A 57,671-nucleotide genomic window follows, 5' to 3' on the forward strand; every position below is an offset into this window, starting at 1 on the left:
TTCATGAGTGTACAAAAAGTCTTCTATTCATCACCGGAAAGTGGCGAGAACCAGAAGACTTTTTGTACAACTCCTTAATCAAAACGTAACTTGTCCTTACGCATCCCAATATTGAGCACCACACCAATGATCAGGAAGTTGGTTACAAGCGAGCTCCCTCCGTAGCTAATGAACGGAAGCGGAATACCCGTAATCGGCATCAACTGAATCGTCATTCCGATGTTCTCAAAGATCTGGAAGGTAAGCATCCCTACGACACCTGCGACAACGTAAGAGCCGAACGGATCTTTTGCCTCCATCGCGATGCGGATCATTCGGTAAATCAAAACGAAAAACAAAATCATCAGCAAGCCTGCTCCGACAAAACCCAGCTTTTCTGCAATGACGGTAAAGATAAAATCACTCTCTCCTACCGGCACCCATCCAAAGCTCGCTTGGGTCGGCGTATCAATCCCTTTTCCGAACAATTGCCCAGAGCCGATAGCAATCAACGCTTGCTTGAGCTGGAATCCTCGTCCCATCGGTTCAAGATCCGGGTTCATCCAAAAGAGGATTCGATCCCACTGATACGGCTTGATAATCTTGAAAAAGATATCCTGCTTGTATTCATGCAGCAACGTCATGGCGGCAAAGAAGCTGCCGACCAATCCTCCCATGTACAATACATGCTTCATCCGTATACCACCAACGATTAGCATCGTGGCAAGCATCCCCGTGTAAACCATGGCCGTACCCAAATCGGGCTGAATCAAAATCAAAAGCAATGGTACACCAACCAAGGCCAATACCGGAATCAGCTTATAGAAATAGTAAAACCGATCTGGATCATTTGCCCTCTTAGACAAGAAGCGCGCCACCGTTATGATTGTGAACAGCTTCATCGGTTCAGAAGGCTGAAACAAGACAGGACCAAGGTCATACCAGCTCGTCGTATTGTTAATGGGCCTCGTTTGAAATACCCCGATCAAAAGAATCAGACCGAGTACATATAAGACATAGGCCATGTTGTGGAATAGACGATAGTCAAATAACAATGTCACACCTAGCACAATAAAGCCGATGACATACCAAAGGACCTGCTGATGTGCCTTATCTACACCTGCCGCAGAACCGGAAATCCCCAAATAGCTGAAAATACCCAGCCCTGCCAAAATCAAAATGATGGTCCAGTCAATTGTTTTTAAATGACGTTTTTCCAGGTCCATCCGTTTCCTCCTAGAAAACGTGACTCCCCTCTATAGAAAGAAGGGAGCCAAGTATTACCTATTTTAATCCAAAGAATTTACGCATTTTATGAAACACGCCCGCTTTTTCTTCCAATGGTTGCAATGGAACAGCTTCACCTAAAAGGCGACGAGCCACGTTCCGATACGCAATGGAAGCACGCGATTCGTGATTTATTACAGCCGGCTCACCTTGGTTCGCGGATTTAATGATATGATCATCATCCGGCACGACACCAATTAAGTCAATGGCTAACAAATCCAAAATGTCTTCTACATCCAGCATGTCACCATTTTTCACCATATGGGAGCGAACGCGATTAATGACAAGCTTCGGCATTCCGATTTTTTCTCGTTCTAATAGGCCAATAATCCTATCAGCATCACGAACAGCGGCTTTTTCAGGGGTAGTCACGACGATTGCTTGATCAGCCCCTGCCACTGCATTGCGGAAGCCTTGCTCAATACCCGCAGGACAATCGATGATGACATAATCATATTCCCGCTTCAGTTGCGTAATGATTTCCTCCATCTGCTCAGGAGTTACTGCTGATTTGTCTTTGGTCTGAGCAGCCGGGAGCAATGCCAGATTGTCAAACCGCTTGTCTTTGATCAGAGCTTGCGGCAGTCGGCATGCACCTTCTGCAACGTCTACCAGATCATAAATAATTCGGTTCTCAAGTCCCATGACTACATCCAAATTACGCAAGCCAATATCGGTATCTACCATGCATACTTTCTGTCCCAACAATGCGAGCGCCGTTCCCAAATTGGCGGAAGTGGTCGTCTTACCCACGCCGCCTTTACCGGAAGTTACGACAATTCCAATCCCCACGTCCGTTCCTCCTCTTTCCCTCAACCCTCACGCTTTTTCTCACCCAAATCAGGGCGGATTCGCGACAAGTAGTTCATTTTCGCTACCAGCATGATCTCATTTTCCAGATAGGCAAATTCTGTGCCTCCGGAATTATTCGTCCATTCCTCACCCGGCTTGCTGATCACATCTGCAATCCGCAACTGGGTAGGACTCATGACTGCAGCCGCAATAATTACCTGTGAGTCACCGGAAATACCTGCGTGCGCGTACCCTCTGAGATGACCGAGCACGTAGATGCTTCCTGTACTGCGAACCGTCCCCCCGGGATTGACATCTCCCAATAAAAGCAAATCACCGTCAAACTCCAGTACTTGCCCAGAGCGTACCGTATTTACCTGTATGGAAAAATGGGTTTTCAGGCGTTCAGCCATAGCTTCTTCCCGCGTGATCAAATCAGATTCGATTGTATGGATCACCAGGTTGCCCTTCGTTCGAATAATTTGAGTCAACTGCTCTTGTTGCTCGGGTGAGCAGTATCGTTTTCCCAATTTTATAGATACCCGAATGAGTGGCCCAGACAAAATCTGTTGGTGGCTATGCTCTATTTTTTCACGCATATCGGCCAGCAGTTCGTCGAAGGAACAAGTATCATCCATAAAGAAGACGAGACCCTCTTTCGTTCCTTTGATCGTGACCTTGCTTTTCACAGTCGTCACCGGTTTCACCTCGACCGATACCATTCGCCATGCAGAAAGATTTTTCCTGCTCTGCGTGAAAAAATTGCCGAATTGGGTCAGATGGTGGCATTTTGCAAGAGCTTGACTCCATTATTCTCTGGGGCTTGATTGCCCTGGACAACCATTGTGTTTACTTTGCGGACGTTGGATTTGGCTTTGGAACCCCACCAGTAAGGACACCTGGATTCAGTTCATTGTAAGCTTCGAGCAATCGACGCGAGATCGGACCAGTCGCATCAGAACTGGATGTACCGTCTCTCAAACTGTTCGGCGCAATGACGACGAAAACCAGTTGAGGATTTTCATAAGGCGCAAAGCCGACAACCAGTGCATTTTCCGCTGGCTGCGACGTTTGTGCCGTACCAGACTTGGCTGCAACTGTGAAAGGCAACCCATTGAATCGTTGAACGGTACCACCTGGCTGAGTAACCAGCCGCATCCCTTCTTTTACCACCTGTATATGCTTCGGATCGATATCAACCCGGTTGAGCACTTGTGGTTCAATAACCGAGAGCGTTTGTCCTGGTTTCTTCGGATCGGTAGTTCCTTTGCGAATTTCTTTTACAAGATGTGGGCGTACCCGATATCCTCCATTAGCAATGGTCGATACGTATTGACCCAGCTGCATCGGCGTGAACAGATCGTATTGACCAATCATCACGTCCGCCAAGTTCCCGTAGTAAAGGTTCTGGTTTTCCCAACCGGTATGTTCATTCGGCAGATCCACACCTGTTTTCACACCAAGACCAAACTGGGCGTTGTAGTAATCATAGACAGAGAACTGCTTCTCCCAGCCTTCTTTCCCTTTTCTTGCTAATCGAATCGCCATTTCATACATATACGTATTGTTCGACACCTGCAAGGCACGACGAGCGTTAACAGGTCCATGACCACTTGCCTTCCAGTTGCGTTTATACGTGTTACCGACATTCAAGCCGCCTCGGTCATAGATGACTTCGTTCGGTGTAGTCAGCCCCTCCTGAAGCGCAATCATGACAGACAATGGCTTGTAGGTAGAAGCAGGTGGATACGGCGTATAAATGAATCGGTTTGATTCATTCGGCAAAATAAGCGAGGCGTAATTCTCGTTGAATTTCTTGCGGTCGTAATACAGATTCAAATTGTAATCTGGATAACTCGCCATCGCCAATATTTCGCCCGTATTCGGATTCATCACCAATACGTGTGCATCCTTAAATTCTTTTGGCGTAGTTGGGCGCTTCTTGAATGCTTCAAACTCTTCTTTCAAGATGGCCTCTACCTTGCTTTGATAACGCCAATCCATAGCCAAAACGAGATCGTTTCCTGGCTCAGGGGCTTGGCGCATCTTCTTCTCTACCGTCTCCGAATTTTTGTTCACGTGCACTTCCATAATCCCGTTTTTGCCACGCAAATAACGTTCATAGGAGCTCTCCAGACCGGTTACACCTACACGGTCGATCGCGTTGTAGCCTTGTGCCTGATATTCTTTCAAGCTCTCAGGACGAATCGCATTGATGTACCCGAGAAAGTGAGTACCAAATGCCGTACCATCCGGATCTTCGAAAATTTGGCGAACAGGCTCCAACTCCACACTAATTCCTGGCAGCTCGGTGCGTCGTTCTTCGATCTGGAACATTTCCTGCTCCGTGATGTTGACCTTGACACGCCTCGGAATATAACTAGCCATCTGCGGTGAACGCATCTCTTGCAGCAACGAGAGCTTGTGCCACTGAAATTGGCGTTGCTGCTCTGTCAACGGCAGTTTGATATCCATGTCGAACAACGAGGCATAGCGCAGCAAATCCATGTCAGACTTTTCTGCTAAGCCTCCGGGGGTTGGCAAAACTCCGATCTGATCCTTCACTTTTTTTGCAAGGTCATTACGATCTTCCTTGTCCAATTTCAGAGTGAGGGTCATATTAGCGTTTATCGCCATTTTTAACAGTTCGAAATCCGTAGTATTCGCTTCCGTAATAGCAGGTGTACCCGGCTTGGCAGCATTCAGTTTCTTAATAAGGTCTGCTCTCTCCTTGTCATCAAAAGGAGAACGAACACGCATCCCGAGATACACAGCAGTCTTTACCAGCTCAAAGTCCGACATCTGATCGACAGTCTCTACTTTTGGAACGGCTTTTAGCTTCGCCGCAACCTTTGCCTTGAGATCGTTTGTTTCTTGTGCATTGAAAGCAACAGGCAAAGTTGACCTCAGTTCAATCGTCTTCTTTAACAGTTCCTTATCCGTACCAATTTTGCCGCCATCGGGGATGAGGATTTTTGCCAGACGATCCGCGACTTTCTCTTCATCAATGTCCTGCCCTTGTTCTTCAACGTATTGAACGGTGTACACAGGCTTATTCGAAACGAGTACCTCGCCATTTTTATCCAAGATACGGCCGCGAGGAGCGGAAATCGGCAGTTCACGGATACTAAACTTTTCCAATTCATGCTTGTACTGTTCGCCTTCTACCAGTTGCACAAAGGCTAGCCGTAAAATAATGGCGGCGAAGAACAAAAATACAATCACAAACAATATATTGAGCCGAATAGGTATGTCTGTTTTCGGTTCTTTGACTTCTTCCACGAACTCTCCTCTCCTTTGCCCTTACTGCATGTGCATTTCCTTTTTCGCCAGAATCTTGTTGCATACATTCTTGATCGGAAAGTATACCAGTAAGCCAAAAGCGAGATTCAACAACACACTAGGCAAAATTTGATGTGTCAAAATCCATTGAACATCGAAGGGGGCAGCGGAAAACAAGCGGAACAAGGAATACAAAAGCCACTCATGTCCGAATAAAATCAGGAAGCTGGTAATGAAAACCATCCCGAATCCTCTCTGGAACAAAAGAACGATCATCCCTGCAAAGTAGCTGGCCACCATCATGGACATGGTATAGATTCCAATTAGTTGCCCAAACAGGACATCCTGTAAAAATCCGAAGGCGATCCCGTAATACAAGCCCTCGCGCCTACCGAGATACATCGAAATAAAGATGCAGCACACAAGCGCAAACCGGGGTACCGTCATCCAGGACAGACCCCATGTACTAGGTGCAGATACTTGCATCACAGTTCCTTCCAAAACAAACATGACCACTACGCCCAACGTCAATAAAAACCGAGCCATTACTGACCACCCCCGCTAGCAGGTGGAGCCGGAGGCACAGTTGTCTGTGTTTGTGTCTGGCCGGCTGGCTGTTGCGGGATCAATTCACCATTGGGAGCGATTGTAAAATCACGTTCCACAACCATGACTTCATTCAATTGTGAAAAATCAGCGCTTGGCTGGATGTAGGCGGTTTGAGTCAAGCCATAATCATCTGGCTCTACGCGAACAATATAGCCAATCGGCAAATTGCGAGGGACAACTCCTCCCAAACCTGACGAGATCACTTGCTGATCTTTTTTAATCGCTTGTCCCCAAGGGATTTTGCGCATGACGAGCAATCTTTCTTGCGGATCGTATTCTTCAATGACACCACTAATTTGACGGTACACAGGTTTGCCGTCGACTATCTGCTCCGTCAAAATATCCGCTGAGATATGGTCACGTCGCTCATAGCTCGTCAACAATTCAACCGTAGCTGAAAAGTTGGCAACACTCTGTACGCGCCCGATCATTCCTTTGGCTGTAATGACAGCCATATCTTTTTTAATGCCACTTTTTAATCCTTGATCGATGGTAACGACGTTGTTCCATGTATCAGGGTTTCTCGCCACGACTTCCGCAAAGTGAAGGTTGTAAGATTTAAGTGAATCTTTTGCCCCTACCATTTCTCGAAGGCGCTGATTATCTGCTTTGAGTGTGTGCAATTCAGCACTTAGACGGGCGTATTGATCCAAGCTTGCCTTAAGTGCCTTGTTTTCTTCATATACGCCGTACGCTTCTTCAATTTCCTGAAAAAAGCCAGAAACAGCCTGGGCAGGGCGATAGAAAAAACCCTGCACCACGCTGAAGGTATCTTTAAAGAACATTTCTGGCCAGGTCAGGCTAACCCGTTCACGAGAAGTGAAGCCCACGACGGAGATAAGCAGGACCAAGCCTACAAGTACAATGATAAGCCGCTTATTCCCGAAAAACGACATGCCCTACCCTCCGTTTATTTACCCCGTTTTAGTCGGGAAGAGGTGATGCCTTGCTTGGATTTGAACAGGTGAATGTTCTCCAATGCACGACCTGTTCCAATCGCTACGCAATCCAGTGCGTTTTCCGCAACATGCACGGGCATACCCGTTTCCTTACTTATCAGGCGATCCATGTTACGCAAGAGCGCACCGCCGCCTGTGAGTACAATTCCACGATCCATGATGTCCGCCGCGAGCTCAGGCGGGCTTTTTTCGAGTGTTACCTTCACCGCTTCCACAATAGCAGAAATGGTTTCCGCCAATGCTTCGGCAATCTCTGTGCTGCTTACCGAGAGTGTTTTTGGCAATCCGGTTACAAGGTCACGACCGCGAATGTCAACGTTTTCGACCTCATCAGGAGCAATCGCAGAGCCGATCTCCAGCTTCAGTGTTTCTGCTGTCCGTTCCCCGATCATCAAGTTGTAACGGCGCTTGATGTACTGAATAATCGCCTCGTCCATCTCATCTCCGGCCACACGAATGGAGCGGGATGTAACAATCCCCCCGAGAGAAATGATAGCGACTTCTGTCGTACCACCACCAATGTCTACGACCATACTTCCAGTCGGTTCCCACACTGGCAGGTCTGCACCGATCGCTGCCGCAAACGGCTCTTCAATCGTATGGGCTTCCTTCGCCCCAGCCTGCTTCGTAGCATCTTCGACTGCGCGCTTTTCCACCGCAGTAATTCCCGAAGGTACACAGACCATTACATTTGGACGACGGCTAAACAGCCCTTGATTTTTTTGTGCTTGATTAATGAAATAGCGCATCATTGTCGCAGTTGTATCAAAGTCAGCGATAACCCCATCTTTCATTGGACGAACCGCTACGATATTACCCGGCGTACGACCGATCATACTTTTCGCTGCATTCCCTACTGCTTCAATGGAATTGTTATTGGTACGAATCGCTACAACAGAAGGCTCACGCACCACAATTCCTTTCCCCTTCACAAAAACAAGTGTATTGGCAGTGCCGAGGTCAATCCCCAAGTCACGTGTAAATCCACCAAACATAAAAAAACTCCTTCCAAATATTAATCCAAATGACAAGCATAAGAGAACCTCTATCGAGGCCTCTAAAAGATAGAGCGACCGCGTTTTTGTGGAAGGTTTTCATGCGCTCAAGAATTCATAGACGTTTCGATGAAAAATCTTGTGCGTATAAACATGTTACAAGTACCCCTGCTCTTTGAGACTAATGTACTTGCCTTCCCCGATAATAACATGATCCAACAATGAAATCCCCACCAGTTCACCAGCGTCACGCAATGTATGCGTAATCGCGATGTCTTCCCTGCTAGGTGTCGGATCACCGCTCGGATGGTTATGTAGGCATATCACCGATGCGCTGCTACGACGGATCGCTTCTTTAAAGACTTCTCTCGGGTGTACGATGGAAGCGTCCAGACTGCCTACGAAAATCGTCTGCTTGCCAATCACGTGGTTCTTGGTATTCAGAAAGAGACAGACAAAATGTTCCTGTGTCAAATGAGCAAGCTCTGGCGACATCAAATCAGCTACGTCCCGTGGTAAACGGATAGAAGCCCTATACTCTCGAGGCACTCCCATCAATCTACGCCCAAGCTCAAACGCAGCATGCAATTCAATCGCTTTGACTGGACCAATTCCTTTTAGCTCTGTTAACTCAGCATGAGAGGCTTGGGCTAAACCACGCAGGTCTCCAAACCTGGCTAACAAGCGCTGAGCCAACTGATGGGCCGTCTCTTGTTCCCTGCCTGTCCGCAGTAAAATGGCAAGAAGTTCAGCATCAGACAGATGGACCGCTCCTTCGCGAAGCAGTCGTTCACGTGGACGGTCATAGTAAGGGACGTTTTTCAACAGCATTTTGTTACAGGTATTTGTTGCCATTTTATATCCGCCTCCAGCCATATTCACATTATCGAAAACGGCTGACATGGAGAGGTTCATGAGGCGTATGGCCGTCGTCGCTTGCTTCAAGCATGACAACTTTACAAAATCGGCATCCCAAAACGTGTCAAAAGAGTAGACGTCAGGCCTAACGGAAGACCAACAACTGTGAAGTAGTCTCCGGTTATTCCTTCCACGATCGTGGCTCCAATACCCTGAATGGCGTATGAGCCCGCTTTATCCATCGGCTCACCTGTCGCAATGTACGACTTGATTTCTTGCTCTGTTAAAGCTCGAATTCTTACGTGTGTTAGACTATGTGAGACTTCCGCACGGCCTGTCTCCACATCTATCAAGGCGACTCCACTATAAACGGTATGCTCTTGCCCCTGGAGCATGGACAACATACGATATGCGTCCATTTCATCAACAGGCTTGCCCAATATTTGGCCATCAAGAACGACTACCGTATCAGATCCTAAAACGACGCCTTCCGTCAAGCGAGAAGCCACTTCCTTGGCCTTGCGTAAAGACAATTCTTCTACTACTTCGCTCGCAGATAAATGCTCTGCTGTCGTCTCATCTACATCACTGGTGATAACGGTAAATGATAAACCTAAAGCTTGCAGAAGCTCCCTTCGACGCGGCGAAGATGAAGCCAGAATGAGAGGAACATTTTTTTTCGTCATTTTTCAACCTACTTTATCCGTCGATGTATCCAAAATGCGAGGGCTAAGCCTCCGATACTGGCTAGATTTAGTTTTACCTGAAAGTTCAGTTCGTACTTCAAAATTTCTAAATCTGCCGCAGGCGACCAAGTAATCACTTTGCTCTTGGTCAAAAAAGGTAGCCAGGGACTTAAAATCTCCCCGATAATACTGCCAAACAAAAGTCCACTCACCAACAGAAACACGAGAGTAAGCGTTTCTTTCCCCATTTTCCCAACTCCCTTTTTATAAGGGATTCTCTTTTTGCCAAACATAAGTTTAGCAAATGGGGAGAAGCGAAACAATCCCTGATTGCTCTTGGTAGTTACTGTATAGAAAGAAAAGGCCTCCTGCAAGAAAACCTTGCGGAAGACCATATAAACATGCATTTATGTGGATGAACGTGCATTTTGCATCCAACTTGCGTAGCTCTCGAAAAAGGCAAGAACACCCGCCTGTACTTGCCACGCATAGGATTCGGCGCTTTCCACCTTTTTGCCTGCGCTTGCTTCTGCCATTTTGTCCCTGGCTGCCAGCGCTTGATTCACCCCATTTACCATCCCATCTAGCAGTGGCTTCCAGGCTTCCTTGGCTTCCATTTTACGGCTTTCCTCCAGAAATTGGCGGTGAATTTCTTTTAATTCTGCCGTTTCTTTTGCCGTTGGCGATAGTTTACCCGTCGTAATAATCAGCCCTGATTGTGCCGAAAGTGTTTGGACGAGTTTGACTCCGTGGGTGAAAAAGGCCTTCACGTTAGGGTCACCAGATGCGTTAGCGGCTTTTCCGACAGGGACAGACCCTTCAAAAGCGGGAAAGGAAAATTCTTTGACGTATATATCCATACCTTTGTTTTTCAGGCTGGCGGCAAAGCCTAGCACAGCATCTCTTGTAGGAGCAGCGGCAGCGAACATGTACTGCTTGCTTGCGTCCTTATAAAGCAAATGAGGAATCCCCGCTTTCTCCAGTGGTTCTACAGCTGTTTGCGGCGACGCATCCGGCTGGAATACTCCTGCCTGTGCAACGTACATGTTTACGGCTGGCAGTTGTAAAGCTATCGCTTTTTGACCCACTGCATTGCCATTCGTCGGTGTCTCTTGTGTTGGCTGGCTTTCATTAGGCGAAGCCGGACCTGTCACGCCATTTTTCCCAGCCGTTTGTTCAGTGCCTGCACCCGGTGCGGTCAGTGTCTGAACCGTTTCACTCAGAACATTTCCGTATGACTCAGAAAACTCCTTTTGCGAAAAGACTGTCAAAACAAGAAATCCGAACAAGAGGCCAATTGCTACAGCCCCGCCTGTTGTTAAAGTCGTGCGCCAAAAGGGCCCCTTTGGCCATAACGTAGCAAGCCGACTCACCGAACTACTCCTGTATCCCTTCTCTTCGGTATCCTCGAAGGAATAATCGGATTCATAGGAGTCGTTTGTCGTCTGATCGAATTCAACATTCGGCTTCGTTTCTTTCGTGGCAGATCCACGTAGCTGCATCATCCGTTCCCATGCTTCGTTGCCCTTCTCCTTCAACGGGTCAGCAAACAGCAAGGGAGGTGCTTGGAAACGAACGCGTGGCGTATCATCATTTGGAGTGCGCTTTCTACTTGCTTCCTTTGGGGTGTCGTCCCGCTTTTCATCCCAGAACCTTCCGTTCATTTTGACCGTCACACGATTTTTATTTTGTCCGCTCATACGCTTGCCCTCCTAGCCACAGGCTCTTTGTACTAGCATACGTTTTGCTCGGACGGGTTATGACTTCTATCTAGTGATTCTATTAAATTTGTTTCTACTACTATTCCCCATGCCATTTCAAGAGGTTTTGCTCATATACAAAATCACAGCTAAGCCAATCGTCACAAAAGGCGCAAACGGCACTTCGCATTTGATACTTACTTTTCGTATCAGCAACAAAACGAGAGAGACGAGAAAAGCTGCCAAGCTCGCAATCGTAAGAACGAGAACAAAATCGCGGATCCCAAGTCCATAGCAGACTAGCGCGAACAGCTTCACATCCCCCATCCCAAGCGCAAGCGGCCTGTGCCAGCTGATCCATCCAAATACCAGTAAACTGAGAATCGCAAAGAGTCCAGCCATCAGCCATTCCCTCGGCGAAGAGAGAACATACTCCATAATAGAAATCAGTACAAATCCTGCACTTAATGCACAATTGGGTATTCGTTTATAACGAAAATCTATCCACGAGAGGTAAAGGCAGAGTCCGAATAATATCACAGCGTTGGCCATTTCTTCTTCCCCCAGTCGAAAACTGTCCTTAAGAATACCTTTCATTCCTGGGACAAAAAAAACTGCCCAGAATGTTCTGGACAGTCTCTCGATTTATAAACATGTTTTACGGATTCCAAGTGAACAAAAGGCCAGCGTGGACGAGACCACCGCCAAACCCATACAACAGGATCGTATCCCCTGCCTTTACTTTGCCTTCCTTGATCCCCAAGGCGAGCGACAATGGAATGGTAGCCGCTGATGTGTTGCCGTAATGTGTCAGACTGTACAATGTCTTTTCGAGAGGGAACTGACTCTTCTCGCAAATGGATTCGATCATGCGCAAATTGGCACTGTGCGGGATGAACCAGTCGACATCTTCTAGCGTTTTCCCCGCCCGGCTCACTACCTCCTGCATCCCCTTTGGAACAGTTGTTACAGCCCACTTGTACACTTCTCTCCCGTTTTGAACCATGCATCCATTCCCGCTCAATTCTCGTCCGTCCATATGTGTTGACAAGCCCGATCGGTATACATGAATCCCACCATCCCCCTTTGAGCCTAAATAGGCGGACAAAAAACCGGGAGCTGTAGAGTCCTGCTCAAGCAGTACGGCACCTGCTCCGTCCCCAAACAGGATGCACGTCGTACGATCCGTATAATCCGTTACTTTTGTTAACGTTTCTGCACCTACTACCAACACTTTGCGATGCAAGCCCGAGCTGATAAGCGCATTTGCCACATGGAGCGCATACGTAAATCCTGCACAGGTAGCGGAGAGATCCATGGCTCCCGCCTGCTCGACTTGAAAATGCGCCTGGATTTGGCTTGCGACACTTGGAAATGGATAGTCTGGCGTACTGGTCGCCACCAAAATCATATCGACATCACGGACATCCTTCTTATAGTTTTCGATCAAATCTTGGATAGCTGCGATGGCCAGATCACTGGTAAATTCATCTTCCCTTGCCATACGCCGCTCATGAATACCTGTTCGTTGTAAAATCCACTCATTCGATGTCTCCACTAGTTTTTCCATATCTGTATTGGTAAGAACCCGACTCGGCACATACGTACCGATAGCGGTAATTCGCGACTTGAAGGGGCTTGCCATTGTCATCATCCGATCATCACCTTCCGTTTTTATGATCTGATTATAACACTAGATATTAGTATCTGATACTAATTTTTGATTAAAAAATCTATGAAGGATATTTTGGTTTGAGTCAACATAGTGGAGGAGAAGAAAAAGCACAGTTCTCTTCGACTCTGACACGCCAACAGGGCGATTCACTGGCCGTCTCCACTACAAAACGGGGACCGTCGAGCCAAAGCCACCCTACGGGCGGAGGTTTCTCAAGGGAGAAGTGTTCGACAAGCGTGGTCCCCTTTTTGTAGTTCCGACTGGGTAGGCGTTGTCAAGGTCTACGAGCCCTGTGCTTTTTTTCTCACCAGCATTGTTCGTTTATCGATACCTCTTAAAACCTTTAGGTAGATCATTCTTAACAGTATTATGCCAAAGCTTTCCGATAGTAAATAAAAAGACTTGAAACCCGTAGGTTCCAAGTCTTCATATGCCTCTATCCGTTATTTTTCTAGCTTTTCAGCCAGCCAATAAGCGGATTTCCAGATATCTCCTGCACCCATTGTCAACACGAGATCGCCCTCTTGCAATCCTTTGAAGACATGCTCTTGCATTTGTTCCTTTGTCGGAATGTACTGCGCACGTGGGTGGCTGTTGGTGCGGATTTTTTGCACCAAAACCTCGGAGGTGACTCCTTCGATTTTTTCTTCTCCGGCTGGAGAGTAGATATCTGTGATAATCACTTCGTCTGCTTCTGCAAAGGCACGGCTGAATTCATCCATGAGGAAATACGTGCGTGTGTAGCGTTGTGGCTGAAACACAGCGATTACACGTCTGCCCGATGCCCTTGCCCCGCTTAGTGTAGCGATAATTTCCGTCGGATGATGCGCGTAGTCGTCTACGACTAGGACGCCTCGTGCATCCCCGATAATTTGAAATCTGCGCTTGGCACCGCTAAAGGTAGACAGTGCCTTAGCAATTTTATCAAAAGAAAGGCCAGCATCCAGGCAAACAATGATCGCAGCCAGTGCATTCGCAATATTATGCTTGCCTGGAACCGAGAGGCATAATTCACCCAAGAGCTCATTCTGACGATAAATTTGGCACTTGCTGCAACGATCACCACATTCAATTGAAACGGCAGAAAACCCCGCTTGCGCTGTAAAATTCGGATCAACTGCATATGTCACGACCGTTTTTTCAACAGATGGCATGACTTCGCGCACGATTGGATCATCGATGCACAGGATTGCTTTTCCATCCGGTTTGAGATGGCTCAAGAACTGGACATACGCCTGTTTCAAATTGTTGAAGTCGCCATCGAAATGCTCCAGATGATCTGGTTCAATGCTCGTCACAATTTCATACATCGGTCTGTATTCCAAAAAGGAACCGTCGCTCTCGTCTGCCTCGGCAATCACATAGTCACTAGTACCTGCCTTTGCATTGGTACCAGCACTCATCAATTCACCGCCGATGATGAAAGTCGGGTCTACACCGCACTCTTCCAGCACGTGAGAGATCATTGATGTCGTAGTCGTCTTGCCGTGTGCTCCAGCTACTGCTACTCCTGTGCGTTCATTCAATATGCGAGCAAGCATTTGGGAACGGTGCATGACCGGAATCCCTAATGTTTGACCTGCGATCACCTCAGGATTGTCTTTGGAAATACTGGTGGAGTATACGATGCTGTCTGCTCCCTCCACGTGGGCAGCATTATGGCCAATATGAATGACCGCCCCTCTTGCTTCCAGCTTTTTCGCCAAATCATTCATGGCGACATCGGAGCCGGTTACCTTGTATCCAAGGTCGATCAAGACGCGGGCAATGGCACTCATGCCATAACCGCCGATGCCCACAAAGTGGACGTGTTGGGCCTGATCCACCCTATTCACCTGCCTCTTCTACTATAGTGGGAAAGAATGCGCGTACTTGGGCGATGAAGTAGAGCGAACCGCAGACGACCAACCAGTCATCCGCCTTCGCTGATTGCTTCTCCCGCATCCAAGAAAGGAGAAACGCCCGCCAGTCTGGGACTGCATCGAGAAACTCTTGCTCCCAGCCACCGGCTAAAAACGACTCTTGTAAGCTATTGGCTTCGGCTGCACGCGGGAAGTCAAAGGTCGTCACATGCAGCTTTTTGATTTTTGACTTTACTGGTGCGAGCGACTCTGCCATTTTGGCAAGCGGCTTATCTGCCAATCCAGAAAAGAGCAAATGCAACTGTACTCCGTCCGGCAACAACCGATCCAGACTGCTTACAAGCGCCTCCATTCCTTCCTGATTGTGTGCCCCATCCAAGATAACCATTGGTCTTGGAGAGATGACTTCTAGACGACCAGGCCAACGCGTTTGTTGCAAACCACGAGATATTTCTTCTTCCTCCAGCAAGAAAGAGAAGTAATTCCGCAGGATATCAATGGTCATCAAAGCAACGGCTGCATTGGTTGTTTGGTGAATGCCATTCATGGTGAGACGGTAGGATGCTTCTGCACGACGGTGAATGCTTTTGTAACGAAACTGTTGGTCATTCAACTGCTCCTCTACCTGCTCTGCCTGGAAATGTTCACCTATATGGTATAGCGTACTCTTTGTTTGTCTCGCGCGCTCCTCAAAAACCTCGAGAAGTTCTGGCCTAACCTCACCTGTGACTACAGGAACACCCGGCTTGATAATCCCCGCTTTTTCCCGGGCAATATCTTCCAAGCTATCTCCCAACACTTGTGTATGGTCCATGCCGATATTCGTGATGACCGAAACGAGCGGAAGGACGACGTTCGTCGAATCCAATCGCCCGCCTAGTCCTGTTTCCCATACGACTACCGCTGGTCTCGCCACTCTTGAAAAATAAAGAATGGCGATCAGCGTAATCACTTCAAATTCGGTAGGGGAACCGAACTCTGTTTCTTGTTCGCATCGTTGCACCCATACCTTAACCTCATTTACCAGCTGCAATAGATCTTCTTCCGCGATCATGCTGCCGTTGAAACGGATGCGCTCACGGAAATCAACCAAATAAGGGGAGGTAAATGTACCTACACTATATCCCGCTTCCATCAGCATTTGCGTCAGGAATGCGCAGGTTGAACCTTTTCCATTGGTGCCAGCCACATGAATAAATGGGATTCTCCGCTCAGGATTTCCTACTTGCTCCAAAACCCACTGCATTCTCTCAAGCCCCGGCCGTTGACCGAACCTGAGCAGTCCATGCAGCCAGTCGAGCGCTTGCGTGTATTCTACAAACCCTTCTTCTGCATGCATACCACAATGCTCCATTCTCAAAAATATGCGATGGTATGGCGGATCATTCGCCCTTCAATTCGGCAAGTCGTGCAATCACTTTATCCCGCTTATCCATGTAGTCTGCCATCTTCGCTTTTTCCTCTGCGACTACTTTTTCAGGTGCCTTGGCCATAAATCCAGCATTGTTGAGCTTTTTCTCAATGCGCTCCACTTCGTCGTTGAGTGTCGCCACTTCTTTTTCCAGGCGCTTCAGCTCTTGCTCGATATCGATCAAGCCTGCCAGTGGAAGGAACAATTCTGCTCCCGTGATCACAGCAGACATCGCTTTATCAGGCGTAGCCAGATTCAGGCTGATTTCCAGACGCTCAGGGTTGCAGAAACGGGCGAGGTAGTGTTCACCGCGTGTCAGGCGCTCAGCGGACAATGCATCGCTTGGCTTGATCAAGAGCTCAATTTTCTTGGACATCGGTACGTTTACTTCTGCACGGATGTTGCGTACGCTACGGATGATATCCATCAATTGGTTCATTTCGCTTTCTGCTTCAGCAAAAATCCATTGCTCGTTAACAGTTGGCCAAGGTGCTACTGTGATGCTCTCGCCTTGGTGTGGCAATGCCTGCCAGATTTCTTCCGTGATGAACGGCATGAACGGATGCAACAGCTTGAGCGTTTGATCCAGAACCGTCACCAGAACAGATTGGGTTGTTTTCTTCGCCGCTTCATCTGTACCGTACAGCGGCAGCTTCGCCATCTCGATATACCAGTCACACAGGTCATCCCAAATGAAGTTGTAAAGCACACGACCTGCTTCACCGAATTCAAATGCGTCAGACAGACGGGTTACATCTGCGATTGTCGCTTGCAGGCGGGAGAGAATCCATTTGTCTGGTGTAGACAGCTCACCGCTCAAATCGATTTCCTCGTATTTGAAGTCAGCCAGGTTCATCAAGGCAAAACGAGACGCGTTCCAAATCTTGTTCGCGAAGTTGCGGTTTGCCTCCACCTTTTCCCAATAGAAGCGTTGGTCATTCCCTGGGGAATTCCCTGTCGCCAGTGTGTATCGCAGTGCATCCGCTCCGTACTTCTCAATCACTTCCATTGGATCGACACCGTTGCCGAGTGATTTGGACATTTTGCGGCCCTCAGAGTCACGAATAATGCCGTGAATCAAGACGGATTCAAACGGACTTTTCCCGGTAAATTCAAGACCTGAGAACATCATCCGAGCAACCCAGAAGAAGATGATATCGTAGCCTGTTACCAGGACATTCGTTGGATAGAAGTACTTCATGTCCTCGGATTCTTCCGGCCAGCCCAGAGTCGAGAACGGCCATAGACCAGCGGAGAACCATGTATCGAGAACGTCGTTGTCCTGCTCCAGCTTGTGGCTGTGGCAGCTTGGGCACTCAGTCACATCCGCGCGAGATACAATCGTTTCGTTACAATCTCCGCAATACCATGCAGGAATTCGGTGGCCCCACCAAAGCTGACGGGAGATGCACCAGTCGCGGATGTTTTCAATCCAACGCAGGTAGTTCGTCTTGAAGCGGTCTGGGACGAATTTCACACTTTCAGGGCTATTTGCATTAGCCAGTGCTTCGTCAGCCAAAGGCTGCATTTTTATGAACCATTGGGTAGAAAGGTATGGTTCTACGACTGCATCGCTTCGCTCACTATGTCCAACCTGATGGATATGCTCCTCAACCTTGAACATAACACCTTGCTCAGTCAAATCTTTGATGATTTGCTTCCGGCATACAAAGCGATCCAAGCCATTGTAGATACCAGCCAGTTCGTTCATCGTGCCTGTCTCATCCATGACAACGATTTGTGGCAACTGATGACGAAGACCCAATTCAAAGTCATTCGGATCGTGTGCTGGCGTAATTTTTACAGCGCCAGAACCAAACTCAGGATCAACGTAGTCATCAGCGACGATTGGAATTTCGCGTCCTACGATTGGCAAAATCACGGTTTTGCCGATCATGTCCTTGTAACGCTCATCTTCCGGATGTACCGCTACAGCCGTATCACCGAGCATCGTTTCCGGACGGGTTGTAGCTACTTCGATATAACCGGTGCCATCTGCCAATGGGTAACGCATGTGATGCAGCGCACCTTTTACTTCCTTGTAGATTACTTCAATATCGGATAGAGCCGTGCGGGCTGCAGGGTCCCAGTTAATGATACGGTTACCGCGATAGATCAAGCCTTTTTCGTAGAGGCGAACAAATACTTCGCGTACAGCTTGGGACAAGCCTTCATCCATCGTAAAACGCTCGCGGGAGTAATCTAGGGCAAGACCGAGCGTTTCCCACTGCTCACGAATATGTGAAGCGTAAATGTGCTTCCACTCCCATACTTTTTCCACGAATTTTTCGCGGCCCAGATCATGACGAGAGATGCCTTCTTCTCGCAAGGTAGCCTCTACCCGCGCTTGGGTTGCGATACCGGCGTGGTCCATACCTGGCAAGAACAAGGCGCTGTAGCCTTGCATACGCTTGGTACGCGTAATGATATCTTGCAAAGTCGTATCCAGCGCGTGGCCCAAGTGCAATTTACCAGTTACGTTCGGCGGTGGAATGACAATCGTAAACGGACGTTTATTCGGGTCACGTTCTGCCTTGAAAAATTGTTTTTCGATCCAATACGGATACCATTTGTTCTCTGCTGCCTTTGGATCATAGTTTTTCGGCAGCAATTGGTCGATGTCGGTTGTTGGCTGTGTAGACATGTACGACTCCTCCTATTAGCATAACTTTCTTTGCAAAAAATAAAAAAACCCTTCATCGCAAAGGACGAAAGGATTATTTTCGCGGTACCACCTTTGTTAACACACGATAAACGTCATGCTTATGGCGTGTTCACTCTGACAAGATAACGGTTGCGAACCGGTCTCGGCTAGGCACATGCTTTCACCGAAAAAACTCCTGGGCGACCTTCAGCCATTCATAACCTTAGAGAATCTCGCAGCAACTGATTCTCCTCTCTGCTAAGGCGTCCTGACTTACTCTTCCCACTCATCGTTCATATCGTATGTAGTTGTCGTATGATTAGCTTTTCACTATTATATACAATCACGCTGTTTGGCGTCAAACCCGGGTTTCGCCCACTTTTCCAACTGCAATGCCCAGTGCTTCGGTAAAACCGAGCACGCCCAAAATATCGAGAATTTCTTCTCGGACATTGACGATTTCTACCTGTTTGCCCATGGCCAACAGTTCTTTCGTGGTAAAAAACAGGCTTCCAATACCGGAAGAATCTACAAAGGAGACACCTTGAAAATCGACGGTAACGGATTGATTTCGCCCTCCATACTGTTGGAGCAATTCACCTACTCGATCTCCTACAGCCATGTCCAACTCTCCGACGAAAAACAATGTAGCCTGTCCGTTCGCCTCTGTTGCGCGGTAGTCCATGCTCAAACTCCTCTCAATAGGTATCGGTACACCCAATCTGCTCGTCCTTTTACTATATTACCCATTTTCATTCACTTGCAAACATTTGGCTTTTGGGAAATCGTAGCTTAACGCGAAAGGATACATTCTAAAATCAGCTTTGTACCTGCCAGGGAGCTACTTAAATAAACACGATCACAGTATTGCAGGATCACGTGAAAACCGGCCCCAAGCGAGTGGCGCGTAGAAAATCCTTGCTGTAGGGTAGCTCGCGGGATATCCTCGAGCAAAATTCCTTGTCCTTCATCATGGATCACAGCCCGACACATCTGCCTGTCATTCGATAGGTATAGCGTGACCACACCGCCATTACCGTGCTTCAACGTATTGGAAGCAGCTTCGTTGACCGCAACGAGAAACTGTAGCAAGCGCTTATCAGAAATGCCTTGTGGTTCCAAAGCTTGCTTGAACAATTTACGCAGTTCTGCCAGCTGCTCCGGTAAGCGGATGTCGATTGCCAAGAGCTTATGCCCTTCCCGAAGCAAGAAAAATAATTCTTCATCACTTAGCAACAATAGCTTACCTTCTGTGACCACACCCAGAATATCTCTGTAGATCTCCCATTCCCGTCTTTTGCGTTTTCTTTCTTCTGCAATAACGGCAGTGACATCGATCAAAGCCATTCCACAGGTCCGATCTGGCAATACAGATGTGTATAATTCAAAGACCTTTGTGCCATCAGAGGTGACAATTTGCTCCCTTATAGGACCACCCGATCCAGCCACATCTTCGACCAGTCGTTGCATTTCTCGCTCTACTTCCACACTCGCACGAACGTCACCCAACGGACGCACTTTCCCTTCATCGTAAAGATAGAGGAAAACGGTCTCGATCTGACGCAGTATGGATAACTTCTGAATCTCTTGCTTTATTAATCGCCCCCGCTCGTTGTCTCGATCCTTCCAATGTAACAAGACGTCTGCCGGGTCCAATTCGCCACTCATGTGCCATGTATGAAATTCTTCCAGAAGCAATCGCTCCAGAACATCTTCCCGTCGCAAAACTTTTTCGATATCGATAATGTAGTACGGATCACCTGCTATACCGCGCAATCCGCTACCGATAATTCGGAAATCATAGGCGAGCTCTATTTCTATGCGTCCGTGCAAATCATGATCAGAACTGCTTAACCCAATGGTCGTCCGACTCACTGCTACCAGCTTCGCCTGGAACGATTCCATCGTCGCTAGGTTCGTCACCTTTACAGTGCGGGGCGGAACTACTTTGTTCGCTGCACCGCCAGAACGTAGCGCGACAAGGCAATTATCACAAGTGGGATTGTCCGGACAACGCTCACACAAAATCACAGTTCATCCTCCTATTCACGCGCAACTACACGAGGGCTATACTCTCTTCAGGCTCAAATTGAAGAATCAACACAGAAATATCATCCGTTTGGTTTCGCTGCTGTGTTATCCCCATTAAGTAGGCCTCAACTCGATTCATCGATTCCTGCTTACTTTCACCAGACATATTTAATAAGGAGGATAGTTCTTCTAGCCAATGCCTGCTGCCTCGAGATACTTCTTTTCTCCCTGTATCCAGCAAACCATCTGTGTAGAGCAATAGCATGCCCTCTTCTTCTAAGGGTACCTCCTCCATTTGATACGTGCTATCGGGCAAAAGCCCTAGGCCGACCCCACCCTTGCTAGCTAAAATGGTTTGATTCGACTTGGACAAATAAAAAGGCTGTGGATGTCCTGCCCTGCCAAATCGAATTTTGTGTTCCATCTCATCATAGACAGCAACCAGCATCGTAATGTAAGAACGAGTTTTTACTAAATCAGCATAAAGCAACTGATTGAGTCTTTCCAAAATCTCATCCGGCGAATAGCTGGACTGCAAAACCTGCCGTACAGCAATCCTAATCCCCGTTGCCCAAATACTAGCCAAAAAACCGTGCCCAGACACATCCGCAATGATAAAACAGGTGTAGCGATCATTGATTTGTCTATAATCGATGTAATCTCCGCCTACATAATCGACGGGTACGTAAACCGTTCTTGTTCGCAAACTGGTTAACTGCAACTCTTCTGTGGGAATGAGCATCGACTGCATACGTCTAGCCAGCTTCATCTCCATCTCGATTTCTCGCTGCCCTGATGACTGGTCCTGTTGACATCTGAGGATCAACGCCCGAATGTTCACGAGGAGCAGCCCATAAAAAGATTTCTCCAGTTCCTTTAGCTCACGGTCATTGACGTTACTCTGGGCGAACAAGCGGACATAGCGCGGTGTTTGAGCGGTGTCACACTGTTCCGAGACAACAATGCGCTCCTCTACTTCGCGCTGCACTTTTGCGCTCTCTTTGTTGCCACGCTCGATCCGAAAATAGACAGCACCTAGAGCCGATTCAAACGTGATCGACAAGAAGCAAGGCTTGTCCATCTTCACGAACCACGTATCAACCAACTCTTCTATAAATGGCATGAGGCTCTCGTAATTGACTTGGCGCTTGCTTTGCTCATTGCTGGTCATCACCAGATACTCGTAATTCTGTTTTAATTCCATTAGTTTGACCAATTGATGATTCATCCCCGAGCCACTCCCATACACACTTTAGCATAATTCTTTCTTTCGGGAATTGCGAAAAGGGTTATGGCAATTTTCAAAAACATTGTGATCACCTTTATTCGTTTCGTCCTAGCCTTCCTGCCCTACACCTTCCCTTTTCAGACACCATTCAAACCACTATCTACTTTCAATGAAAATGTTTTAGGCATTTGCTCAAGGTTGTAGACACTGTCCAAAGTAGCCGCGCATATGCTGGAATGAGGTGATTGTGATGAATTTCCGTTGGAAGTATAACCCCACGTATTTACGGATCAAATACGGATGCAAACAGGTGCTCTTTCCGCTGTTGGTTTTTCAGTTTATCCGAACCGTTGTATTTCCTACCTCTTTTGATGTCGTCCTTCTCGGTTTGCTAGCCATGCTCTATGTTGCCATCTCTCTTGAATGGTTATAAAAAAAGAAAAACAACGCCCCACGCGGTGAGACGTTGCTTATTAAAAGGCTTGCTGGACCCAACGATGCAGGCGCATCAGGCGGTCCATATCTTTTTCAAAACGTTGGACAGCGTAAAACTCGCTCCACTCGCGGGGATGATGATAATAAATATCCAAGTCCCTCATGATCCTCTCCGGGTAGGACAGAAACGAAGCCATCAGTTCAATTTCTTCCGGTCGCAGCGGAAAAATCTCGGCGTAGCGATGGAATAATTGAGAAGCCCCAACCTCATCCCCCGCCATTTGAAAATAAGTACGATAAAATAGTGTCAAATCGCGCACTGGTGTATCAAAGCTGGCACGATCAAAATTAAGCAGCCGTCCTTTTCCCGATCGATCTGGCACAACATGCTCAGGATTTGGGTTGCCATGGATCAACGATAGGCGAAAATGCGCGTGCGTCTCATGCCGCTCTCGCCAATCGGTCAATAAGTCTGTCGCTGTTTGAGCCATTTCCTCAAGAAACTCCTTGTTTGCCAAAAACACCAGGTCAAAAGGGGAAGGATATTTGCGCTCCTGCGCAAGGGTTGCCGCCTTATTCATTTGGTCTTGCCAATATTGCCAACGGTTAAGCAAAGAGTCGACAAGTGGCTCTACCTGTCTCGGATCATCGTAGCGATAATTTTGTGTCAAATGATGAAGCTCCGCCATACGCTCCAAAGCAGGAGTCGCCCAAGCCAAAGGCTGCTCGGCCCATTCCTCACTTCCTGGCTGCCAAGGGGTTACGTAAAAGGCGGCGCTTCCCTGTTGGACAAATGGATCATCGTATTTCGTGTACGTAAAAGGAACGGCCCCATCCCATCCGCGGTGCTGCAATTGACGCAGCATATCGCTGACAAAAACAAGACGTTGAGCAGGTATTTGCGCTCGTTTGCATACGAAGGAGCCGTAGGGAGTCGTCGCCTTAAATACATTTGGCTCCTTTAAAACGTCAATGCTCTGGGCATACATGTCATACTCTTTGAACAAAGGAGCAATGTCATCATACCGACTCATAGACTCCCTCCCTCCTCGAACGCTCGGCCCGCTCTGCAATATGCCGAAGCAGTAAGTCAACAGATTGTTGGCTCTGCAAAGCGTGCTCAATACCAGCGATCGACGCTTCTTGATCCAGCGATACGCGCTTCACATACGATTCGATACTTCTGTACACTTCACGAGGACGAGCCATAAAGGCGAGTATCAACGAATAGTTTCCATAGGTGAGCTGCTTGATTTCTTCATAGCCGTCAAAAAAAGCGTCAATCTGCTTCAGATCCTTATGGGTTAAAAAATGATCGCGCAAAAAGGTGGCAACATCGCGTTGCTGGACTGAAATTATCGGCCGGAAAAAGCCTCTCAAGTACAGCTTCCCGTTTACCATTCCCCAGTTGTCACGCAAAAGGTCCCGATGGGATACAGCAACCGCCTCCGGAGTAATTCGCTCATGGGCAAGCATCGCAGCGGAACGGTCCATTCGTTGCAGCATAGGGGTCATGAGTTCCGATACCCAACGATTTTCTTTAGAATCCCTTCCAGATTTGGCTCGAAATGATTCGACCAGCTCTTTGGCACGTCTTCCTTTTTCTTCTACTTGCTGTTTTTCCTGCTTGAGTAAATCACTTCCGGACAGTAAAGGACTTTCCTGCTGAGACTGATGCATCATCGCGATCACGCGTCCGCATTGCCTCGCAATGTCCTGGCCGGGCTGATAGTCTTCGAATTGTCGGTGATGGTCGGTCATGGTAACGCCGCGTTTACCCAAAATCAAAAATGGCTTGGTGTCTCTCGTCCGAATAAACCGCTCCACTTCTCGAAACCCCTGACGAGCCAGTCGTTCGCGCCAGGCAAACGACCAGCGCATCACATCTACACGCGGCCAAACGTGGAGTTCTTTGGGGCCCCGGTTTGTCTCCAGTAAATAGCAATCCTCTAGGGGCGTAATTCGGATTACGCGCGCCCGATATTGCTGGCAAACCTCGGAGAGATCAATTTTATCCACGGTCCCCCACTCCTCTATTGTGGGATGTACAGAATCTGCCCTGCTACTAGCTGCTCGGAAGCTAATCGGTTTACTTCCACGATTTTGGAAACAGGCAAGGAGTATCGCTGTGAAATATGCTCTAACGTCTCATCTCGCTGAATAATGCACATTTTCAGCTGACTCGATCGCTCTTCTTTTCTGCGGACAAACGACGTGAGATTTTGCATGGCCTCCATCGTAGAAGCGTTGACATTTCCCGAAGATCCATGTCGCGAAGAGCTAGATGAAGATTCCGCCTCCAACGCCATCGCTTCCTGTTTGGCACGATTCGCTTGTGAGAAGATGGAGGTAATGTTCACTCGACTTCTTTCTTCATAGGAGGGTTTCCCTGAAATCGCCACTCGCACTTCTACATCTTCCGCAGCAGCCTCTGGTTGTGCAACGACTGGTTCTGCTTCTTGCTCAGGTTCTTGCTCGGAAACAACAGTGGCTTCCACCGCTTCTTGCACTGCTTCCTGCGACTCTGCTTCGACTGACGCCCCAGTAGATTCATTGGAAACTTGCTGGTATGCGATTGCCTGCTGATCGTGTATAGCCAGTACAGGCTCCTCATGTTCTTGTTCTTTTTCGGCTATTTCTCTCATCTGCTCTTGCTCATCAGCCAATACTGACTGCTCGGAATAGGCGACAGAAGAATCGTACGAAGCAGATTGTTGGGAATCTAAGTCATACGAAATAGAAGCAGTCTCCCAGGACTCTGGAGGATTGGACTGTGCCACTTCCAGCACATCACCGTATTGCTCGTAGTATTCATCCTCATTGGATTGAGCAATAGCCGGAGTGTCGAACATGGAAGGAGATTCGGTTGATTCATAGGATGCTGGCAATGCCTGACGCTCCAATTCCTCCTCCAGCGCACTCAGCTTTTGATCAATGTCATCGAGGGACGTCTGCTCCGTATATTCTTGCCCATCATCACCAGCAGCGAAGGTGTATTCCCATGCTCCTTCGCCTGGTCCGGCAGCTTGCGTTTCGATCTGCTCTGCTTGTTCAGCTCTATCCCCCAGGACTATCCCCAAAATCTTCAGATCGGCATCGATTAGCATTTGATGTGGTGATTCTAGCTTATAGTCAAAGCTGTCCACAATTGCGTAGATGTCTCCGATCTCGGTAATCCGATCCAATGGAATGGTGATGTTCAACGGAATGCGATGACCAATCTGTTCCTCCCAGCCATAAAAGGCTTGATCCGATGCTTCCTGGCGAAAGGGAGTAAAAGTCATGGCCTCAACCAGCGATTCTCTTTCACCGCCTGTCGCTTCTGCGGCTTCCCTGATTGGCTCGTACTTCCCTACTAACTGCAAGCAACCCGTGATCGAGATGTAGGAATCGTTTTCCAACACTTCCACATCTGGAACCAATTCCAGCTCTTGCAATTCACCTATTCCAGCTCTATCGGATGAGAGGAAAATGGTCTCCTTGATGGCAAAAGAGAGTTGCCCATCCTGTAATGCCATTCGTGCTCCTCCTTTCAAGTGCAGGACATTTCCCTATACTATATGGACAGGACGAGCCGTTTAGCACCGAAAAAAAAGGAAAAACCGGGGTTATCTATCTCCCCGGTTTTACAGACGCGATCCATTCTGCTATTGCTTTTTTCCCCTGATCAATACAATCTGGTACACCTACGCCACTGTATGACGCACCTGCCAGGATAACACCAGGGAGTTTTTCTTTTAATTGATTGTTCATATCCTGCACCCAAGCCTGATGCCCGACCACATATGGTATGGCATTTTGCAAGCGTGATACGTTATAAAAATCCGGCTCTGCTCGAATCGTCATGATCTTGCGCAGATCACGGAGGACAACCTCCAAAATTTCCTCGTCTGTCTGCTTCATGAAGGATTGCTCTCCTGCTCTTCCTATGAAGCTACGCAGCAAGGCTTTGTTTTTCGGCGTCGTATGCGGCCATTTGCGATGCGCCCACGTACACGCGGTAATTTTTGCTCCAGAATGCCCCGGTACAATAAATCCTGTCCCTTCCATTCCTAAATCAATCGCTGACTCTGGAAACGCCATAGCAATGGTTGCGACCATATGCGGCTTCGCTTGTGGCAAGGTAGGAACTTGTACATAAGGACGGAACAACGGCTCTGCGACAGCATGTGGTACAGTAAACAGCACCGTATCTGTCTCGATCGTTTCCCCATTTTTCATTACCAAGGTGTACTTCCCGTCTGGCCGTTTCACCAGTTCTTTGACACCGGTATTCTTCGAGATAACTTCTTCTGGCAGGCTCTTTTCGATTGCCTCTACTAAGGACTGCAAGCCGTTCTTCAGCGTCAGGAAGATGCCTTTTGGCTTTTCTTGCATTTTTACTTGCGGGCGAGAATGCTTCATCGCTACGATCAAGCTGCGATGCTGCTCCTCCATTTTCGCGAATTGAGGAAAACTCGCAAGCAAGCTGAGTTTGTCGAGATCCCCGGAGTAGACACCGGACAATAAGGGCGCTATAAGATTATCAATAACTTCATTACCTAGCCTACGCCGAAAAAAGTCCCCCACGGAGATATCGCCGTCTCCTTTTGATGCAGGAAGAACGAGATCCAAAGCTGCCCGAAGCTTGCCCGGCCAAGAAATGAGATCGGTCGTGACAAAAGGCATGAGCTTCGTCGGTACACCCATGACCGCTCCTTCTGGTATAGCCTTCAGGCGATCCTGATGCCAAATATACGCTTGGCCTGTACTGTTTCGAACGAGATCATCCGCCAGCCCCAAGTCCACTGCCAGCTCAGCCGCACTCGTTTTCCGCTCGAGAAACGAATCGGGACCTTGCTCAATAACAAACCCTTCGTGACGCCATGTCTTGATTTTCCCACCAAGTCGTCCCTGCTCTTCAATCAGTTGAAAACGGATGGGCAAGCCTTTTGCTTCGATTTCCTTTTGTAAGTAAAAAGCAGCGGTCAACCCTGTGATGCCGCCGCCTATAATCGTAATATGATAGGTATTATCGCTCATATGATCGATCCCCTAATTCGCCAGCTTCTTTCCGACTGCATCAGCCAGACAGGAAATGAACGCAGGTCTGGCGTTAGGCATCGCTGGACGATAGTAATGTACCCCTAGCTCATCTGTAACCGCTTTGCATTCCACATCATTATCAAACAGAACTTCCAAATGCTCTGCGATAAATCCGACCGGACAGTAAACAAATGCTTGGTAGCCTTTTGCTTCGTACAGCTCTCTAGTCAAATCCTGTACATCTGGTCCCAGCCACGGATCAGGTGTATTTCCGGCGCTTTGCCATCCGATTGCATAGGAAGTGATCCCTGCTTGCTCGGCAATGAGCTTTGCTGTCTCTTCCAGTTGCATTGGGTACGGATCACCTGACTTCAGGATTTTTTCCGGCAGGCTGTGAGCGGAGAAGATCACGACTGCTTGTCCACGCTCTTCATCCGTCATCGTAGCAAACGTCGCTTGAATAGCATCAGCCCAATATCCGATGAAGCCTGGTTCCAGATACCAGCTCTCAATGCTGTGGATGACAGGTCCGCCAATTGCTGTGGAATGCTCCTGTGCTCGTCCATTGTATTCTTTGACGCTATAGCTGGAATAATGAGGCGCCAGAACTAGACTGATCGCTTCTGTAATCCCATCACGCTTCATTTGCTCTACTGCGTCTTCGACAAACGGAGCGATATGCTTCAAACCAAGGTACCCTACAAATTCACGGTCTAAGAAGCGGTTGTTCATTTCCTGCTCGAGAGCGCGCACCTGCTCATCCGTAATGTCTGCAAATCGATTCAATCCATCTACAGCCTCGTAACGCGCCATCAAATCATCGAGCAGTTCTTGTGGTGGCTTACGACCACGACGAATGTGCGTATAGTATGGTTCAATCTGTTCAGGACTGCGTGGCGTTCCATACGCCATTAACAAGAGTCCGATCTTCTGCTTTGACATGATAGCGCCCCTCCTGATTAGACGTCCCTTTTGTAACTATGGATGAACTTCGTCAGTTGTTGCAGCGTTTCTACTTTGGCGTCAGGGAATACGCCGTGTCCCAGGTTAAAAATGAAGCCTGGTTGTTTTGTGCCTTCATCCAAAATTTCCTTCGCCTTCGCTTCAAGCTTCTCCCAAGGAGCCAATAGCAGCGTTGGGTCCAAATTGCCTTGCAGCGTCTTCGTCACACCCATCTCACGAGCAGTCGTAATCGAAGTACGCCAGTCCAGACCAACCACATCAACAGGCAAGCGGTTCCAATCCATCAAAAGATGACCAGCGCCGATACCAAAATAGATCGTTGGCACGCCAGTATCTTTTAGTGCGTTGAAGATACGCGTCATAACTGGTGTAATGTACTCGCGGTAATCTTCGTCATTCAATGCACCGACCCACGAATCAAATACTTGCACAGCTTGCGCGCCTGCTTTAATTTGCGCTTTGAGGTAGGTGATCGTCATATCGCCCAGTTTTTCCATCAGCGCCTGCCAAGCAACTGGCTCGGTATACATGAATGCTTTTGTCTTATGATAGTGCTTGGAAGGGCCACCTTCGATCAAATAGCTAGCCAGTGTAAACGGTGCACCCGCGAAACCGATTAATGGAACAGATAATTGCTGACGCAAAATCTTAATGGACTCAAGAATGTACGGCACATGTGTTTCCGGATCGAGCTCAAGCAGACGCTCAACATCCTTCAAGGATTCGATTGGGTTTGCGATTACAGGACCAATGCCAGATTCGATATTCACATCCACGCCAATCGGTTTTAGTGGCGTCATGATGTCTGCAAACAAGATTGCAGCGTCAACGCCCAATTGCTCAACGGGCAGACGTGTCACTTCCGCGCAAACTTCCGGTATGTAGTTCATTTCAAAAAAGCTATGCTTCGCGCGGATGGCGCGGTATTCTGGCTGATAACGCCCTGCCTGACGCATGTACCAGACTGGAACACGCTCTGTCGCTTCACCGCGACATGCTTTCAAAAACGTATCGTTAAAAGTTTTTGCGGTCATGAATAAACCTCGCTTTGCACAATTATGTTTCCTTCAATATGATACCATTCGTCATTCGACAAGTAATGTCTCTTTTGTGTCAAAATCTTTTCGTTTCTTCCGTTTCCAATCCTATCCATCAGTGTTTCCAAACTTCTCCTATTGAATGCGAACGTCTCCGGTAGAACTTCGCACCGTCATTTTGGGTCCACCTGATCCAATCGATGCCTTCACTTTGTATTCCTCATTCTTTTCATAAGTAAGGTTAGACCAGGTGGTTTCGATGCCTCCTGTATCTGTCGTTACTTCGAGCTGTGCTGAAGCAGGCTCCTTGGCTACTGTCACTCGAATATCCCCCGTATCCGTTCGAATAGAAACGTCGTGGGTTAACTCTGGCATTGTCAGTTTATCAATCTCGCCTGTAGAGCTTTCAATGGTAACGGCCGAGCGAACATTTGCCAGATTGATATCTCCTGTAGCTGTCTGGACGTTAAGCGCTTCTCCTTCATAGCCCAACACGTCCACATCTCCATTGCTGCTGGATATTTTCGTGTTCTTTGCATGCAGCATTCCGCTCTTGATATCCCCTGTCATCGTTTCAAGCTGGACGCGCTCATACACTTTTTCGGGTAGGAAGAGCTCCAGCTTTACCTTCCCGTTGCGAGGATAAAACATATTGACGTGAGGACGTTCACGCAGTTCTACGAGCAGCGTACCATCTTGTGAGACTACACTCCGAAACTCCAGTCGCTCCTGCTGTTGTTCGGATACTTCCCCGACCATCCGTACACTCGCTTTTGGTTGCTTGCTTGCCATGATTTCCACATCAGCCGTTTCCGTCAGCAACTCAATCGCTTTTACCTCTTGTTCGATCATGTGCTCTTCATTGACTTGTTTTAACGAAAATGAGAAATTTTCTTGCTTCGTAAAAAGCCAGATGATTCCACATACACCGATGATGAACAAAAGAAGACTGATTCCAAAGAGTCTTTTCCCCAAATTTCTCATCTCATTTCCCCCTGATCATCTTCACGTTGAACTGGAGATAACGTAAGAACTGGCGATACAGCCATTTCGTCAATCGCAGCAAGCCGATGGCAAACATTCCGCCCAATCCTACGGAAACCATGCTGGAGAACAACAAGAAAAGTCGCTCTTGAGAAGGGGCAGGAATCCCGTAATCCAAGAATATTCCGACTGGGGCGACCAAAAGCGCCGCAGTCATTGCATACAACCCCATCAGTATACCAATCAGGCCTAAAAATGGCCCCAAAACGAAGACGAGATTGAAAAATCCCAAGCTGATCGTCGCAACAATCGCTCGCGTCATATTCCCTACGGATGCGTTGGACTGTGCTTGATCAATTCGGTAGCCAGCCAAAAGTTCACGTGCCACTAGCTTCGGACTCCCCAATCCTTCTGCAATTTCAACCTCCGTCTTCCCTTGTTTCATTCCTAAGAGAAAATGCTCTGTATAATCGGCAAGGATGTCTAAGCGCTCTTTATCAGGCAAAGCGCTAAGCAAAGCATTTAACTCATCCATAAACTCACGCCTTGTCATATCCGAGTCCCTCCTCTATGATCTCATTTACCCCGCGGTTAAATATTCGCCACTCCAAGACGAGGTCATTCATGTATTGACGACCGCGATTTGTCAGCTGGTAATATTTCCGTGGGGGTCCCTCTTGTGATTCCGCCAAATAGGTCGTAAAAAATCCTTCCTGGGTCAAACGGCGAAGTAAGGGGTAAACCGTTCCTTCAGAGATATGGAATTTTTCCGAGATGCTCGCAACCAGTTCGTAGCCGTATCTGTCCTGCTTAGCTGTCAAGACGAGAACACACAGCTCCAGAACCCCTTTTTTAAACTGTACGTTCATCAACATCACCCATGTCAAAGCTTACCAAATAGCTACTATATATTGCAAGGTACTTCATAATAACAAAACCTCTTTTTCGCAGCATACCAAGGAACTGCGACTGCGTAAAAAATGGACAGGGAGGTTTTTCTCCATCCCTGTCCGGTCAAACCTTATTTTGCTTCAACAATGCGGCCTTCTACTTTTGGATTGACAGTTTTACGCTTGACCAATCCTTCTTCCACAATGCTGTACATGGACAATCCTGTGTTGAAGAATGGCTTTTTCAACGATTCGTAACCATCTCCACCTGCTGCCAGGAAGTCGATCGTTGCCAATTTATACGTTTTGGTCAGGTCAAGCGGCTTGTCGCCAACTTTTACTTCTACTACGCGCTCGCCAGCTGGCTTGGATGGGTTGTACGTGAAGCTCATGCCGCTCACTTGCGGGAAGCGTCCTGCTCCCTCTTCTACCTGGCTCACGCCGTTTTCGAGGGCTTTCTTCAGCTCTTCGCCTGTTACTTCTACGACTGCCAGTGTATTATTCTCGAATGGCAGGAGCGTGTACAGACCTTTTTTCGTGATATCGCCTGCTGGCAGCTGTGTACGAATTCCACCGCCGTTAGCAAGTGCTACATCTGCTTCATAGCCTTTGATCGACTTCGTGCGCTCCAGCATGATATCTGTGATCAGGTTACCTACGTTTGTTTCTTTCGTACGTACCAGTGCACGGTCACCATCGAGTGGCACTTCGGATTTCGCAATGACAACATTCATTACCGTATCGATCTTGCCTACGATTTCTTTTACCATCTTATCTACTTCTGGATCAGCCACAACTGCTTCATCGTACTCTTTCAAACCGCCGCTGAATGCTACCAATTCTTTGCCGAGGTAGTAGAGGTCAGCGCGTCCGAGAGACTTGCCGTACTCCCAGTCTTGTACGATGTACGTGCCGTTTACGAGTTCAGGTGCTTTCAGCGGAGTATGGGAATGACCACCAACAATCAGGTCAATGCCAGGAACGTTTTTCGCGATTTCACGGTCTACGGTCACTCCGATATGGGAAACAACAATCACGTGATCTACTTCTTTTTTCAGCTCAGGTACAAGTACTTTCGCCACTTCTACCGGATTTTTAAATGTCAGCCCTTTTACGTTGTCAGGGTGAGTCAATACAGGTGTGTCTTCCGCTACGAAACCAACAAAGGCGAATTTCTTCCCACCAATCTCTGCTTTGAAAATAGGTGGCAGCAATTCTTTTCCATCTGCCTTGAACACGTTAGCAGAGATGACTGGATGCTCGAGCATGTCACGCAGCTTGAGCAATTGCTCATAACCAAAGTCAAACTCGTGGTTACCGGCAGCCATTACGTTGTAGTCGAGGCTGTTGAGGATTGGAACAACAGATTCGCCTTTGAATTGGTTCACGAAAACGGTACCTTGGAAGGTATCACCAGCGTCCAAGAGCAAGAAGTTTTCGTTCTCTGCACGCCATTCCTTGAGTAAAGTTGCGATTTTGGCAAAGCCGAATTCTTTTTGGTTCTTGTCTTCTTGAATGTGACCATGTGTATCGTTGGTGTGTGCAATCGTTACATGCGTGGTAGCCGCATCACCCAATGCTTGGAAAAATTCACCGCGCGTTACCGTCGCTTTGTTGTCGAGCTTCATTTTGTAGCCCAGTTTGTCAGCCATTTGTGTCAGCTTGGCAGATGTTACCACTTGCGCAGGGTTTTTATAGTCGTCTTGTGTGAGAGCGCCTTGGCTCTTTGCCCAGTCGAAGTAAGGAGCAGACCAATGAGCACCTTTAGCGGCAGCTCCCACTTTTACTTCTTTCAATTTGGAGAAAACAACAGTAGCTTCCGCGAGAGTCACAGCACGATCCAGAGCAAGATCGCCATTTTGACCCGCTGATACAATTGCCTTTTTCACCATCCAGTCAGCGTGCTGTACGGGATGCAATGGTGCTGCAAATGCTGAGGAAGACATCAGCGATGCAAATACGATAGATGCAAACGCCGTCATCGTAATCCGACGTGCCTTTTTCATGATAATTTCCCCTCTCGTCTATGTATAAATAAATAGGATAACGTTTTCATTATAGCAAAATTTGCTAGGACTATGGTGTGATTTTGTTACTTTTTGTTGAGAAAGCTCCCCAATGCTTCAGCCATTTTCTCTGGCGCTTCGACCATGCCCATATGCCCAGCATCAGGCAGCAGCACTTGCTCGACGCTATTTCTATCTACTGTAAAAGTTTTTTCTGCAGGAATGATCTGATCCTCTGTTCCTGCGACTAATAGCACAGGTAAAGTCGTTTCTTGCAGCACATGATTGCGATCTACTCGATCACGCATGGCGCCTAGTGTTTGGATGGCTCCAATCGGGCTCGTCGCAAAGCCAATCTCTTTTGCCAGCTGGACTTCTTCTCTCATCGATTCGATATGCGAAGGTGCGAACAGCTTCGGGATGAGTGCTTTGATAAAAGGCTCCATCCCATTCTCCCGAATACTCTGGGCTCCTTTATCCCGGTTAGCCTTGGCAGCGTCGTCATCCGGATATGGCGTCGAATGGATCAAGCCAAAGCTCGCCAGCTTGTCCGCGTATTGGTTTGCAAAAGCCAAGGTTACATAGCCACCGAGCGAATGTCCAAACAGATGAATCTTCGCTAAACCCAGCTCATCTACAAACAAAGCCAGATCGTCTGCAAAGCGCTCCATCGAATACGGTTCATCAGGGGCCGAGCTATTTCCATGACCACGCAAATCGATCGCAATGACACGATGCGTTTTAGACAGGAGCGGCACTAGCTTATGCCAGTAAGATGAGCTCCCGCAAAAACCGTGGATCAAAACAAGCGATTCTCCTGTTCCTTCTTCTACATAGGCTATTTTGATGCCGTTACTCAGTTGGACTTCCTTTTTCATCGAATCATACTCCTTTATTGTTTGGTTACTTCTTGTCAACAAGTGCTACTTACCCTTACGATTTGAAAATAACCCCTGTTCAAAAGAACATGAAAGAGGTGCACATGTAGATGGTATACCCAAAAACAGGTTCCGTGATCGTCAGGGACGGGAGAGAAATGGCGTATACGCACATTCAGGCAAGTCAGACGCCATCTCGCTCCGTCTGTTTTTTCTTTCCCGGAGCCAGCTATTCGTTCGACAGGCCTTATCTGTATTATTCTACCATGCTTTTTTTGAGTAAACAGTTCGATCTCGTCTATGTACACGCAGAGTATGGACGAGACAATGCGGATTTTTGGAATAGCTCATTCGCCAAACGCAGTGCTTGGATCAGCGAGGAGATGCAAACGGTTGTCTCACATGTGCTGGATGTGTACGGATATGAACGAGTTTTCTTCCTCGGGAAGTCACTCGGTACGGTGCCGATTACCTGCGGATTGCTCAAGGAATCTCGTTTTGCCTGTTCATCTGCAATCTTATTGACGCCATTGCTGACTGAGGAAGTGTTCCATACGGAATTGCTAACTCTTACCCAACCGATATTTCTCGTCTCAGGCACCGCCGATCATTACTACAATCAGGGCGTGGTTGATCAGCTTGCCACATCCAAACCAAACATCCAGCTCCATCTCCCGCCAGACGCTAAGCACTCCCTCGATGTTGATCTCTACGTCGATGATTCCCTTCAAGTGCTACAGTCTGTCATGGGTGAACTAGCACGTTTCCTGGACAAGCAAATAGATTGACATCAAAAACAACACCTCTTGCTTGCAATGAGCGGTGTTGTTTTCTTTTTTTTACCGAAGCGGAATAAAAATTTCATACGCATTGTCGACCCGAGCAGACTCATGCACAGATGGAACGTACCGTTGATCGTAGCGCTCCATGCGACGAGCTTGCTCGTCCACCTGATGGCCATTCTCGTTGAGCCAACCAAACAGTCCATGGTATGTATTTTGCACCTGCTCCATAGGCCCTGTATGGGTAAAGCGGGCGTATGTCCTCTCTGGAATCGTGAACCCGAGCATGCCCTCAGGGATATGCTCGAAACGCTCCACTTCCACGACAATGTACTCGGTATACATTTGGTACGTCCGATTCTCGTCGCTGATGTCGTAACGAACATCTGGTGAAATCACGAGAGGAATCTCATCCTGGCGCTTCAAAAAAGTCTCCCACAACTTCGGCATGTATTCCACTAGCATAGGAAACGAACCAGAGAAGCTAAGGCCAACCAGATGCTTTTGCGGTACGTGAATGATCGTCCCTTCCATGTCTCCACCTCATTCATCTGCATTTTCCTTCGTATTTTGACAAGGGGTGGAAAAATCCTGCAAAAAATCAAAAAAAGCACCTCCTGCATCAGCAAGGAAGTGCTTTCTTCTTTTCATTCTTTATTCAAACGCTCTTTTCATCGCTTTGAAGCTTGCTTCAATCGTACGTTCGATATCTTCATCGGTATGAGCCAAGGAAACGAACATACCCTCAAACTGGGACGGCGGGATCATGATGCCTTCCTCCAGCAGATAGCTAAAGTACGCCGAGAACCGCTCCAGATCGGATGATTTCGCTGTTTCGTAGTTGATAACTGGCGTCTCTGTAAAGAACAGGCAAACCATGGAACCCACGCGATTGAGCGTGTGCGGAATGCCCAGCTTCTTGGCATTGTCAGCCAAGCCTTCAGCCAAACGAGCGGACATCTTCTCCAAGCGTTCGTATGCGCCTGGCTTGCTGAGCTCTTGCAAGGTAGTCAAGCCTGCTGCCATCGCCAAAGGATTACCCGACAGCGTCCCTGCCTGATAGATTGGGCCTGCAGGAGCTACTTGCTGCATGATCTCACGTTTGCCACCGTATGCACCTACTGGCAAGCCACCCCCGATGACTTTCCCCATCGTGGTCAAATCCGGAGTAATGCCGTACAGCTCTTGTGCACCGCCCAATGCTACCCGGAAGCCAGTCATGACTTCATCGAAAATCAGCAGTGTCCCATGTTTCTCTGTAATTTCACGCAGTCCTTCGAGGAAGCCTGGCTGTGGAGGAACAACCCCCATATTGCCGCCGATTGGCTCCACAATAACTGCTGCCAGATCATCGCCAAACGCTTCAAATGCCAGTTTGACGCTTTCCAGATCATTGTAAGGAACCGTAATCGTATTGTGTGCTGTTCCTTCAGGTACACCTGGGCTGTCTGGAAGTCCCAGTGTAGCCACACCGGAGCCAGCTTTGATCAACAGGCTGTCAGCATGACCATGGTAGCAGCCTTCGAACTTCATGATTTTATTGCGTCTGGTATAACCACGCGCAAGGCGCAGAGCGCTCATCGTTGCCTCTGTACCGGAGTTCACCATGCGCACGACTTCTACAGATGGCACGATCTCACAAACGAGCTTTGCCATTTCTGTTTCCCGCTCAGTCGGTGCGCCGAAGCTAGTTCCAAGCGCAGCTACTTCCGTAATCGCTGCAAGGACACGCGGATGTGCATGGCCCAATATCAATGGACCCCACGAGCCGATGTAGTCAATATAACTGTTTCCATCCACATCAAAAATGCGGGAGCCTTCTCCTTTTGCAATGTAAACAGGATTGCCTCCGACGCTCTTAAAGGCACGAACCGGACTGTTTACTCCACCTGGTATGTAATGCTGTGCTTCTGCAAATAACTGAGTAGATTTTTCTCTATTCATCTCATGCTCACCTCGCCAGCCATTTTGCAACATCTTTTGCATGGTACGTAATGATCAAATCTGCACCTGCACGTTTGAAGCCAACCAATGTTTCCATAACGATACGCTCTTCATCGATCCAACCATTCAGAGCTGCCGCTTTTACCATGGAGTACTCTGCACTCACATTGTAAGCCACGATCGGCAGGTTGAAGTTCTCACGCAGACGAAGAACCATGTCCATGAAGGCAAGACCTGGCTTCACGATCAAAAAGTCCGCTCCCTCTTTTACATCGGAAGCTGCTTCGCGCAGACCTTCACGTGCATTGGCCGCGTCCATTTGATAGCTTTTGCGATCGCCAAATTGTGGAGTCGAGCCTGCCGCATCGCGGAATGGCCCGTAGAAAGCAGAAGCGTATTTCACCGCATAGGACATGATCGGAATGTGCTCAAAACCAGCCTCGTCCAAAGCTTCACGGATTGCAATCACGAAACCGTCCATCATGTTGGAAGGAGCGATAATGTCTGCTCCGGCTTTTGCTTGGGAAACGGCGGTCTGACCCAAAAGCTTCAATGTCTCGTCATTCACGACTTCGCCTTCGTGAATGACACCACAGTGACCATGATCGGTGTATTCACACAGGCATGTATCTGCAATCACGAGCATTTCCGGATGGGCTTCCTTGATCAGACGCATCGCCTGTTGGGTAATCGCATCATCATTGTACGCCTCTGTTCCGCATGCGTCTTTATGTACTGGTACCCCAAACATCAAAACAGCTTGAATTCCTAGAGCTACGATTTCCTTCATCTCTTCGGCCAAAGTGTCCAAGGAGAGCTGATACACGCCTGGCATGGACGGAATCTCATTCTTAATACCGGTTCCTTCCACTACGAACAACGGATAAATCAAGTCTTCCACCCGTACGTGGTTCTCCCGCACCAAATTGCGCATAGCCGCACTTTTGCGAAGACGGCGATGACGGTCAAATGTTTGTGCCATGTCGATTCCCTCCCAGATTCTCTATGATAGCTGCTAGTAAGCCTTCCACGGTGTACTCACTCGCTACGACATGAACAGAAAGCCCGTTTTGTCTTGCTGTATCTGCCGTGATTGGTCCGATACAGGCTATCTGAACGTGCTTGAGCCAGTCAAACGATGCATAGGACTCCATCGCTGCCATGAAATGCGTCACCGTTGAAGAGCTGGTAAACAAGATGATATCGATGAGACCTTGTTGTAGCTTTTCCGCTGCATCTGGAGCCTGCTCTGCATCAATGACAGTGTGATACACGTCTACCTCTGTCACAGCAAGCCCCAAGCGAGCCAACTCCTTGGGCAGTGCCTTGCGGGCAATATCTGCACGAGGCAACAGAACACGCTGACCAGGAAGCAGCTGATCATACAAGCTCGACAGCAAGCCTTCCGCCACGTAATCAGACGGGATGACAGCTACTCCGAGCCCGTGATGCTCAAGCGCCTTGGCCGTCTTCGGACCAACCGCAGCAATTTTGCCAGTGAACGCTTCGAGTCCTACCCCGACCTCACGCATGCGCTCTAAGAAGAAGCGTACGCCATTCACACTCGTGAAGACCACCCAGTCGTATGTTGGCAACTGGGTGATGGCCTCGTCGAGCTTGGCAGTTTCCGGCGGCGGCATCATTTTTAACAGGGGAAATGCGTACGCTTCTCCACCTAACCGCTCGATATGTTCAACGAGCTCGCGAACTTGACTTCTTGCCCGCGTGACCATGATGCACTTGCCAGTCAGCGGCTTGTGCGATCCGTGGACAATCATTGCTCATTCTCCCGCAATACTTGCGCAAGTACTTCTCCCGCTCCCTGCGCCAGGAGGGCTTCCGCCACTTGAATGCCCAGCGCTAACGGATCTTGCCCAGTCGCCGTGTTTTTGAACATTTGCTTCCCATCTGGGGAGCCAACCATTCCCGTCATAGTAATTTCATTGTTCTCTCCAACTGTCGCATATGCGCCAATCGGCACCTGACAGCCGCCTTGGAGTTTATGCAGGAAGCTGCGCTCTGCTGTTACCGCTAAACGCGTCGGTGCGTCATCAAACTGCTTCAAGAGAGCGAGTGTCTCCTCATCGTCTGCACGGCATTCGATGGCAAGCGCTCCTTGACCGACTGCTGGCAAGCTGATTTCAACAGGCAGGAACTGCGAGATGTTCCCTTCGAAATTCACGCGCTCAAGTCCTGCCGCAGCGAGGATAATGGCATCAAAATTGCCTTCCTCCAGCTTGCGCATGCGCGTATCAATATTTCCACGCAGAGATTCGATCTGAATGTCAGGGCGATGTGCGAGAATTTGTGCAGAACGGCGCAAGCTGCTAGTCCCTACCAAAGCTCCTTGCGGCAGTTCATCCAACGTCTTGCCGTCCTTGGAAAGCAGAACATCCCGAGGATCAACACGCTTCGGAATCGCTCCGATTACCAAGCCCTCTGGCAATTCAGCAGGCATATCCTTCAAGCTGTGTACAGCAAAATCGGTTTCCTTATCGAACAAGGATTGCTCGATTTCTTTGACAAACAACCCTTTTCCGCCTACTTTGGACAAGGTCACATCGAGGATTCGATCGCCTTTTGTCACGATTTCATGCAATTCAAAATCAGCTTCAGGTGCGAACCCCTTCAGTTTTTCTACGACCCATTTCGTTTGGGTGAGCGCCAATTTGCTGCGACGCGTTCCCACTTTCCATTTTCCCATGACAGCCTCCTTGATGAACAGCCCCTACCACCAGTCGTGAAATGTAGAAGTAGTGAAGCCTAAAAAATTGATAAGCAGTAACAAAAACGCCAGGACGTTCCACTGCGCGAGTCTGCGCATCTGCACCGTATCCCGATAGCGTTGGTACAGCCACAGCGAATAAATCGCAAGAACTAGCACGGAGAGCACTACTTTGGAGTCAAACAAAAATTTCTCCGGCAAAACCATTTTACCCCAAATGATCCCTAATACAATCGAGAGCAAGAGCATCGGTACACCCAGCATGTTCATTCGGTACGCGTAGCCTTCCAGTTGATCGAGGCTAGGCAATCGCCTGAGCAACGGCGACCAGCGTCTTTCTTTGAGCATTTTGTGCTGAAGCAAGTACATGGCCGAGAAGATCATGGAGAGCGAGAACGCCCCATAGCTGAACATAGCCAGTGTCACATGCGTCAGCAATAGCTCAGAGGTCAAGATGCTCGATACAGCCTCAATCGGCGTTTCCGGCAAAAACATCGACATGACGAGCACGACGAACCCAATAATATTAGTAAAAAAAACCAGTAAATCAATCCGAAAAAAATAGTGAATGGCAAGCGACAAGCCTACCAGCACCCATGAATAAAAAAAGAGCGTCTCAAACAACGTAATGACTGGAAAATACCCCTTCATGACTGCTTGCGAGACAAAAAATGCGGTTTGCAAGGCCCAAACGACAACAAGCAACCCGAAAGCCAGACGATTGACTTTCCGGTTGCTTTGCAAGAAGTCGTTAAAATAGAAGAGAACACTTGCAGCGTAGAGAAAGATCGTCAAGTCGTAGATCCATCTCACCTCGGCCATGCACTCTCTCCCCCACTTTCCCAATCGGTTTCTAACAGTGCGTGTTCAAAAAGTCGGTTTTTAGCACCGAGAAGATGGCGAGAACCGAACGAAGGAGGAGCGGAGTGTAGGTAATCTACATGAGCACCGGACTTCGGAGGTGAACGCCATATTCGATGTCGAATTAGCTTACTGAGCTACTTCGTGATCAAAAGACGACTTTTTGAACAACCTCTAGTAGCAGATAGATTGTCAGGTCAGCTTATTCAGGGAACCGGGAAGCCAATACCTGTTCCCGAGAAGAAGATGTATGTTTATTTTTATCGTTAGCCCAGATTGCTTCCTGTTCTTTTCGCTCCAGGATCTCCTCCAACGCAAACATTTTCTCGAAAATATCCAGCACTTCTTCCCCATCTTTGGTAGCTGCCATTTCTTTTAAACGCACGACCGGATCGTGCAACAGTTGATTGACAATACCCTTGGTTGTCTTGCGGATGATGTGCATCTCCCGCTCAGACAAATTCGGCAGCTTGTTTTCGATTTTTCGCATCGCTTCGCTTTGGATCGTGTTTGCCTTGTCACGCAGTGCAGCGATGATTGGCGCCACGCCAAGCGTTTGATACCAGGTCGAGAATGCCACGATCTCTTCTTGAATCATGACATCCAGACGTTCCGCTTCACGAGAACGTTCCGCAACGTTACTCGCGACAATGCCTTCGAGATCGTCAATATCATATAAAAATACGTTATCAAGATCATGCAAGTCAGGATTCAGGTCGCGAGGAACTGCGATATCCACCATGAACAACGGACGATGCTTCCTTTGTTTCATGATCGGAGCCAGTTCTTTTTTGCCGAGGACATAACCTGTCGCTCCGGTCGAGCTGATGACGATGTCTGCTGTGAGCAGTGCCTCTGGCAACTGCTCCATCGTACAGGAGTCACCCTTGAACTTTTCTGCCAAAAGCTGCGCTCGCTCCAATGTACGATTCGCTACCATGACGCGTTCCGATCCATTTGCGTGCAGGTGCTTGGCAGTCAGCTCGCTCATTTTTCCCGCTCCGACGATCAGGACAGACTTCCCTGCGAAGGAACCGAAAATCTTTTTCCCCAGTTCGACAGCAGCGTAGCTGACAGAAACCGCATTTTGTCCAATCGCTGTCTCTGTATGGGCACGCTTGGCGAACGTAATCGCTTGCTTGAACAAGGTGTTGAAGACAGTCCCTGTCGTTTGACGCTCCTGCGCCAACAGGAACGCATCCCGGACTTGTCCGAGGATTTGTGTTTCTCCCATTACCATCGAATCAAGACCGGAAGAGACTCGGAACAAGTGCTCGATTGCTTGTTCGTTCTCTTTTATATAGAGATGATCCTTAAATTGTTCTTTCTCCACGCCGAACCATTCAGCCAAAAAACGGCGGGAATAGTCTCGGCCAATATTCGCCTGGTCGCAAACAACGTAGATTTCCGTCCGGTTGCACGTCCCCAGGATGATACATTCTGCGATACTCTTCGTCTGGGAGAGAAGATGAAGAGCGCGTGCTGTCCCATCGTCGCTGAATGTAAACTTTTCGCGAATTTCGACAGGAGCTGTTTTATAGTTTAGACCCAGCAAAAGAATATCCATAATGTCCTCCCAGAATAACAAACCTGTTAGCGGCATATGTAAAATGCACTATTATTATATCATTATGTCCCGAATCGGATAGGAGTAATTGTGAAAAGTTTTTTAACGGAGTGCACTTTGGGTATATCCTTTATAATCCGCTTGCGTTCCGTCCGGGAATCCCTTATGATGTCGGCTATACATGAAAACAGAAGAAAAATTGCGAAAATGTCAGAAAGGAGAGAAAAGAAGCTTTGAGAAAACCTTGGATGGCAGACATAACGCTGCTCCTCGTCGCAGTTATCTGGGGAACTACGTTTTTGATCGTACAGCAGGCAATCGCATCGCTGCCTCCCAATACGTTTAACGCCGTACGCTTTACCATTGCTGCGTTATTTTTACTGATCATCTATTTCATCCGCAATCGTTATCGTGGGCAGAACTCTGAATGGAGAGGGCCACTACTTCGTGCAGGCGTCATCCTCGGTTTTTGGCTCTGTCTGGGATATGCCTTTCAGACCGTAGGACTTTTGTATACATCGCCGTCCAAAGCTGGCTTTATCACAGGTTTAGCCGTCGTATTGGTACCGCTCTTCTCATTTTTGCTCTTGCGTGAGCGTGTCAAACCTCTCGCTATCGTCGGCGTGATTCTAGCAGCGTTCGGCTTGTATTTGCTGACACAGAGCCAGTCGTTCTCCTTTAATCTCGGTGATGCCCTGGTATTCTTCGGTGCAATCTGCTTCGCTATGCAAATCGTCTCTACCGGCAAATACGCACCTCGTTTTGCAGCATTGCCCCTTGCCATTACGCAATTAGGCACGGTAGCTGTTATGAGCTGGCTGTACGCCTTTTTCTTTGAGGATTGGAGTCGTGCTTTTGATCCGACGATCTTGTTCATCCCAGAGGTGGCCTTTGGTTTGATCGTCACTTCTATTTTCGCTACGGCACTGGCCTTTCTCGCGCAGACGGCCTTGCAAAAACAAACCAGCTCGACGCGGGTCGCTCTCATTTTCGCTTTGGAGCCCGTTTTTGCTGCAATCACCTCCTACGTGTTTATTCATGAAGTATTGAATGGAAGACAGCTGACCGGATGTCTCCTGATTTTCACTGGCATGATTCTCGCTGAACTGCCGATTCAAGAATGGTTGCGCAATTTCCGTCAGAGAAAACCAAATGAGAGTCGTGAATCTGCCTGATGCGAAAAAGCAAAAAAGTTCCTTCTCCCCTGCGGGAAAGGAACTTTTTTTATGAGCTCTTCTTGACCTCTAGCATTACGGCATCCACAAAAAGCTGCATGACCGGTCCGCACACTTCTTGCGGGTAACGTTCCGTTCGTTTGAGCCACTGTTTGAGCCGGAGCAAGTGATACGCTGCTTGTGGAAGTCGCCCTCTTGTCCCCTGATCAATGAGAGCGACTGCCGACAGACCGACCTTTGTCCACAGATGGAACTTCTCCACCCACGGCCTCGTTTCTTCTGCAAGCTTCTGATTCGTCATCCCTGCCAACAGCTTGTCTGCCGACGCCTCCATCTTCTGAAAAAGGGCCGTCAAGTCAGCAATGGCCTTTTGCCGATCTCCCTGCAAAAAATGAAAGCGGAAGGTCAGGATCGCTTCTAACAATCGCGGCGATTCCACCTCGCATAAAAACGAGCTTTGCACATTATCAGCAAAGGTAAAGAAAGCATCTGCATCCTTTTGTCCCGCTACTTCCTCGATGGCTTGTTTCCATACCGTATCAGGATCGTAGCCGATCGGATCTCGCAAATAAGCTGCCGTCGTAATCAAAGGAATCTTCGAGCATTCTGGTCTAGACATCGCATTCGCCACATAGCCTGCTGCGTATTGCCACAGGTCAGGATCGCGGTGACGCAATGGACCGATATGTAGTTCATTCGCCATGGCCAAATCATTCACCGGGTAGTTGTCCCAATAAAATGGCTGATGACCCGTAGACTCATGAAAGCGAATGGCATCACCATCCGTTAGGTAGGGCGAGCAGACGAATCGTCCCGTCCAAAACAAATCGATTTCTGACGGCAGATGCTGGCCGAGGTACATGATGTACGCTTCTTTTCCAATCCCGTTGTATTGTGTAGGACAGACAACCAACTTGACTGGTTCGCCCCAGCTCCGTATCAAATCCCACACATAAAGCGTCGTCTGGGCATGCGCCTCCGCCAAATGGGCGAACTCGGCTACATCCTTCTCATGCAACAGATGCATGGGGATATCATCGAACAATAGCGCAAAGTAACGCACACCACGATCATACAAATCCCGATACTTCCTGCCTAATAGCTCCAAGTGCTGACGATTCGTATATTCCATGCTGAGCCCAGGACCCAGACAATAAATAAACTGCATGTTGCGAGTCTTTGCCCGCTGGATCAACTCTTCTAACTGTTGATTGGCTTTTGTAGGGAGCGACTCCATCCAGCGTTCCCGCAGATACTCGTCATCTTTTGGAGCGTAGAAATACGCGTTGTAATCATGTCGGTGCAAAAAGTCGATCATATCCAGCCGCTCTTCATGTGTCCAAGGTGTTCCATAGAAGCCTTCGATCACACCACGTACAGCAAAGCAAGCACTCCCGCTCACTCAGATGCTCCCTTCCCCACGACGAATTGGGTCTAAGAATTACTCATTGGCTGGAGCAGTCTCCTCAGCCTTGGCAGCCGTCTCCCTGGCCATTTCCTCGCCAGCACGGATACGACGCATGATTTCTGCCCACAGTTCATCCTTGCCTTGACCTGTCTCCGAGGAAAATACAATGATCGTATCATCCCCGCGCAAATTCAGGCTTTGACGGATGATCTTCGTATGCTGTAGCCAACGCCCGCGAGCGATTTTATCACCTTTCGTCGCTACGACTACGGTAGGGATCCCGATTTGCTTGCACCAATCGTACATCGCAATATCGTCTTTACTCGGAGCATGGCGAATATCGACCAGTTGAATAATGAAGCGAAGCTCTTTCCGGTTTTTCAAATAGCCCTCGATCATTTTTCCCCATTGTTCCTTGATCGTCTTCGCTACCTTTGCATACCCATAACCCGGGAAGTCAACGAAGTAGAGCATTTGATTGACACGGAAATAGTTCAATGTCTGGGTTTTACCCGGACGAGAACTGATCCGGGCAAGCCCTTTGCGGTTCATCATTTTATTGAGCAAGGATGATTTCCCTACGTTGGAGCGTCCTACCAGCGCGATCTCATGGAGACCATCCGTAGGATACTGCTTCGGTCCAACCGCGCTGATAATAAACTCTGATGATGTTACTTTCATGCTTTGTCACCTACTGGCTGTTTAGTTAGCGCGTGACGCAGCACTTCATCTAAATGATCAACTGGATAGAATGACAGTTCACCGCGTACGCTCTCCGGGATATCCTCGATATCCTTCTCGTTGTCTTTTGGCAAAATGATCGTGGTTAAACCTGCACGGTGAGCAGACATGCATTTTTCTTTCAGCCCGCCAATTGGCAGTACCCGACCTCGCAATGTAATCTCCCCGGTCATCCCCACTTCTTTTTTCACAGGGATTTTCGTCAGGGCGGATACGAGTGCGGTTGCCATGGTAATCCCAGCAGAAGGACCGTCTTTTGGAATCGCCCCTTCTGGAAAATGGATGTGGATATCGTTCTTCTCGTGGAAGGACGGATCAATTCCCCACTGATCTGCATGGGAGCGAATATAGCTAAACGCAGCCTGCGCAGATTCCTTCATGACGTCACCCAGTTTCCCTGTCAGGGTGAGCTTACCTTTTCCAGGCAAAATGCTGACTTCTACATTCAGCGTATCTCCACCTGCTTGTGTCCAAGCCAGACCCGTAACGGAGCCGACTTGATCTTTTTTCTCCGCCAGTCCATAGCGGTAACGCGGTTTGCCAAGCAGTGTCTCCAATGTCTTTACCGTAACCACGACACGCTTCTTCTCCCCGCTCACGATCAGCTTGGCAGCTTTGCGGCATACGTTGGCTGCTTCGCGATTGAGGTTGCGAACACCCGCTTCTCGCGTGTACAAACGAACGAGCTTCAGCATCGCATCGTCGTTCATTTTCAGCTTATCTTTGCCCAGACCGTGATCCTGCATTTGCTTCGGCAAGAGGTAATCACGCAAAATGTTCAGCTTTTCCAATTCGGTATAGCTGGAAATCGAGATGACCTCCATCCGGTCCAAGAGCGGACGCGGAATCGTATCGAGACTGTTTGCGGTCGTAATAAACATGACGTTCGTCAAATCATAGGTCTCTTCGATATAGTGGTCACTGAATTTATCATTTTGGTTTGGATCGAGTACTTCGAGCAGCGCAGAAGCAGGGTCTCCACGGAAATCGGACGCGAGCTTGTCGATCTCATCCAGCAAAAAGACAGGATTAATCGTACCTGCTTGCTTCATTCCTTGTATGATTCGTCCTGGGAGAGCACCGACATACGTGCGGCGGTGTCCGCGAATTTCTGCTTCATCGCGTACTCCACCCAAGGAAATGCGAACGAAATTGCGACCGATTGCACGCGCTACGGAACGGGCCAGAGATGTTTTCCCGACACCCGGAGGGCCTACCAGACAAAGGATTGGTCCACGCATGGAGTTTACCAGCTTTTGTACTGCCAAATACTCCAAGACGCGCTCCTTCGGTTTATCCAAGCCGTAATGATCTTCATCGAGAACTTGCTGTGCATGATGAATATCCAGATTGTCTTCGGTCGTCTTCGCCCACGGCAGTGCAAACAAGGTATCGATATACGTACGGATGACTGAGCCTTCCGCAGAAGTCGCCGGCATCTTTTCCAGACGCTCGAGCTCCTTCTCAATCTTCGCTTTGATCCGCTCAGGAGCATCCGATTTTTCGAGCTGAGCACGCAGCTCATCTACTTCACCTTGGCGTCCGTCCTTGTCGCCCAGCTCTTTTTGGATAGCTTTCATTTGCTCACGCAGGTAATATTCCTTTTGCGTGCGCTCCATCTGTTTCTTCACGCGGTTGCCGATCTTGCGCTCCAGCTCTAGTACTTCGCGCTCGTTGTTCAAAATGGTTAAAAGAATTTCGAGACGTTCCTTGATGTTGGTCGTCTCCAAAATTTCCTGTTTGTCCTTCATCTTGAGTGGCAAATGCGAAGCAATCACATCTGCCAAACGTCCCGGTTCCTCAATGTCCTGCACAGAGGTTAGCGTCTCTGGAGAAACCTTTTTGGACAGCTTGATGTACTGCTCAAAGTGGCCCAGCAAGGAACGCATTAATGCTTCCACTTCGTTTTGCTCTGTTTTTTCATCTTGCAAATATGTAATCGACACGACGAAATAATCTTCCTGTTGAAGATACTCCTCGATCTTCGCGCGTTGCAAGCCTTCTACCAATACACGGATTGTCCCATTCGGCAGCTTCAGCATTTGTTTCACACGCGCAACGGTACCAATACTGTAAATTTGCTCAGCATCTGGCTCTTCTATATGGACCTCTTCCTGTGTCGCAAGCAAAATCTTGTTATCGTCTACCATGGCTTGCTCCAATGCGCGGATGGACTTTTCCCGTCCAACGTCCAAATGGAGTACCATTGTCGGATAAACAAGCAATCCTCGCAACGGGAGAAGCGGTAATTCTCGTTTACCGGAACGTTCGCCCAAGCGGATGCACCTCTCCTTGTTGATCTACCCTCTTACAAAGAGCCTTATAACAGACAAAAACGGCCCTCAAAGCCGTTTTTCAAACGCCCGCCCGGCCCCAAAAAACGAGACAAAAAAGATCTCGCAATCATTTTTTGTGGAGCTCGTTTCAGGCCGGGCAAGGCCTCAGGCTCTTTGCAAGCAGAAGCTTTTTTCCATTGTAGCGCAAACACAATCCGATGTCTAATCCGCGAGCATACCCGACTGTTACAGGGATAGCGGAGAGGAAGCGAGATCCTCTGCTGGGATTTGCAAAGTAAATCCCGTCGCCTCTTCTTCTTGCATAGTAGCTTGCGGTACAGCTAGCTCAATTACCTCAGTGACAGTTGACACTGGTATGATTTCGATCCCTTTCATGTCTGAAAAAATGCTTTGCCAGTTTTCCTGTGGAATGAGGACTCTGGTCGCTCCCGCTTGTTTGGCGGCCTCTACCTTCGCAACTACACCTCCAACTGGCTTTACCTTCCCATGAATACTGACTTCGCCAGTCATGGCCAGTAAATTATCGACAGGCTGATTAAAAATCGCCGAGTAGATCGCAGTAGCAATGGTAATGCCCGCAGAAGGACCATCAACAGGGATGCCTCCCGGAAAATTGATATGCAGATCGTAATCATACGGGCGGACGCCCATTCTGTTCAGGACAGTCAAAACGTTTTCGATCGATCCTTTTGCCATCGACTTCCGGCGGATCGTCCGGCTACGGCTGCCCATCTCCTCTTCCTCAGCCATTCCTGTCATCGCCATTCGACCTTGACCTGGAACAGCGGTGGGAGAAGCAGTCACTTCCAGCTCCATCACACTGCCCATGTTCGGACCGTACACAGCAAGACCGTTGACCAATCCGACCTGCGGTGTATCATGTACCTGCTTTTCTGGGCGAGGCGATTTTTGACTGCTGTGCATCACCCATTCCACATCGGCAGCCTGGATGTCATTGCGGTCTTCCGTCAAGGCAATTCCCGCAGCGATTTGCAGTGTATTGATCGCTTCACGTCCATTGGTCGCGTAGCGCTCGATCACGGAAACAGCACCATCTTCCATATTCATATTCATTTTAGGCACGGCCGTACGCACGATACTCCCAATTTCTCCAGCCTTCAATGGGCGGAAAAAGATTTCCAGGCAACGGGAACGAAGCGCAGCAGGCAGTTCTTCTGGTAGCCTTGTCGTCGCTCCAACCAGGCGGAAGTCGGCCGGCAAACCGTATTTGAAAACGTCATGAATATGCGAAGGAATTTGGTTATTTTCCTCGCTGTAGTAAGCACTCTCTAGCATGACTTTACGGTCTTCAAGAACCTTTAGTAACTTATTCATCTGCACAGGATGAAGTTCCCCTATTTCATCAAGAAAAAGCATGCCACCGTGCGCTTTCGTCACAGCGCCTGGCTTTGGCTGCGGAATTCCCGCCTGCCCAAGCGAGCCTGCCCCTTGATAAATAGGATCATGTACAGAGCCAATTAACGGGTCAGCAATCCCGCGCTCATCAAAACGAGCAATCGTCGCATCGATTTCAATAAACTTGGCATCAGAAGAAAACGGCGATAGCTGATTTTTCTTCGCTTCTTCCAGCACGACCCTAGCCGCTGCGGTCTTGCCTACACCAGGCGGTCCATAAATAATGACATGCTGTGGGTTGGGACCACACAAAGCGGCACGCAACGCACGAAGCCCATCTTCTTGTCCTACAATTTCTTCCAAAGTCGCTGGTCTTGTTCTCTCTGACAGAGGCTCAGTCAATGCAACCATTCTCATTTTACGAATAGAATCAAGATCCTTACGCGATTCCTTTTCGGTTGAGGTTTTCGTGTTTCTCTGCGCTCGCAGCAAGTTCCAAAAGTAGGTGCCGATCACGATACCAACAACCACTTCAATGACAGCAATGACCAATGTCGTATAGTCCATATGCAGTCCCTCCCATGCGTCTTCGCTTGCGGTCAACTTTTGTCCCCCGAAGAGAGGGGAACACGTTCCTGACCGTTTTGTGCATATGTAAAGCTTCTCTTGAACGATATCAAGTAGTATTGCCCCGCAAGCGTAGACATAAACCAACAACAAAAAAACCACCTCGCCTATAACGAGATGGTTTGTGTAGACAATACTTATGCTGTTTCTTCGTGCAATTCCTGGCCTTCTTTGGTCAACAATTGCGGCTTCACTTTGTCGCGAACCGTTTCTTCGGTAATCACGCACTTGTTGACGTCTTCTCTGGAAGGAAGCTCATACATCATATCGAGCATGATTTGTTCGATAATCGCACGCAGGCCGCGCGCACCAGTGTTGCGCTTAATCGCTTCTTTCGCGATTTGCATGAGCGCACCGTTATCGAACTCCAGCTCAACACCGTCGAGACTCAGCAGTTTTTGGTACTGTTTCACCAAAGAGTTTTTCGGCTCTGTCAGGATACGCACGAGCGTCTCCTCATCCAGCGGCTCCAAGGTAGCCAGCACTGGCAAACGACCGACGAACTCCGGAATCAGACCAAATTTCAGCAGGTCTTCCGGCAAAATGTATTTCAGGTATTCTCCGGCTTTCAGATCGCCTTTTACGCCATCGCCGAAGTCTGCACCGAAACCGATGACTTTTTTACCCAAACGACGCTTGATAATCTGCTCGACGCCATCAAATGCACCGCCGCAGATGAACAAAATGTTCGACGTGTCGATTTGGATGAACTCTTGGTGAGGATGCTTGCGTCCGCCTTGTGGTGGCACACTCGCAACGGTCCCCTCCAAAATTTTCAAAAGCGCTTGTTGAACGCCTTCACCAGATACATCACGCGTGATGGATGGGTTTTCCGATTTGCGGGCTACCTTATCAATCTCGTCGATGTAAATGATTCCTTTTTCAGCCTTCTCAACATCATAGTCAGCAGCCTGGATGAGCTTGAGCAAGATGTTTTCAACATCTTCACCCACATAGCCTGCCTCTGTCAGAGAAGTTGCGTCCGCAATCGCGAAAGGTACATTCAGAATGCGCGCCAATGTTTGCGCGAGCAACGTTTTTCCGCTACCAGTCGGACCGATCAGCATGATGTTGGATTTTTGCAGTTCCACATCCTCGATCTTCGCCCCGGAATTAATCCGTTTGTAGTGGTTGTACACCGCTACAGACAAGGACTTCTTCGCCATATCTTGACCGATCACATAGTCGTCCAAGATTTTGCGAATTTCCACTGGCTTTGGAATTTCTTTCATATCGATTTCTTCTTCAGTACCCAGTTCTTCCTGTACAATTTCATTGCACAGTTCGATACATTCGTCACAAATGTAAACACCAGGACCAGCTACCAGCTTGCGCACCTGTTCCTGGGACTTGCCGCAGAAGGAACACTTCAGTTGGCCTTTGTCGTCGTTAAACTTAAACATGCGCTTCACCTCACAACGGGTCAGTTTTTGCGTTCGATAATAGAGTCAATCAATCCGTAGGCCTTTGCTTCTTCTGCGCTCATGAAATTATCGCGATCTGTATCTTGCTCTACGCGTTCATAAGGCTGACCTGTCCGCTCAGACAAAATCTCATTTAGCTGGCGCTTCGTTTTCATAATCCATTCCGCATGAATGCGGATGTCTTCTGCTTGCCCACGCACACCACCGAGCGGTTGGTGAATCATTACTTCGGCATTTGGCAGAGCGAAGCGCTTGCCTTTTGCACCAGCAGCCAACAGGAAAGCACCCATGCTGGCAGCCATGCCCACACAAATCGTGGACACATCCGGTTTGATGTACTGCATGGTGTCATAGATGGCCATTCCTGCTGTAACAGAACCACCTGGAGAGTTTATGTATAGCGATATGTCTTTGTCCGGATCTTCTGCCTGCAAGAAAAGCAGCTGAGCAACAACAAGATTGGCGATTTCATCATCAATCTCGGTGCCCAAGAGAATAATCCGGTCTTTCAGGAGGCGCGAGTAAATATCATAGGAGCGCTCGCCCCTGCTTGTTTGCTCGATGACCATAGGGATTAACATTATGTATTTTCCTCCTTTGCCGAAAAAAGTCAATGGTGGAAAAACAAGGCACGATACACTCGTGCCTTGTGGTCTTGACAGCCAGCGCTCAGGGTTAGCCTGCCCACTGACCAATCATGCGTTCTTCTAAGCTTATGCTGTTACTTTGCTTTCTGCAACCAGCAAATCTACTGTTTTGCGAGTTTGCACATCGCGGTACAGAGCAGCCATGCCATCTTGTGCGGAGAAGATTTTGCGCAGCTCGTCTGCTGGGCGGCCGTATACGCCAGCCAGTTTCTCGAGTTCTGCAGTTACATCTTCTTCTGTTGCTTCGATGTTTTCTGCTTTGCCGATTGCTTCCAAAGTCAAGGAAGTGCGAACGCGGGATGTTGCGTCTGCACGCAATTGATCACGCAGTTGGCTCTCATCCATGCCGGAGAACTGGTAGTACAGTTCCAGCGTCATGCCTTGGTATTGCAGACGTTGACCAAATTCATTTACCATTTGATCCAATTCATGCTCAACCATTACTGCTGGCAAATCGATCTCAGCGCTTTCAGCTGCTTTCAGAACGAGTTGCTCACGAACATATTGATCTTTTTCTTGCGCTGTTTTTTCTTCGAGTTTTTTCTTGGTGTCTGCTTTCAGCTCTTCCAGCGTGTCGAACTCGCTCACGTCTTTGGCAAACTCATCATCCAAAGCAGGCAGGTTTTTGCGCTTCAGGCTGTTCAGCTTTACTTGGAATACCGCTTCTTTACCAGCGAGGTTAGGAGAGTGGTATTCTTCAGGGAAAGTTACGGTAATTTCTTTTTCTTCGCCGATGTTCAAGCCAGCCAGTTGCTCTTCGAACCCTGCGATGAAAGTACCGGAACCCAGTTCCAGAGAGTAATCTTCCGCTTTACCGCCTTCAAAAGCTACTCCGTCTTGGAAGCCTTCGAAATCGATTACAGCGATATCGCCTGTTTGTGCTGCGCCTTCTTCTACTGCAACGAGCTCAGCATGACGCTCTTGCATACGCTTCAGTTCAGCGTCAACGCTCTCTTCAGTTACAGAGAAGTCTTTATCTTCGATGGACAGACCTTTGTAGTCGCCCAGCTTCACTTCAGGCTTCACAGTTACAGTCGCTTTGAAGATCAGGTTTTTCCCTTGTTCCATTTGCGTTACGTCTACTTCTGGACGATCTACTGGCTCGATACCAGCTTCACGAACAGCTTGTCCGTATGCAGTTGGAAGCAGAATGTCAAGAGCGTCTTGGTACAAAGATTCTACACCAAAACGGGATTCGAACATTTTGCGTGGTACTTTTCCTTTACGGAATCCTGGAACTTGAACTTTTTGAACCACTTTTTTAAACGCTTGATCCAATGCTGCGTCTACTTGCGTAGCATCTACTTCAATCGTCAGGACTCCCTGGTTATTCTCTACCTTTTCCCAATTTGCTGCCACGTAAACTTCCCCTCCTAAATCGAATCAACAGAACATCGCCAGCCGCGCCATGGTATCTTCGCAGGCTCGGATGATAATATTCTAGCCATTATAACCATTCTAGTATAGCACAAATCTTTTAGTTTTCAAGAAGACCTCATTGGTCGACGAACAGAATAGTTCCCTCCCAATTGTGGAACCGGGTTGCCTAAATGATCATAAAACGCCACGGATATGTAAACTTCTGTCGGACTCGTTCCTGTCTCTTCTAAAAGAGCATATGTCGGTACGTGAAAACCTCGCGGCATTTGCAAGCTGCCCGGATTCAGAAACAAGATGTCTCTCTCGACGCCACAGACAGGTACATGAGAGTGACCGAATACAACTACATTTGCTCCTACCTCTTCTGCACGGTAATGAAGGCGCAGAAGAGAGCCTTTCACTCCGAAAAGATGCCCGTGCGTTTGCAGGATGTGAAGGTCGCGCCATTCGGTCTCTTGCTCAGTCGGCACCTCTTGTGTCGAATCGCAATTGCCTCGGACAAGCGTCATGTTGGAAAACGGCTCGCGCTTATGGTCGACACAAAAATCGCCACAATGCAAAATTTTTTCGACATGATGTCGGTTGACGACCTGGCTTACTTCCCGAACCAAGCCGTGGCTATCGCTCATGATGAGAATTCCCATCACGCCTCACTCTCCTGTTTTCTCTCTTGTCTACTTGATGACTTCAAGCAGCTGCTGCATGGCACGAGCGCGGTGGCTGATCTGGTTCTTTTCTTCTGGCATGAGTTCAGCCATCATTTTGTCCATCGATGGAATGTAGAATACCGGATCGTATCCGAAGCCGTTTGTCCCTTTTGGCTCACGCGCGATCACACCCTCACAAGCGCCAGTGGCAATGATTGGCTCCTCGCCAGGAATCACCAACGCCAACGTACAACGAAAGCGGGCTGTGCGTTCCTCTGTCGACACCTCTTCCAGCTCTTTCAACAATTTACGCCAATTCTGCTCGTCTGTTGCATCTTCCCCGGCAAAGCGTGCGGAGTAAACCCCTGGGCGTCCTTCCAGCGCATCTACTTCCAGACCAGAATCGTCACCGAGGGCTGGCATTTTCAAGTATGTAGAGATTTCGATTGCTTTTTTCAGCGCGTTTCCTTCGAAGGTGTCCTTGTCTTCTACTACCTCGGGCACACCGTCAAATTCAGCGAGGCTAATTCCTTCCCAGCCAGCATCTGCGAACAGCCTGTTGAATTCTTTCACTTTTCCTTGGTTACGTGTTGCAAGAACGACTTTTTTTCGATTAGGCATGACTTTCCTCCGCTACTGATTGTGCAAAAGAGAGCGAAACATCAGCGAGCGCCTCTTTTTGACTGTTAATCAAGTTGTCAATGCCAACTTTTGCAAGGGCAATCATTTCTTGTAGCTGTTCAGGTGAAAACGGAGCATCCTCCCCTGTTCCTTGCAGCTCGACAAACTTTCCTTTTCCCGTCATGACGACATTCATGTCGACAATCGCTGTAGAATCCTCTTTGTAGTTGAGATCGAGCACTGCTTCCTCGCCGACAACCCCTACTGAGGTCGCTGCCAGGAAGTCATTGAGCGGCAACTGCTTCCAGGTGCCACTATCCACCAGCTTTTGCATCGCGTCTACCATTGCCACGAAGGCTCCGGTAATCGAAGCTGTCCGCGTACCTCCGTCTGCCTGAATGACATCGCAATCCAGCCAAATGGTGCGTTCACCCATTGCTTCAAGGTTCACAACGGATCGCAGAGCACGTCCGATCAGACGCTGAATCTCCATTGTGCGTCCACCGACTTTTCCTTTGGACGACTCACGCGCGTTGCGGGTCGCTGTTGCTCGGGGAAGCATGGAATACTCGGCTGTGATCCAGCCCTTCCCGCCACCACGCATAAAAGGCGGCACCCGGTCCTCCAAAGTCGCCGTACAAATCACCTTTGTGTCTCCGACTTCAATTAGGCACGATCCTTCTGCGTGTTTAATGTAATTGCGCGTAATGGTTACAGGACGCAATTGATCATGGGCACGGCCATCCACTCTCATTCCAAGTTCCTCCTAAATCACTTTGTTACACTCCGCTCATTATACCAGAGGCGGGAAACGATCTGCCACTGCACAAACGTCTCTTCCTTATTTACGTTAATTGCAAATATTCTTGAATAAAAATTTCAAGCAGACATCGGTTGCTCCTTGGCGGCTGGAGGACTGTAAGCGCTGGTGACAAGCAAGCAAGTGGCGAACAAAAACCACGCTCGTTAATACGGGCGTGGCTCGTTCCTTACATCTGTATGGGATTGAGCTGAACCGGGCGGCTCACTGGCTTGGTAAACTCACCACTGGCTAGCGGTTTTCCTTCCACCAGCAGCTGCACTTGCTTGGCTCCTGTCGTTTCTGTCAATGACAAGACCAGTGATTGCAGAGCTTCTGGGCTCGCTTCCTTACCATCGTCATACTTGAGGATGTCACTGCTCAAATTGACTGTCACCAACTCTTTTTCCTGCTTCACATCCAGAACACGTGTCGTACGCAGCAAGGAACTAAAGAGCTGAGACCCTTGTTTCGGTCCTTTGATCAACTCTTCAACGGTTGCCTTGGCAATGTCAGCCGTTTCAGGAACCAGGCGAGTGACTGGGACATAATACGTACGTGTATCATCCAGCTGTCCTTGGAAATAAACCGTTATGCTGGAGGTATCTCCTGGTACCGCCCCATCGCCCAATTCGAGATTGACTCCTTGATTCCGGTCTAATAGCGTTATCGGTGTTTTGGCTGCTGGCATTTCCGTCAACGGCGTTCCGTTCACCCAAATTTGCACAGTCTTGACGTTGCTAAATTCCGTCAACGCCCGGGTGACTGCATCGACAATTTTCTTCTCGTCTTTTTCCTCGTACGTTTTGAAGTCTTTGGAAAAATCGACAGTGGCTATGCCATTTTTAATGACAAGTCCTTTTACTTCTGTCCCTTTCGGCAAGACAGCGGAGAAGCCACCCTGGAGCATGCTCTCTACCGGACCACCTTTTACCATGTAGCTCAATACTTGTTTGGCAGGACCTTCTGATTTCGGAAGAGTCATCGAGACAGGAACGATGTATCCGTTAGCATCCTGCAAATACACCATTCTCTCTCCAGTCTCCTGAACGACCGGTTGTGCACCTTCTTTTGCAGCATCCGGGGTCGGCGTGCCGTTTGGCAAATCAACTGATACCTCTGACTGTGGTGGTGCATCAATACGAATCGTTTCCTTTTCCGGGCCAAAGAGACCGCAGCCCGACAAAAGCACTGCGCTAACCCCCAGCACGGCCGTCATTTTCCCGATGTGCCTTATCTTCATTACCCCAGCCTCCTCCAGACACTTTGTACTACCATGTATACGAGCTAGGCTTGGGTTTATGCGTTGAAAGTTTGTCTCGCTAGACAAGGTCTTCCATCAGGGATGGACGGTTTTTTCCAATGAGTTGTGCCGGACGTTCACTTTGCAATCCAGCCATTCTTCTGCAATGGTCCGGAATTTGTGGGCGTCCCCACTCGTCACAAACAGATGTTCCGGACGCTCTATTTGCTTGCTTTCGGCGTCCGTCGCAATTTGCAGGGACAATTCTCGCGCTGTCTCTTCTGCGGAGTTGATCAAGCGTACTCGATCTCCCATCACTTCCGAAATGACCGGTGCGAGCAACGGATAGTGTGTACAACCCAAAATTAACGTGTCCAAATCTTCGTGCAAGAACGGGGCGAGCGTTTCTTTTACGACTCTTCTTGCTTCCTCCGAGTTCGCCATGTGGCTCTCCACCAGTGGCACAAATGCGGGACAAGCCATGCCTGAGACGTGCAGATCCGGTTGAATCCGTAAAAGCGCACGCTCATACGCCTTGGTACGAATGGTCGTTTCTGTCCCGATGACACCGACCCTTCCGTTTTTCGTCACTTGTACAGCCGCACGTGCCCCTGGCTCAATCACCCCAATGACGGGCAGTGGCAAATCCTCCATCGCTTCCTCCAGCACGACGGCAGTCGCAGTATTACAGGCGATCACCAATGCTTTTAACGGTGTACGCATCACATAATCGATCATTTGAAAGCTGTAGGCACGAATCTCTTCCGGCGATTTGGAGCCATACGGACAACGGGCATTATCGCCTACATAAACAATCCGTTCTTCGGGTAGCTGACGCATGACTTCCTTCGCAACAGTTAATCCTCCCACTCCTGAATCAATAACGGCAATCGCTCGTTCTCTACTCATGCTAATGTGTCTCCCCTGTTGAAATGAATATAGTACAGCATACCACTCAAACATTTGTGCTACTACCATATGCGGAGATGAAATTTCTTGTACTCCGCAAATGTCGCACCTTCTCTAGGCGCCTTTCATAATGTGGGGAGAGATGATGTGCCCACGAGGAGGAGAATCTTTTGGTAGAAGAAGCCAAGAATTTGTTGGACTGGAGCCAATGGGGCCGACAATGGATCGAGCATTTGCGAAGACATAAGACCCTCAACCGAGAATTCGAACGGCATCTGCACAAATTCGAAGAAACATTTACA

The 57,671-nt window shown here is 48.5% G+C and carries 53 protein-coding genes and 1 other annotated feature (1 of these 54 cut by a window edge); of the genes, 4 read left to right on the forward strand and 49 right to left on the reverse strand.

Features of this window, described 5'->3' with window-relative positions; genetic code table 11:
* Positions 1–74: 74 nt before the first annotated feature.
* The 19 genes from rodA to HPY27_RS20935 all read right to left on the reverse strand — a co-directional run bounded on the left by rodA (position 75) and on the right by HPY27_RS20935 (position 21,998).
* Positions 75–1,205 carry a rod shape-determining protein RodA gene (gene rodA / locus HPY27_RS20845; RefSeq protein WP_017247541.1) on the reverse strand — a complete coding sequence of 377 codons (1,131 nt, stop codon included), beginning with the start codon at positions 1,203–1,205 and terminating at the stop codon, positions 75–77.
* A 58-nt stretch (positions 1,206–1,263) separates the two neighbouring features.
* Positions 1,264–2,058 (reverse strand): septum site-determining protein MinD, encoded by a 795-nt coding sequence (gene minD, locus HPY27_RS20850; RefSeq protein ID WP_017247540.1) that lies wholly within the window; start codon positions 2,056–2,058, stop codon positions 1,264–1,266.
* A gap of 20 nt (positions 2,059–2,078) precedes the next feature.
* Positions 2,079–2,756, reverse strand: coding sequence for a septum site-determining protein MinC (gene minC, locus HPY27_RS20855; RefSeq protein ID WP_026042972.1), 678 nt, complete (start codon positions 2,754–2,756; stop codon positions 2,079–2,081).
* Between the two features lie 151 nt (positions 2,757–2,907).
* On the reverse strand, positions 2,908–5,340 hold the full coding sequence (locus HPY27_RS20860) for a peptidoglycan D,D-transpeptidase FtsI family protein (protein ID WP_174225843.1): 2,433 nt from the start codon (positions 5,338–5,340) through the stop codon (positions 2,908–2,910).
* A gap of 21 nt (positions 5,341–5,361) precedes the next feature.
* On the reverse strand, positions 5,362–5,886 hold the full coding sequence (gene mreD / locus HPY27_RS20865; RefSeq protein ID WP_017247537.1) for a rod shape-determining protein MreD: 525 nt from the start codon (positions 5,884–5,886) through the stop codon (positions 5,362–5,364).
* The gene (mreC, locus tag HPY27_RS20870) at positions 5,886–6,845 is read right to left on the reverse strand and encodes a rod shape-determining protein MreC (protein WP_017247536.1); all 960 of its coding nucleotides are present in this window, start codon (positions 6,843–6,845) and stop codon (positions 5,886–5,888) included. The genes mreD and mreC overlap by 1 nt, the downstream gene beginning before the upstream one ends.
* Before the next feature lie 14 nt (positions 6,846–6,859).
* Positions 6,860–7,903, reverse strand: coding sequence for a rod shape-determining protein (locus HPY27_RS20875; protein WP_017247535.1), 1,044 nt, complete (start codon positions 7,901–7,903; stop codon positions 6,860–6,862).
* A gap of 156 nt (positions 7,904–8,059) precedes the next feature.
* Positions 8,060–8,758 (reverse strand): RadC family protein, encoded by a 699-nt coding sequence (gene radC, locus HPY27_RS20880; RefSeq protein WP_017247534.1) that lies wholly within the window; start codon positions 8,756–8,758, stop codon positions 8,060–8,062.
* 101 nt (positions 8,759–8,859) lie between these two features.
* Positions 8,860–9,447, reverse strand: a complete 588-nt coding sequence (locus HPY27_RS20885; protein WP_017247533.1) for a Maf family protein — start codon at positions 9,445–9,447, stop codon at positions 8,860–8,862.
* Between the two features lie 8 nt (positions 9,448–9,455).
* Positions 9,456–9,695: a DUF4321 domain-containing protein gene (locus HPY27_RS20890; RefSeq protein WP_069850743.1), complete on the reverse strand. Its 240-nt coding sequence runs from the start codon at positions 9,693–9,695 to the stop codon at positions 9,456–9,458.
* A 159-nt stretch (positions 9,696–9,854) separates the two neighbouring features.
* The gene (locus tag HPY27_RS20895) at positions 9,855–11,147 is read right to left on the reverse strand and encodes a hypothetical protein (RefSeq protein ID WP_174225844.1); all 1,293 of its coding nucleotides are present in this window, start codon (positions 11,145–11,147) and stop codon (positions 9,855–9,857) included.
* 117 nt (positions 11,148–11,264) lie between these two features.
* Positions 11,265–11,699 (reverse strand): prepilin peptidase, encoded by a 435-nt coding sequence (locus HPY27_RS20900; protein ID WP_174225845.1) that lies wholly within the window; start codon positions 11,697–11,699, stop codon positions 11,265–11,267.
* Between the two features lie 106 nt (positions 11,700–11,805).
* On the reverse strand, positions 11,806–12,801 hold the full coding sequence (locus tag HPY27_RS20905) for a ketoacyl-ACP synthase III (RefSeq protein ID WP_174225846.1): 996 nt from the start codon (positions 12,799–12,801) through the stop codon (positions 11,806–11,808).
* A 464-nt stretch (positions 12,802–13,265) separates the two neighbouring features.
* Positions 13,266–14,648, reverse strand: coding sequence for a UDP-N-acetylmuramate--L-alanine ligase (murC, locus tag HPY27_RS20910; protein ID WP_017247528.1), 1,383 nt, complete (start codon positions 14,646–14,648; stop codon positions 13,266–13,268).
* Between the two features lies 1 nt (position 14,649).
* The gene (locus tag HPY27_RS20915) at positions 14,650–16,023 is read right to left on the reverse strand and encodes a bifunctional folylpolyglutamate synthase/dihydrofolate synthase (protein WP_174225847.1); all 1,374 of its coding nucleotides are present in this window, start codon (positions 16,021–16,023) and stop codon (positions 14,650–14,652) included.
* 43 nt (positions 16,024–16,066) lie between these two features.
* Positions 16,067–18,739 (reverse strand): valine--tRNA ligase, encoded by a 2,673-nt coding sequence (locus HPY27_RS20920; RefSeq protein WP_174225848.1) that lies wholly within the window; start codon positions 18,737–18,739, stop codon positions 16,067–16,069.
* Positions 18,740–18,796: 57 nt separating this feature from the next.
* Positions 18,797–19,038: a binding site (T-box leader), on the reverse strand.
* A gap of 59 nt (positions 19,039–19,097) precedes the next feature.
* Positions 19,098–19,424 (reverse strand): STAS domain-containing protein, encoded by a 327-nt coding sequence (locus HPY27_RS20925; RefSeq protein ID WP_007726674.1) that lies wholly within the window; start codon positions 19,422–19,424, stop codon positions 19,098–19,100.
* A 107-nt stretch (positions 19,425–19,531) separates the two neighbouring features.
* Positions 19,532–20,770 (reverse strand): ATP-binding protein, encoded by a 1,239-nt coding sequence (locus HPY27_RS20930; RefSeq protein WP_174225849.1) that lies wholly within the window; start codon positions 20,768–20,770, stop codon positions 19,532–19,534.
* A 25-nt stretch (positions 20,771–20,795) separates the two neighbouring features.
* Positions 20,796–21,998, reverse strand: a complete 1,203-nt coding sequence (locus HPY27_RS20935) for a PP2C family protein-serine/threonine phosphatase (RefSeq protein ID WP_173622449.1) — start codon at positions 21,996–21,998, stop codon at positions 20,796–20,798.
* A gap of 250 nt (positions 21,999–22,248) precedes the next feature.
* On the opposite strand from HPY27_RS20935, the gene HPY27_RS20940 reads away from it, so the two are divergent.
* Positions 22,249–22,431, forward strand: a complete 183-nt coding sequence (locus tag HPY27_RS20940; protein WP_007726679.1) for a hypothetical protein — start codon at positions 22,249–22,251, stop codon at positions 22,429–22,431.
* A gap of 40 nt (positions 22,432–22,471) precedes the next feature.
* Here the strand turns inward: HPY27_RS20940 and HPY27_RS20945 are convergent, their stop codons facing one another.
* The 11 genes from HPY27_RS20945 to HPY27_RS20995 all read right to left on the reverse strand — a co-directional run bounded on the left by HPY27_RS20945 (position 22,472) and on the right by HPY27_RS20995 (position 34,216).
* Positions 22,472–23,467, reverse strand: coding sequence for a protein kinase family protein (locus HPY27_RS20945; RefSeq protein WP_017247522.1), 996 nt, complete (start codon positions 23,465–23,467; stop codon positions 22,472–22,474).
* Complete coding sequence (locus tag HPY27_RS20950) at positions 23,454–24,452, reverse strand: phosphotransferase (protein ID WP_174225850.1); 999 nt, start codon at positions 24,450–24,452, stop codon at positions 23,454–23,456. The genes HPY27_RS20945 and HPY27_RS20950 overlap by 14 nt, the downstream gene beginning before the upstream one ends.
* Before the next feature lie 14 nt (positions 24,453–24,466).
* Positions 24,467–25,951 carry a LysM peptidoglycan-binding domain-containing protein gene (locus HPY27_RS20955; protein WP_017247520.1) on the reverse strand — a complete coding sequence of 495 codons (1,485 nt, stop codon included), beginning with the start codon at positions 25,949–25,951 and terminating at the stop codon, positions 24,467–24,469.
* 94 nt (positions 25,952–26,045) lie between these two features.
* Complete coding sequence (gene hemY / locus HPY27_RS20960; protein ID WP_174225851.1) at positions 26,046–27,455, reverse strand: protoporphyrinogen oxidase; 1,410 nt, start codon at positions 27,453–27,455, stop codon at positions 26,046–26,048.
* A 12-nt stretch (positions 27,456–27,467) separates the two neighbouring features.
* On the reverse strand, positions 27,468–28,400 hold the full coding sequence (gene hemH, locus HPY27_RS20965; protein WP_174225852.1) for a ferrochelatase: 933 nt from the start codon (positions 28,398–28,400) through the stop codon (positions 27,468–27,470).
* A gap of 17 nt (positions 28,401–28,417) precedes the next feature.
* Complete coding sequence (gene hemE, locus HPY27_RS20970) at positions 28,418–29,455, reverse strand: uroporphyrinogen decarboxylase (protein WP_017247517.1); 1,038 nt, start codon at positions 29,453–29,455, stop codon at positions 28,418–28,420.
* 138 nt (positions 29,456–29,593) lie between these two features.
* On the reverse strand, positions 29,594–30,442 hold the full coding sequence (locus HPY27_RS20975; RefSeq protein WP_017247515.1) for a DUF4097 family beta strand repeat-containing protein: 849 nt from the start codon (positions 30,440–30,442) through the stop codon (positions 29,594–29,596).
* 1 nt (position 30,443) lies between these two features.
* Positions 30,444–30,995, reverse strand: coding sequence for an HAAS signaling domain-containing protein (locus HPY27_RS20980; RefSeq protein ID WP_017247514.1), 552 nt, complete (start codon positions 30,993–30,995; stop codon positions 30,444–30,446).
* Positions 30,982–31,311, reverse strand: a complete 330-nt coding sequence (locus HPY27_RS20985; RefSeq protein WP_017247513.1) for a PadR family transcriptional regulator — start codon at positions 31,309–31,311, stop codon at positions 30,982–30,984. The genes HPY27_RS20980 and HPY27_RS20985 overlap by 14 nt, the downstream gene beginning before the upstream one ends.
* A gap of 152 nt (positions 31,312–31,463) precedes the next feature.
* Positions 31,464–33,338 carry a bifunctional metallophosphatase/5'-nucleotidase gene (locus tag HPY27_RS20990; RefSeq protein ID WP_174225853.1) on the reverse strand — a complete coding sequence of 625 codons (1,875 nt, stop codon included), beginning with the start codon at positions 33,336–33,338 and terminating at the stop codon, positions 31,464–31,466.
* Positions 33,339–33,424: 86 nt separating this feature from the next.
* On the reverse strand, positions 33,425–34,216 hold the full coding sequence (locus HPY27_RS20995; protein ID WP_173622444.1) for an alpha/beta fold hydrolase: 792 nt from the start codon (positions 34,214–34,216) through the stop codon (positions 33,425–33,427).
* A gap of 110 nt (positions 34,217–34,326) precedes the next feature.
* Here HPY27_RS20995 and HPY27_RS21000 point away from each other — a divergent pair, with 110 nt between their 5' ends.
* Complete coding sequence (locus HPY27_RS21000; protein ID WP_173622443.1) at positions 34,327–35,004, forward strand: alpha/beta fold hydrolase; 678 nt, start codon at positions 34,327–34,329, stop codon at positions 35,002–35,004.
* Positions 35,005–35,055: 51 nt separating this feature from the next.
* Here the strand turns inward: HPY27_RS21000 and HPY27_RS21005 are convergent, their stop codons facing one another.
* From HPY27_RS21005 to hemA, 7 genes are all read right to left on the reverse strand, one after another.
* Positions 35,056–35,532 (reverse strand): GyrI-like domain-containing protein, encoded by a 477-nt coding sequence (locus HPY27_RS21005; RefSeq protein WP_017247509.1) that lies wholly within the window; start codon positions 35,530–35,532, stop codon positions 35,056–35,058.
* Between the two features lie 120 nt (positions 35,533–35,652).
* Positions 35,653–36,942, reverse strand: coding sequence for a glutamate-1-semialdehyde 2,1-aminomutase (gene hemL / locus HPY27_RS21010; RefSeq protein WP_017247507.1), 1,290 nt, complete (start codon positions 36,940–36,942; stop codon positions 35,653–35,655).
* A gap of 7 nt (positions 36,943–36,949) precedes the next feature.
* Positions 36,950–37,924, reverse strand: coding sequence for a porphobilinogen synthase (gene hemB, locus HPY27_RS21015; RefSeq protein ID WP_174225854.1), 975 nt, complete (start codon positions 37,922–37,924; stop codon positions 36,950–36,952).
* Positions 37,908–38,720: a uroporphyrinogen-III synthase gene (locus HPY27_RS21020; protein ID WP_174225855.1), complete on the reverse strand. Its 813-nt coding sequence runs from the start codon at positions 38,718–38,720 to the stop codon at positions 37,908–37,910. The genes hemB and HPY27_RS21020 overlap by 17 nt, the downstream gene beginning before the upstream one ends.
* Positions 38,717–39,646, reverse strand: coding sequence for a hydroxymethylbilane synthase (hemC, locus tag HPY27_RS21025; protein WP_017247504.1), 930 nt, complete (start codon positions 39,644–39,646; stop codon positions 38,717–38,719). The genes HPY27_RS21020 and hemC overlap by 4 nt, the downstream gene beginning before the upstream one ends.
* A 24-nt stretch (positions 39,647–39,670) precedes the next feature.
* Entirely contained in the window at positions 39,671–40,489 is an 819-nt protein-coding gene (locus tag HPY27_RS21030; RefSeq protein WP_017247503.1) for a cytochrome C assembly family protein, read from the reverse strand.
* 241 nt (positions 40,490–40,730) lie between these two features.
* Positions 40,731–42,095, reverse strand: coding sequence for a glutamyl-tRNA reductase (hemA, locus tag HPY27_RS21035; RefSeq protein WP_174225856.1), 1,365 nt, complete (start codon positions 42,093–42,095; stop codon positions 40,731–40,733).
* A gap of 233 nt (positions 42,096–42,328) precedes the next feature.
* On the opposite strand from hemA, the gene HPY27_RS21040 reads away from it, so the two are divergent.
* Entirely contained in the window at positions 42,329–43,270 is a 942-nt protein-coding gene (locus HPY27_RS21040) for a DMT family transporter (protein WP_305852147.1), read from the forward strand.
* 49 nt (positions 43,271–43,319) lie between these two features.
* On the opposite strand, the gene HPY27_RS21045 is transcribed toward HPY27_RS21040, so the two are convergent.
* The 12 genes from HPY27_RS21045 to racE all read right to left on the reverse strand — a co-directional run bounded on the left by HPY27_RS21045 (position 43,320) and on the right by racE (position 57,369).
* Entirely contained in the window at positions 43,320–44,672 is a 1,353-nt protein-coding gene (locus tag HPY27_RS21045; protein ID WP_174225857.1) for a protein O-GlcNAcase, read from the reverse strand.
* A 39-nt stretch (positions 44,673–44,711) separates the two neighbouring features.
* On the reverse strand, positions 44,712–45,359 hold the full coding sequence (gene yihA, locus HPY27_RS21050; protein ID WP_017247498.1) for a ribosome biogenesis GTP-binding protein YihA/YsxC: 648 nt from the start codon (positions 45,357–45,359) through the stop codon (positions 44,712–44,714).
* Positions 45,356–47,695: an endopeptidase La gene (gene lon / locus HPY27_RS21055; protein ID WP_017247497.1), complete on the reverse strand. Its 2,340-nt coding sequence runs from the start codon at positions 47,693–47,695 to the stop codon at positions 45,356–45,358. The genes yihA and lon overlap by 4 nt, the downstream gene beginning before the upstream one ends.
* Positions 47,696–47,941: 246 nt before the next feature.
* Positions 47,942–49,639 carry an ATP-dependent protease LonB gene (gene lonB, locus HPY27_RS21060; protein WP_174225858.1) on the reverse strand — a complete coding sequence of 566 codons (1,698 nt, stop codon included), beginning with the start codon at positions 49,637–49,639 and terminating at the stop codon, positions 47,942–47,944.
* Positions 49,640–49,836: 197 nt separating this feature from the next.
* Complete coding sequence (gene clpX, locus HPY27_RS21065) at positions 49,837–51,102, reverse strand: ATP-dependent protease ATP-binding subunit ClpX (protein ID WP_007722243.1); 1,266 nt, start codon at positions 51,100–51,102, stop codon at positions 49,837–49,839.
* A 20-nt stretch (positions 51,103–51,122) separates the two neighbouring features.
* On the reverse strand, positions 51,123–51,704 hold the full coding sequence (gene clpP / locus HPY27_RS21070; protein WP_007722241.1) for an ATP-dependent Clp endopeptidase proteolytic subunit ClpP: 582 nt from the start codon (positions 51,702–51,704) through the stop codon (positions 51,123–51,125).
* A 132-nt stretch (positions 51,705–51,836) separates the two neighbouring features.
* Positions 51,837–53,129 carry a trigger factor gene (tig, locus tag HPY27_RS21075; protein ID WP_017247495.1) on the reverse strand — a complete coding sequence of 431 codons (1,293 nt, stop codon included), beginning with the start codon at positions 53,127–53,129 and terminating at the stop codon, positions 51,837–51,839.
* A gap of 125 nt (positions 53,130–53,254) precedes the next feature.
* Positions 53,255–53,794 carry a metallophosphoesterase family protein gene (locus HPY27_RS21080; protein WP_017247494.1) on the reverse strand — a complete coding sequence of 180 codons (540 nt, stop codon included), beginning with the start codon at positions 53,792–53,794 and terminating at the stop codon, positions 53,255–53,257.
* A gap of 30 nt (positions 53,795–53,824) precedes the next feature.
* The gene (locus tag HPY27_RS21085; RefSeq protein WP_174225859.1) at positions 53,825–54,418 is read right to left on the reverse strand and encodes an XTP/dITP diphosphatase; all 594 of its coding nucleotides are present in this window, start codon (positions 54,416–54,418) and stop codon (positions 53,825–53,827) included.
* Positions 54,411–55,172 carry a ribonuclease PH gene (rph, locus tag HPY27_RS21090; RefSeq protein ID WP_017247492.1) on the reverse strand — a complete coding sequence of 254 codons (762 nt, stop codon included), beginning with the start codon at positions 55,170–55,172 and terminating at the stop codon, positions 54,411–54,413. The genes HPY27_RS21085 and rph overlap by 8 nt, the downstream gene beginning before the upstream one ends.
* A 235-nt stretch (positions 55,173–55,407) precedes the next feature.
* Positions 55,408–56,460, reverse strand: coding sequence for a GerMN domain-containing protein (locus HPY27_RS21095; protein ID WP_174225860.1), 1,053 nt, complete (start codon positions 56,458–56,460; stop codon positions 55,408–55,410).
* 96 nt (positions 56,461–56,556) lie between these two features.
* Positions 56,557–57,369 carry a glutamate racemase gene (racE, locus tag HPY27_RS21100; RefSeq protein ID WP_174225861.1) on the reverse strand — a complete coding sequence of 271 codons (813 nt, stop codon included), beginning with the start codon at positions 57,367–57,369 and terminating at the stop codon, positions 56,557–56,559.
* A 170-nt stretch (positions 57,370–57,539) separates the two neighbouring features.
* Between racE and HPY27_RS21105 the strand changes: the two genes are divergently transcribed.
* A protein-coding gene (locus HPY27_RS21105) for a superoxide dismutase (protein ID WP_174225862.1) crosses the window boundary here: on the forward strand, positions 57,540–57,671 show its start. Its footprint extends 900 nt past the window's final position; only the first 132 of its 1,032 coding nucleotides appear in the window; the start codon lies at positions 57,540–57,542; its stop codon lies beyond the right edge, outside the window.

Source organism: Brevibacillus sp. HB1.1 (genome assembly GCF_013332445.1).
Classification (GTDB): Bacteria; Bacillota; Bacilli; order Brevibacillales; family Brevibacillaceae; genus Brevibacillus; species Brevibacillus porteri.

Coding starts and splice junctions, on each gene's coding strand:
- rodA (WP_017247541.1), bottom strand. CDS start 1,205: ATGGACCTGGAAAAACGTCATTTAAAAACAATTGACTGGACCATCATT.
- mreD (WP_017247537.1), bottom strand. CDS start 5,886: ATGGCTCGGTTTTTATTGACGTTGGGCGTAGTGGTCATGTTTGTTTTG.
- mreC (WP_017247536.1), bottom strand. CDS start 6,845: ATGTCGTTTTTCGGGAATAAGCGGCTTATCATTGTACTTGTAGGCTTG.
- HPY27_RS20875 (WP_017247535.1), bottom strand. CDS start 7,903: ATGTTTGGTGGATTTACACGTGACTTGGGGATTGACCTCGGCACTGCC.
- radC (WP_017247534.1), bottom strand. CDS start 8,758: ATGGCAACAAATACCTGTAACAAAATGCTGTTGAAAAACGTCCCTTAC.
- HPY27_RS20885 (WP_017247533.1), bottom strand. CDS start 9,447: ATGACGAAAAAAAATGTTCCTCTCATTCTGGCTTCATCTTCGCCGCGT.
- HPY27_RS20890 (WP_069850743.1), bottom strand. CDS start 9,695: ATGGGGAAAGAAACGCTTACTCTCGTGTTTCTGTTGGTGAGTGGACTT.
- HPY27_RS20895 (WP_174225844.1), bottom strand. CDS start 11,147: ATGAGCGGACAAAATAAAAATCGTGTGACGGTCAAAATGAACGGAAGG.
- HPY27_RS20900 (WP_174225845.1), bottom strand. CDS start 11,699: ATGGCCAACGCTGTGATATTATTCGGACTCTGCCTTTACCTCTCGTGG.
- HPY27_RS20905 (WP_174225846.1), bottom strand. CDS start 12,801: ATGATGACAATGGCAAGCCCCTTCAAGTCGCGAATTACCGCTATCGGT.
- HPY27_RS20915 (WP_174225847.1), bottom strand. CDS start 16,023: ATGCATGCAGAAGAAGGGTTTGTAGAATACACGCAAGCGCTCGACTGG.
- HPY27_RS20920 (WP_174225848.1), bottom strand. CDS start 18,739: ATGTCTACACAGCCAACAACCGACATCGACCAATTGCTGCCGAAAAAC.
- HPY27_RS20925 (WP_007726674.1), bottom strand. CDS start 19,424: ATGGACTACCGCGCAACAGAGGCGAACGGACAGGCTACATTGTTTTTC.
- HPY27_RS20935 (WP_173622449.1), bottom strand. CDS start 21,998: ATGAATCATCAATTGGTCAAACTAATGGAATTAAAACAGAATTACGAG.
- HPY27_RS20940 (WP_007726679.1), top strand. CDS start 22,249: ATGAATTTCCGTTGGAAGTATAACCCCACGTATTTACGGATCAAATAC.
- HPY27_RS20945 (WP_017247522.1), bottom strand. CDS start 23,467: ATGAGTCGGTATGATGACATTGCTCCTTTGTTCAAAGAGTATGACATG.
- HPY27_RS20955 (WP_017247520.1), bottom strand. CDS start 25,951: ATGGCATTACAGGATGGGCAACTCTCTTTTGCCATCAAGGAGACCATT.
- hemY (WP_174225851.1), bottom strand. CDS start 27,455: ATGAGCGATAATACCTATCATATTACGATTATAGGCGGCGGCATCACA.
- hemH (WP_174225852.1), bottom strand. CDS start 28,400: ATGTCAAAGCAGAAGATCGGACTCTTGTTAATGGCGTATGGAACGCCA.
- hemE (WP_017247517.1), bottom strand. CDS start 29,455: ATGACCGCAAAAACTTTTAACGATACGTTTTTGAAAGCATGTCGCGGT.
- HPY27_RS20975 (WP_017247515.1), bottom strand. CDS start 30,442: ATGAGAAATTTGGGGAAAAGACTCTTTGGAATCAGTCTTCTTTTGTTC.
- HPY27_RS20980 (WP_017247514.1), bottom strand. CDS start 30,995: ATGACAAGGCGTGAGTTTATGGATGAGTTAAATGCTTTGCTTAGCGCT.
- HPY27_RS20985 (WP_017247513.1), bottom strand. CDS start 31,311: ATGAACGTACAGTTTAAAAAAGGGGTTCTGGAGCTGTGTGTTCTCGTC.
- HPY27_RS20990 (WP_174225853.1), bottom strand. CDS start 33,338: ATGAAAAAGGCACGTCGGATTACGATGACGGCGTTTGCATCTATCGTA.
- HPY27_RS20995 (WP_173622444.1), bottom strand. CDS start 34,216: ATGAAAAAGGAAGTCCAACTGAGTAACGGCATCAAAATAGCCTATGTA.
- HPY27_RS21000 (WP_173622443.1), top strand. CDS start 34,327: ATGGTATACCCAAAAACAGGTTCCGTGATCGTCAGGGACGGGAGAGAA.
- HPY27_RS21005 (WP_017247509.1), bottom strand. CDS start 35,532: ATGGAAGGGACGATCATTCACGTACCGCAAAAGCATCTGGTTGGCCTT.
- hemL (WP_017247507.1), bottom strand. CDS start 36,942: ATGAATAGAGAAAAATCTACTCAGTTATTTGCAGAAGCACAGCATTAC.
- hemB (WP_174225854.1), bottom strand. CDS start 37,924: ATGGCACAAACATTTGACCGTCATCGCCGTCTTCGCAAAAGTGCGGCT.
- HPY27_RS21020 (WP_174225855.1), bottom strand. CDS start 38,720: ATGATTGTCCACGGATCGCACAAGCCGCTGACTGGCAAGTGCATCATG.
- hemC (WP_017247504.1), bottom strand. CDS start 39,646: ATGGGAAAATGGAAAGTGGGAACGCGTCGCAGCAAATTGGCGCTCACC.
- HPY27_RS21030 (WP_017247503.1), bottom strand. CDS start 40,489: ATGGCCGAGGTGAGATGGATCTACGACTTGACGATCTTTCTCTACGCT.
- hemA (WP_174225856.1), bottom strand. CDS start 42,095: ATGGATATTCTTTTGCTGGGTCTAAACTATAAAACAGCTCCTGTCGAA.
- yihA (WP_017247498.1), bottom strand. CDS start 45,359: ATGAAAGTAACATCATCAGAGTTTATTATCAGCGCGGTTGGACCGAAG.
- lonB (WP_174225858.1), bottom strand. CDS start 49,639: ATGGACTATACGACATTGGTCATTGCTGTCATTGAAGTGGTTGTTGGT.
- clpX (WP_007722243.1), bottom strand. CDS start 51,102: ATGTTTAAGTTTAACGACGACAAAGGCCAACTGAAGTGTTCCTTCTGC.
- clpP (WP_007722241.1), bottom strand. CDS start 51,704: ATGTTAATCCCTATGGTCATCGAGCAAACAAGCAGGGGCGAGCGCTCC.
- HPY27_RS21080 (WP_017247494.1), bottom strand. CDS start 53,794: ATGGGAATTCTCATCATGAGCGATAGCCACGGCTTGGTTCGGGAAGTA.
- HPY27_RS21085 (WP_174225859.1), bottom strand. CDS start 54,418: ATGCCTAATCGAAAAAAAGTCGTTCTTGCAACACGTAACCAAGGAAAA.
- rph (WP_017247492.1), bottom strand. CDS start 55,172: ATGAGAGTGGATGGCCGTGCCCATGATCAATTGCGTCCTGTAACCATT.
- HPY27_RS21095 (WP_174225860.1), bottom strand. CDS start 56,460: ATGAAGATAAGGCACATCGGGAAAATGACGGCCGTGCTGGGGGTTAGC.
- racE (WP_174225861.1), bottom strand. CDS start 57,369: ATGAGTAGAGAACGAGCGATTGCCGTTATTGATTCAGGAGTGGGAGGA.